The 56,729-nt window shown below is 69.3% G+C and carries 55 protein-coding genes (1 of these 55 running past the window's edge); 22 read left to right on the top strand and 33 right to left on the bottom strand.

Translation table 11 applies throughout. The annotated features are described in order from the left end of the window. The 4 genes from LCL61_RS33715 to LCL61_RS33730 form a co-directional block, all read right to left on the bottom strand. Positions 1–203 (bottom strand): hypothetical protein (locus LCL61_RS33715; RefSeq protein ID WP_340683488.1); only part of this gene is annotated, 203 nt, incomplete at its 3' end. A gap of 133 nt (positions 204–336) precedes the next feature. Continuing rightward, a complete protein-coding gene (locus LCL61_RS33720) occupies positions 337–3,741 on the bottom strand; it encodes a S8 family peptidase (protein ID WP_340683489.1) in 3,405 nt (1,134 codons plus the stop codon). 375 nt (positions 3,742–4,116) lie between these two features. Next, positions 4,117–5,715, bottom strand: coding sequence for a phosphoglycerate dehydrogenase (serA, locus tag LCL61_RS33725; protein WP_340683490.1), 1,599 nt, complete (start codon positions 5,713–5,715; stop codon positions 4,117–4,119). 101 nt (positions 5,716–5,816) lie between these two features. Continuing rightward, positions 5,817–6,383, bottom strand: a complete 567-nt coding sequence (locus LCL61_RS33730) for a helix-turn-helix domain-containing protein (protein WP_340683491.1) — start codon at positions 6,381–6,383, stop codon at positions 5,817–5,819. 96 nt (positions 6,384–6,479) lie between these two features. Between LCL61_RS33730 and LCL61_RS33735 the strand changes: the two genes are divergently transcribed. The 4 genes from LCL61_RS33735 to LCL61_RS33750 all read left to right on the top strand — a co-directional run bounded on the left by LCL61_RS33735 (position 6,480) and on the right by LCL61_RS33750 (position 10,439). Continuing rightward, on the top strand, positions 6,480–7,388 hold the full coding sequence (locus tag LCL61_RS33735) for a TIGR03620 family F420-dependent LLM class oxidoreductase (RefSeq protein WP_340683492.1): 909 nt from the start codon (positions 6,480–6,482) through the stop codon (positions 7,386–7,388). Beyond that, positions 7,385–8,221 (top strand): TIGR03620 family F420-dependent LLM class oxidoreductase, encoded by an 837-nt coding sequence (locus LCL61_RS33740; protein WP_340683493.1) that lies wholly within the window; start codon positions 7,385–7,387, stop codon positions 8,219–8,221. Before LCL61_RS33735 ends, LCL61_RS33740 begins: the two co-directional genes overlap by 4 nt. Then, the gene (locus LCL61_RS33745) at positions 8,205–9,161 is read left to right on the top strand and encodes an ankyrin repeat domain-containing protein (protein ID WP_340683494.1); all 957 of its coding nucleotides are present in this window, start codon (positions 8,205–8,207) and stop codon (positions 9,159–9,161) included. The genes LCL61_RS33740 and LCL61_RS33745 overlap by 17 nt, the downstream gene beginning before the upstream one ends. 276 nt (positions 9,162–9,437) lie before the next feature. Beyond that, complete coding sequence (locus LCL61_RS33750) at positions 9,438–10,439, top strand: NADP-dependent oxidoreductase (RefSeq protein WP_340683495.1); 1,002 nt, start codon at positions 9,438–9,440, stop codon at positions 10,437–10,439. A gap of 78 nt (positions 10,440–10,517) precedes the next feature. Here LCL61_RS33750 and LCL61_RS33755 read toward each other — a convergent pair whose 3' ends face one another. The 4 genes from LCL61_RS33755 to LCL61_RS33770 form a co-directional block, all read right to left on the bottom strand. Then, positions 10,518–10,781, bottom strand: a complete 264-nt coding sequence (locus LCL61_RS33755; protein WP_340683496.1) for a DUF397 domain-containing protein — start codon at positions 10,779–10,781, stop codon at positions 10,518–10,520. A 75-nt stretch (positions 10,782–10,856) separates the two neighbouring features. After that, positions 10,857–11,870 carry a ketol-acid reductoisomerase gene (gene ilvC, locus LCL61_RS33760; RefSeq protein ID WP_016336537.1) on the bottom strand — a complete coding sequence of 338 codons (1,014 nt, stop codon included), beginning with the start codon at positions 11,868–11,870 and terminating at the stop codon, positions 10,857–10,859. Between the two features lie 33 nt (positions 11,871–11,903). After that, entirely contained in the window at positions 11,904–12,410 is a 507-nt protein-coding gene (ilvN, locus tag LCL61_RS33765) for an acetolactate synthase small subunit (protein ID WP_034315713.1), read from the bottom strand. Then, a complete protein-coding gene (locus LCL61_RS33770; RefSeq protein ID WP_340683497.1) occupies positions 12,407–14,281 on the bottom strand; it encodes an acetolactate synthase large subunit in 1,875 nt (624 codons plus the stop codon). The genes ilvN and LCL61_RS33770 overlap by 4 nt, the downstream gene beginning before the upstream one ends. Positions 14,282–14,602: 321 nt before the next feature. Between LCL61_RS33770 and LCL61_RS33775 the strand changes: the two genes are divergently transcribed. Together LCL61_RS33775 and ilvD are read left to right on the top strand one after the other, a co-directional pair. Continuing rightward, the gene (locus tag LCL61_RS33775) at positions 14,603–15,061 is read left to right on the top strand and encodes a PH domain-containing protein (RefSeq protein WP_340683498.1); all 459 of its coding nucleotides are present in this window, start codon (positions 14,603–14,605) and stop codon (positions 15,059–15,061) included. 63 nt (positions 15,062–15,124) lie between these two features. Then, positions 15,125–16,969, top strand: coding sequence for a dihydroxy-acid dehydratase (gene ilvD / locus LCL61_RS33780; RefSeq protein ID WP_340683499.1), 1,845 nt, complete (start codon positions 15,125–15,127; stop codon positions 16,967–16,969). A gap of 82 nt (positions 16,970–17,051) precedes the next feature. Here ilvD and LCL61_RS33785 read toward each other — a convergent pair whose 3' ends face one another. From LCL61_RS33785 to LCL61_RS33795, 3 genes are all read right to left on the bottom strand, one after another. Continuing rightward, on the bottom strand, positions 17,052–17,594 hold the full coding sequence (locus LCL61_RS33785) for a DoxX family protein (protein WP_340688741.1): 543 nt from the start codon (positions 17,592–17,594) through the stop codon (positions 17,052–17,054). A gap of 88 nt (positions 17,595–17,682) precedes the next feature. Further along, a complete protein-coding gene (locus LCL61_RS33790; RefSeq protein ID WP_340688742.1) occupies positions 17,683–18,507 on the bottom strand; it encodes a DUF72 domain-containing protein in 825 nt (274 codons plus the stop codon). Positions 18,508–18,539: 32 nt separating this feature from the next. Next, positions 18,540–19,445, bottom strand: coding sequence for a 2-hydroxyacid dehydrogenase (locus LCL61_RS33795; RefSeq protein WP_340683500.1), 906 nt, complete (start codon positions 19,443–19,445; stop codon positions 18,540–18,542). Positions 19,446–19,614: 169 nt separating this feature from the next. Here LCL61_RS33795 and LCL61_RS33800 point away from each other — a divergent pair, with 169 nt between their 5' ends. Next, a complete protein-coding gene (locus tag LCL61_RS33800; RefSeq protein ID WP_340683501.1) occupies positions 19,615–20,838 on the top strand; it encodes a PQQ-dependent sugar dehydrogenase in 1,224 nt (407 codons plus the stop codon). 6 nt (positions 20,839–20,844) lie between these two features. Here the strand turns inward: LCL61_RS33800 and LCL61_RS33805 are convergent, their stop codons facing one another. The 5 genes from LCL61_RS33805 to gatC form a co-directional block, all read right to left on the bottom strand. Then, positions 20,845–22,245 (bottom strand): alpha/beta hydrolase family protein, encoded by a 1,401-nt coding sequence (locus tag LCL61_RS33805; RefSeq protein WP_340683502.1) that lies wholly within the window; start codon positions 22,243–22,245, stop codon positions 20,845–20,847. A 74-nt stretch (positions 22,246–22,319) separates the two neighbouring features. Beyond that, complete coding sequence (locus LCL61_RS33810; protein ID WP_340683503.1) at positions 22,320–22,829, bottom strand: hypothetical protein; 510 nt, start codon at positions 22,827–22,829, stop codon at positions 22,320–22,322. Next, positions 22,822–24,327 carry an Asp-tRNA(Asn)/Glu-tRNA(Gln) amidotransferase subunit GatB gene (gatB, locus tag LCL61_RS33815; protein WP_340683504.1) on the bottom strand — a complete coding sequence of 502 codons (1,506 nt, stop codon included), beginning with the start codon at positions 24,325–24,327 and terminating at the stop codon, positions 22,822–22,824. The genes LCL61_RS33810 and gatB overlap by 8 nt, the downstream gene beginning before the upstream one ends. Beyond that, positions 24,324–25,841, bottom strand: coding sequence for an Asp-tRNA(Asn)/Glu-tRNA(Gln) amidotransferase subunit GatA (gene gatA, locus LCL61_RS33820; RefSeq protein ID WP_340683505.1), 1,518 nt, complete (start codon positions 25,839–25,841; stop codon positions 24,324–24,326). The genes gatB and gatA overlap by 4 nt, the downstream gene beginning before the upstream one ends. Continuing rightward, positions 25,838–26,137, bottom strand: coding sequence for an Asp-tRNA(Asn)/Glu-tRNA(Gln) amidotransferase subunit GatC (gatC, locus tag LCL61_RS33825; protein ID WP_005162012.1), 300 nt, complete (start codon positions 26,135–26,137; stop codon positions 25,838–25,840). Before gatC ends, gatA begins: the two co-directional genes overlap by 4 nt. 244 nt (positions 26,138–26,381) lie before the next feature. Between gatC and LCL61_RS33830 the strand changes: the two genes are divergently transcribed. Then, positions 26,382–27,035: an ACT domain-containing protein gene (locus LCL61_RS33830; RefSeq protein WP_340683506.1), complete on the top strand. Its 654-nt coding sequence runs from the start codon at positions 26,382–26,384 to the stop codon at positions 27,033–27,035. Positions 27,036–27,107: 72 nt separating this feature from the next. Here LCL61_RS33830 and LCL61_RS33835 read toward each other — a convergent pair whose 3' ends face one another. Genes LCL61_RS33835 through LCL61_RS33850 form a run of 4 tightly spaced genes read right to left on the bottom strand, consistent with a single transcriptional unit; the run spans position 27,108 to position 31,493 of the window. Continuing rightward, positions 27,108–27,605 (bottom strand): GNAT family N-acetyltransferase, encoded by a 498-nt coding sequence (locus LCL61_RS33835; RefSeq protein ID WP_340683507.1) that lies wholly within the window; start codon positions 27,603–27,605, stop codon positions 27,108–27,110. Further along, the gene (ligA, locus tag LCL61_RS33840) at positions 27,598–29,730 is read right to left on the bottom strand and encodes an NAD-dependent DNA ligase LigA (RefSeq protein WP_340683508.1); all 2,133 of its coding nucleotides are present in this window, start codon (positions 29,728–29,730) and stop codon (positions 27,598–27,600) included. Before ligA ends, LCL61_RS33835 begins: the two co-directional genes overlap by 8 nt. 10 nt (positions 29,731–29,740) lie before the next feature. Then, positions 29,741–30,433 (bottom strand): hypothetical protein, encoded by a 693-nt coding sequence (locus LCL61_RS33845; RefSeq protein ID WP_340683509.1) that lies wholly within the window; start codon positions 30,431–30,433, stop codon positions 29,741–29,743. Between the two features lie 22 nt (positions 30,434–30,455). Continuing rightward, positions 30,456–31,493, bottom strand: a complete 1,038-nt coding sequence (locus tag LCL61_RS33850; protein WP_340683510.1) for a methionine synthase — start codon at positions 31,491–31,493, stop codon at positions 30,456–30,458. Positions 31,494–31,613: 120 nt separating this feature from the next. Here LCL61_RS33850 and LCL61_RS33855 point away from each other — a divergent pair, with 120 nt between their 5' ends. The 3 genes from LCL61_RS33855 to LCL61_RS33865 all read left to right on the top strand — a co-directional run bounded on the left by LCL61_RS33855 (position 31,614) and on the right by LCL61_RS33865 (position 34,251). Beyond that, the gene (locus tag LCL61_RS33855; protein ID WP_340683511.1) at positions 31,614–32,423 is read left to right on the top strand and encodes a phospholipid scramblase-related protein; all 810 of its coding nucleotides are present in this window, start codon (positions 31,614–31,616) and stop codon (positions 32,421–32,423) included. A gap of 350 nt (positions 32,424–32,773) precedes the next feature. Then, positions 32,774–33,811 carry an MBL fold metallo-hydrolase gene (locus LCL61_RS33860; protein ID WP_340683512.1) on the top strand — a complete coding sequence of 346 codons (1,038 nt, stop codon included), beginning with the start codon at positions 32,774–32,776 and terminating at the stop codon, positions 33,809–33,811. After that, entirely contained in the window at positions 33,808–34,251 is a 444-nt protein-coding gene (locus tag LCL61_RS33865; protein ID WP_340683513.1) for a GNAT family N-acetyltransferase, read from the top strand. The genes LCL61_RS33860 and LCL61_RS33865 overlap by 4 nt, the downstream gene beginning before the upstream one ends. 36 nt (positions 34,252–34,287) lie before the next feature. On the opposite strand, the gene mnmA is transcribed toward LCL61_RS33865, so the two are convergent. Genes mnmA through LCL61_RS33885 form a run of 4 tightly spaced genes read right to left on the bottom strand, consistent with a single transcriptional unit; the run spans position 34,288 to position 39,302 of the window. Then, positions 34,288–35,379, bottom strand: coding sequence for a tRNA 2-thiouridine(34) synthase MnmA (gene mnmA, locus LCL61_RS33870; RefSeq protein WP_340683514.1), 1,092 nt, complete (start codon positions 35,377–35,379; stop codon positions 34,288–34,290). 5 nt (positions 35,380–35,384) lie between these two features. Further along, positions 35,385–36,581, bottom strand: a complete 1,197-nt coding sequence (locus LCL61_RS33875; protein WP_340683515.1) for a cysteine desulfurase family protein — start codon at positions 36,579–36,581, stop codon at positions 35,385–35,387. 48 nt (positions 36,582–36,629) lie between these two features. Beyond that, positions 36,630–38,009, bottom strand: coding sequence for an MFS transporter (locus LCL61_RS33880; RefSeq protein WP_340683516.1), 1,380 nt, complete (start codon positions 38,007–38,009; stop codon positions 36,630–36,632). A gap of 39 nt (positions 38,010–38,048) precedes the next feature. Beyond that, on the bottom strand, positions 38,049–39,302 hold the full coding sequence (locus LCL61_RS33885; RefSeq protein WP_340683517.1) for a helix-turn-helix transcriptional regulator: 1,254 nt from the start codon (positions 39,300–39,302) through the stop codon (positions 38,049–38,051). A 135-nt stretch (positions 39,303–39,437) separates the two neighbouring features. Here LCL61_RS33885 and LCL61_RS33890 point away from each other — a divergent pair, with 135 nt between their 5' ends. Continuing rightward, positions 39,438–40,328 (top strand): NADP-dependent oxidoreductase, encoded by an 891-nt coding sequence (locus LCL61_RS33890; RefSeq protein ID WP_340683518.1) that lies wholly within the window; start codon positions 39,438–39,440, stop codon positions 40,326–40,328. A gap of 163 nt (positions 40,329–40,491) precedes the next feature. On the opposite strand, the gene LCL61_RS33895 is transcribed toward LCL61_RS33890, so the two are convergent. The 4 genes from LCL61_RS33895 to LCL61_RS33910 all read right to left on the bottom strand — a co-directional run bounded on the left by LCL61_RS33895 (position 40,492) and on the right by LCL61_RS33910 (position 44,121). After that, positions 40,492–41,394, bottom strand: a complete 903-nt coding sequence (locus LCL61_RS33895) for a lysophospholipid acyltransferase family protein (RefSeq protein WP_340683519.1) — start codon at positions 41,392–41,394, stop codon at positions 40,492–40,494. Then, positions 41,391–42,173: a GNAT family N-acetyltransferase gene (locus LCL61_RS33900; RefSeq protein ID WP_340683520.1), complete on the bottom strand. Its 783-nt coding sequence runs from the start codon at positions 42,171–42,173 to the stop codon at positions 41,391–41,393. Before LCL61_RS33900 ends, LCL61_RS33895 begins: the two co-directional genes overlap by 4 nt. A gap of 176 nt (positions 42,174–42,349) precedes the next feature. Continuing rightward, a complete protein-coding gene (locus LCL61_RS33905; RefSeq protein ID WP_340683521.1) occupies positions 42,350–43,309 on the bottom strand; it encodes an electron transfer flavoprotein subunit alpha/FixB family protein in 960 nt (319 codons plus the stop codon). Positions 43,310–43,335: 26 nt separating this feature from the next. Continuing rightward, positions 43,336–44,121 (bottom strand): electron transfer flavoprotein subunit beta/FixA family protein, encoded by a 786-nt coding sequence (locus LCL61_RS33910; protein ID WP_007031634.1) that lies wholly within the window; start codon positions 44,119–44,121, stop codon positions 43,336–43,338. Positions 44,122–44,364: 243 nt separating this feature from the next. Here LCL61_RS33910 and LCL61_RS33915 point away from each other — a divergent pair, with 243 nt between their 5' ends. Continuing rightward, the gene (locus LCL61_RS33915) at positions 44,365–45,216 is read left to right on the top strand and encodes a DegV family protein (protein ID WP_340683522.1); all 852 of its coding nucleotides are present in this window, start codon (positions 44,365–44,367) and stop codon (positions 45,214–45,216) included. Here LCL61_RS33915 and LCL61_RS33920 read toward each other — a convergent pair. Beyond that, positions 45,197–45,619 carry a hypothetical protein gene (locus tag LCL61_RS33920; protein ID WP_340683523.1) on the bottom strand — a complete coding sequence of 141 codons (423 nt, stop codon included), beginning with the start codon at positions 45,617–45,619 and terminating at the stop codon, positions 45,197–45,199. The genes LCL61_RS33915 and LCL61_RS33920 overlap by 20 nt on opposite strands. Positions 45,620–45,705: 86 nt before the next feature. Between LCL61_RS33920 and LCL61_RS33925 the strand changes: the two genes are divergently transcribed. From LCL61_RS33925 to LCL61_RS33960, 8 genes are all read left to right on the top strand, one after another. Continuing rightward, complete coding sequence (locus LCL61_RS33925) at positions 45,706–45,885, top strand: AlbA family DNA-binding domain-containing protein (protein ID WP_340683524.1); 180 nt, start codon at positions 45,706–45,708, stop codon at positions 45,883–45,885. Between the two features lie 79 nt (positions 45,886–45,964). Then, entirely contained in the window at positions 45,965–46,885 is a 921-nt protein-coding gene (locus tag LCL61_RS33930) for an ATP-binding protein (protein ID WP_340683525.1), read from the top strand. Then, a complete protein-coding gene (locus LCL61_RS33935; protein ID WP_340683526.1) occupies positions 46,882–47,931 on the top strand; it encodes a ParA family protein in 1,050 nt (349 codons plus the stop codon). Before LCL61_RS33930 ends, LCL61_RS33935 begins: the two co-directional genes overlap by 4 nt. A 61-nt stretch (positions 47,932–47,992) precedes the next feature. After that, entirely contained in the window at positions 47,993–48,766 is a 774-nt protein-coding gene (locus LCL61_RS33940; protein ID WP_340683527.1) for a class I SAM-dependent methyltransferase, read from the top strand. Between the two features lie 76 nt (positions 48,767–48,842). After that, positions 48,843–50,354 (top strand): glycoside hydrolase family 57 protein, encoded by a 1,512-nt coding sequence (locus LCL61_RS33945; protein ID WP_340683528.1) that lies wholly within the window; start codon positions 48,843–48,845, stop codon positions 50,352–50,354. A gap of 13 nt (positions 50,355–50,367) precedes the next feature. Continuing rightward, the gene (locus LCL61_RS33950; protein ID WP_340683529.1) at positions 50,368–50,853 is read left to right on the top strand and encodes a glutathione peroxidase; all 486 of its coding nucleotides are present in this window, start codon (positions 50,368–50,370) and stop codon (positions 50,851–50,853) included. A gap of 281 nt (positions 50,854–51,134) precedes the next feature. Then, complete coding sequence (locus LCL61_RS33955) at positions 51,135–52,196, top strand: serine protease (RefSeq protein WP_340683530.1); 1,062 nt, start codon at positions 51,135–51,137, stop codon at positions 52,194–52,196. Then, positions 52,196–52,423, top strand: coding sequence for a hypothetical protein (locus LCL61_RS33960; RefSeq protein ID WP_340683531.1), 228 nt, complete (start codon positions 52,196–52,198; stop codon positions 52,421–52,423). The genes LCL61_RS33955 and LCL61_RS33960 overlap by 1 nt, the downstream gene beginning before the upstream one ends. Here the strand turns inward: LCL61_RS33960 and LCL61_RS33965 are convergent. Continuing rightward, complete coding sequence (locus LCL61_RS33965) at positions 52,411–54,177, bottom strand: glycoside hydrolase family 2 protein (protein WP_340683532.1); 1,767 nt, start codon at positions 54,175–54,177, stop codon at positions 52,411–52,413. The genes LCL61_RS33960 and LCL61_RS33965 overlap by 13 nt on opposite strands. Positions 54,178–54,285: 108 nt before the next feature. On the opposite strand from LCL61_RS33965, the gene LCL61_RS33970 reads away from it, so the two are divergent. Continuing rightward, the gene (locus LCL61_RS33970; RefSeq protein ID WP_340683533.1) at positions 54,286–55,539 is read left to right on the top strand and encodes a glycosyltransferase family 4 protein; all 1,254 of its coding nucleotides are present in this window, start codon (positions 54,286–54,288) and stop codon (positions 55,537–55,539) included. Between the two features lie 264 nt (positions 55,540–55,803). Here the strand turns inward: LCL61_RS33970 and LCL61_RS33975 are convergent, their stop codons facing one another. From LCL61_RS33975 to aceB, 3 genes are all read right to left on the bottom strand, one after another. Continuing rightward, entirely contained in the window at positions 55,804–55,935 is a 132-nt protein-coding gene (locus LCL61_RS33975; RefSeq protein ID WP_255431241.1) for a hypothetical protein, read from the bottom strand. Between the two features lie 119 nt (positions 55,936–56,054). Beyond that, positions 56,055–56,282 (bottom strand): hypothetical protein, encoded by a 228-nt coding sequence (locus tag LCL61_RS33980; protein ID WP_340683534.1) that lies wholly within the window; start codon positions 56,280–56,282, stop codon positions 56,055–56,057. A gap of 262 nt (positions 56,283–56,544) precedes the next feature. Then, positions 56,545–56,729, bottom strand: the 3' end of a protein-coding gene (gene aceB / locus LCL61_RS33985; protein WP_340683535.1) for a malate synthase A. 1,420 nt of this gene lie beyond the right edge of the window; 185 of the gene's 1,605 nt are visible here — the last part of the coding sequence; its start codon lies beyond the right edge, outside the window; it ends in the stop codon at positions 56,545–56,547.

Raw genomic sequence — 56,729 nt, forward strand, 5'->3', positions numbered from 1 at the left:
TGAGACACCGGCGGGCCTGTGTGGCAATGACCGCGGACGTACGCTGGGCGAAGGTCCGAACGCGCTGTGGCGTCCCGGGAGGTCGATGTGGAGAGCGCGAATGCGGTGATCGCGCCGCGGTTGCGGGCGTCCTGGCAGCGCAGCGCCCGGTACGGCGCGCCCGAGGACGAGGTCCGGCCGGTGTTCACCGGGTCGTTGGACACCGGTTCGCTGCTGTACGAGTGCGGCAACGAGGTGTTGCGGGGTCTGCAGGCGACGTTGGCGAATGAGCCGGCGGAAAGCATGCCGCCAGGGCGTCCCCTCACCTCATCGAACGCGGACTACCGCACTACCGCGTCAGCCCACACCGATCGGCTGACGTCCGGTGTGCCGCCCGCCGTTGCCCGGCCGGTCGACACCCGTGTCGCCGTTGCCGTTGTTCGCCTGGATCTTCACCACGCTCGCCCGGTTGCCCGAGGCGTTGTGGTGCTCGATCGCCAGCAGGCCCAGCACGGTGTCCTGCGCGGCCGCGTTGCGGTTGACCACCAGCGCCGTGCCCGGCTTCGCGACGTAGCCCAGCGCGGAGTCGCCGCCGCCCTGGACGGTGTACGCGGGAGCCAAGGCGTCGAACGAAAGCGGCGTGCCGACGTAGTCGATGGTCGACGAGTCCGCGCCCGGCGCCGCGTAGAACCCGGAGGTCCCGACCGTGTAGCTGATCTTGTGCGACGCGGCGTTCGGGTCGATGCCCAGCGCCGCGATGCTCACCGGCAGCACGACGACGTTGGTGTCGTACACGTTCGTGTCGACGTCGCCGAGCTGGCCGTTGATCGGCTGGATGTCCACCTGCGGGAAGCCCGGCTTCAGCGCCACGGTGACCGCAACGAGGACATCGGTGGACGTCACCTTGGTCACATAGGTTTCGAAGTCCGGCTGTCCGTCGCCCGTGGTGTCGATGTCCACGAACGGCGAGGTGTTGCTGCCCAGGTTGGCCAGGTCGCTCCAGGTGGTGAGACCGAAGGCCAGCAACGCGTTCTCCGGCTCACCCTGCGCCTTGGCCAGCGGAGCCGTCGACGCGGCGCCGATGTAGCGCAGGTCGGCGCCCTTGGCGGTCTGGTTCAGGGTGCAGTCGGTGGTGACGTCGCCGTCGCACTCGGGCAGCTGCGGGGATTCCGCCTGCAGTTCGAGCACGCTGATCAGCGAGCGGTACCGCTGCGCACCGGTGCCCTGGTCCACGCCCTTGCCGGTCAGGTTCAGCACGGCCTGGGTCTGACCGGCGCCGAAGTTGACGTTGCCCGGGGTGTTGATGGCCGAGACCGGCTTCGGCGCGGAGTACACCGAAAGCCGCAGCGGAACGGTCGTGCCGCTCTTCGGGGTGAACGCGATCCGGCCGGAGGCGTCCGCCACGAACTGCCGGGCGAGGCCGACCTGCGTGGTCGCCATGGTCGGGTCGATGACCTTGCGGAGCGCCTTGGGGTCGGCGATCTTCAGGGTCACCTTGACCAGCGCGATACCGCGCGGGCTCAGCTTCACCGTCGGCTTGTCCACTGTGTACTCGACACCGGGGAGCGCGTTCACAGCTTCGTAGCCCACCGAGTACTCGACCGGCTTGATGCCCTTGTTGACCACCTTGACCGTCTTGGTCAGGGTGACCGGCCCGCCCGCTTCGACGACGCCGAAGTTGACCGAGACGAAGCCGGGGTTGTCGACGACGTAGGCCAGGACCTGGTTGTCCAGCGCGGCCTTCGCGTCGATCCGGCCGCTGCCGACGCGCTGCGGCCCGTAGACGCGGCCCGACGCGTCGCGGATGTCGTGGCCGGCGGTGTTGATGACCGAGGCCTTGACCTCCTCGACCGACCAGTCCGGGTGCGCCTGACGGATCAGGGCGGTGATACCCGAGGTGTGCGGAGCCGCCATCGAGGTGCCGGAGATGACCAGGCGACCGGCCCCGCTCCCGCTCAGCGCGGACGCGATCGAGTCACCGGGCGCCGCGACGTCCGGCTTGACGGCCGGACCACGCCCGCCACGCGAGGTGAACGAGCTCGGGGTGTCCACAATGGACTGGTCGGTGGTCGGCACGGACACGCGGCCCTTGCCGGTCATGCGGACCTGCAGCGTTCCCGCGGCCACCGCGGGACGGACCGAGGCGGTCGCGCTGCCGGTCAGCTGGAACGTCGGCAAGGCCGCGTTGCCCGCGATACCGGCCGAGAAGTGCTCCAGCGTCGACGAGAACAGCGCGCCCTTGGCACCGGCGGCCTGCGCGTTGTTCGAGCGGGCGCCCGAACCGCAGGCGCGGGTCGCGTCGTTGTCATCCCATTCGAGGAATACGATCTTGCCCGCGGCCTTGGCCTTGTCGGCTTCGGAGTACGGCTTGCAGCCGGCGGCGTTGTCGGCCGACAGCGTGACCACCGGCGCGGTGACGTCGAGCGTGTCGTAGGTCGCGTAGTTCTGGCTGAACTGCCCGGTCTTCGCGCCCTTCACGCCGTCGGGAGCGACGGCTTCGACGGCGTCGCGCAGGACGGACGCGTCACGGCTGCTGGCGACGGTCAGCGCCTCGGGCGTGTTGCCCGGCGCGCCGCCGACGTCGTTGAGGTCGCCGCCGTTGCCCGCGGAGAACACCGGCACGACGTTGTTCGCGGCGATCTTGCGCACGAACAGCGAGTCCGGGTCGTCCGGGGTGGCGAAGTCGCCGCCCAGCGAGAGGTTGACCACGTCGAGGTGGTCGGTGAAGTCGCCGTCACCGTCCGGGTCGAGCGACCAGTCGAGCGCCTGCGAGGTGACGTTGGTCGAGCCGTCGCAGCCGAAGACCTTGATCGCGTACAGCAGGGCCTTGGGCGCGGTGCCCGGGCCGATCTGCATCGCCTCGATCTTCTTCTTGTTCAGCTTCTTGTAGTCGCCCGTGAAGGTCTTGCCCGCTTCGTCCACACCGAATCCGGCGACCGTGCCCGCGACGTGCGTGCCGTGGTGGCCGCACGAGATCGGGTTGGGGTCCGGCTTCGGGGTGTTGAGGGCCGGGTCGTCGCTGCCCGAGTCGTAGGCGTCGCCGACCAGGTCGATACCGCCGACGACCTTGTCGGTCGGGAAGGCGGGGGTGGCCTGGTCGCGGTTGATCGCCTTGTAGGCCTCGGCCGTGCCCGGGCCGCCGAAGGTGGCGTGGGTGTAGTCGATGCCGTCGTCGATCACGCCGACGCGGATGCCGTCGCCGTAGCGGCCGGTCTGCTGCCAGGAGGCGAGCGTGTTGGTCAGCTGGACCGCGCTGGAGTTGGTGCGGGTCTTCGGCACGACCTTCTTGACCGAAACGACGTCCGGCCGCTTCGCCAGCTCGCGGATCTTCGCGGCGTCGGCGGTGACGACCGCGCCGGCGACCGCGTTGGCGGTCTGCGTGACCAGCTGGGTGCCGGCGTCGGCGGCCTTGAGCTGCCCGACGACGGAGTTCACCGTCGCGGCGGCGTCGGCTTTGGCGTCCTTCGCGGCCTTCTTCGCCTGTTCCTTGCCTGCGCCCTTGTTCTGCTCGGCGTTGAAGGCGTCGACGGCGGGCTGCTTGGCCAGCTCGACGAAGGCGGTGATCTTGCCTTGGGCGGCCTTGAGCTTCGGCTCGACCTTCCCCTGGAATCCGTTACGGTCGATCTTCGCCGGCGTGACGCCGTCCGCGAGGGGGACATCCTGCGCGGCCGCGGACGCCCCGGTCACGGACGTCACGAGCAACGCGGCGAAGACCGCGGCCGACGAGCGGATCGCCCATCGGGGTACGCGGGATCTGTTCATGAGTACGTGCCCTCACTCGAGGCCTGGACTCGGAACCTGCCTGCCGCTCGAACACACCCCCGACGGTGAGCCCCGGCGCCGCGCCGTGCCCTTGACGACGCGATGGTTCGGCCTCGCCGGAAGAACCTATCGGGGGACCAGCCCGACTTCAGTAGGCATTTTTCACCGTTATTGAATCTTGCTCTGCGTTCTCGCGAACCCCGCACACACAACAACCACAGTTAGTCGACTAATTGCGAAATGCGTGTGAGGGCCCCCTTCTCTCGGCTGAGCCGAGGGNGCCGGTCGCCCGGCGGTCGAAGCACGACGGGGTGTCGCCGATCGCCGTGCCCGACGGCTGAGCCGAGGGAAGGGGGCCCTCACGCGCATTGTGGGTCAGCCGAAGTTGACGGCGCGAATGGTGTGCGCGCCGACGGTGGCGCCGATCGGCTCCAGCAGGTGCGAGTCGACGGAACGGTCCACGCGCAGCAGCATGACCGCGTCCGCGCCGTCGGTGGTCTGGCTGATCTGCGCGGCCTCGATGTTGAGGCCCGCCTCGCCGAGCAGCGTGCCGACGCGGCCCATGATGCCGGGGCGGTCCGGGTACTCGAGCAGCAGCACGTTGCCTTCGGCGCGCAGATCGAAGTGGCGGCCGTTGACCTCGACCAGCTTCTCGACCTCGTCCTTGCCGGTGACCGAACCGGACACCGAAAGGGTCGTGCCGTCGGCGTGGACCGCGCGGACGGTGACCAGGCTGCGGAACTTGGGGCTTTCGGTCTCGGTGACCAGATCGACCTGGACCCCCAGCTCTTCGGCCACGCGCGGCGCGTTCACGAAGGTGACCTGGTCTTCGACGACGCCTGAGAACACGCCGCGCTCGGCCGCGAGCGGCAGCACGCTGACGTCCTCGGTGGACAGCTCGCCCTTGACCACGACGGTGACCGAGGCCGGGGCCTTCGGGTTCAGCGCGGTCAGCACGGTACCGAGCTTCTGGGTGAGCGAGAGGTACGGCCGGACGTGCTCGCCGACCGTGCCGCCGCCCGCGACGTTCACCGCGTCCGGCACGAAGTCGCCGCGCAGCGCGAGCAGCACGGACTTCGCGACGTCGGTGCCCGCACGGTCCTGCGCCTCGGCGGTCGAGGCGCCAAGGTGCGGGGTGACGACGACGTTCGGCAGGCCGAACAGCGGGCTTTCGGTGGTGGGCTCGGTGACGAACACGTCGATACCGGCGCCGCCGACGTGGCCGGAGCTGACCGCGTCCGCCAGCGCCTGCTCGTCGATCAGGCCACCGCGCGCGGCGTTGACGATGATGACGCCCTGCTTGGTCTTCTTCAGCGCCTCGGCGCCGATCAGGCCCTTGGTCTCCGGGGTCTTCGGCAGGTGGATGGAGATCGCGTCGGCGCGCTCCAGCAGCTCGTCCAGCGTGACCAGCTCGATGCCGAGCTGCGCGGCGCGGGCGGCCGAGACGTAGGGGTCGTAGGCGATGAGCTTGGTGTCGAACGCGGCGAGCCGCTGCGCGAACAGCTGGCCGATCTTGCCGAGGCCGACCACACCGATGGTCTTGCCCTGGATCTCGACGCCCGAGTAGGCGCTGCGCTTCCACGCGCCGCCTTGGAGGCTCTGGTCCGCGGCCGGGACCCGGCGGGCGACGGCGAGCAGCAGCGCGACGGCGTGCTCGGCGGCGGAGACGATGTTCGACGTCGGCGCGTTGACCACCAGGACACCGCGTTCGGTGGCGGCGGGAACCTCGACGTTGTCCAGCCCGACGCCGGCGCGGGCGACGACCTTGAGCGAGGTGGTGGCGCCGAGGACCTCGGCGTCGACCTTCGTCGCGGACCGCACGAGCAGCGCGTCCGCCGTCTTCACGGCTTCGAGCAGCGCGGGGCGGTCCGTGCCGTCCACATGCTGGACCTCGACCTCGTCGGAGAAGACGCTCAACACGGAGGGCGCGAGCTTCTCGGCGATGAGGACGACGGGCTTGTTCGGCTTGGTCACGATACGGCTCCCACTATCTGGTCTGTGCCTGCGACTCACTGTTGACGGTCACGCCGTTGTGCCCGGTTGCGCCGCAGTTTAGACCTGGTGACAGGGGATTGTTAACTCGCCCGTAATCCGGCGAAAACGAGATCGAGGAGGCGTTCGAGGCCCTTGTCACCCGAAAGGTGTTCACTGGCCCAGGAAAGCGCGTGCAGCATCACCAGGATTTCGGGCACTGTGACGTCCGCCCGGAGCTCCCCAACGGCCTTCGCCCTTTCCACCAGGTGGGACACCTGGTCCCGCATGGCGTGACAGGACGCGTAGAGCGGCGAGGTCTCGTCGTTGAGGACGTCGACCATCAGTTCGGGCAGTCCGCGGTAGCGCGCCGACTGTTCACCCATCCCGGCGAGCCAGGCCTTCAGCGCGTTCAGCGGCTCCGGGGAGTCCAAGAGTTCGCGGGCCGCCGCGGCCTGCGTGTCGAAGCCTTCGCGAAGAACCGTCTCGACGAGAACCTCCCGTGTCGGGAAGTGCCGGTAGAGCGTTCCGATGCCGACACCGGCCCGGCGCGCGATCTCTTCCAGGGACGCCTCGACCCCGTGCGCGGCGAAGGCGCGTCTTGCCTCTTCGAGGAGGCGCTCGTAGTTGCGCCGGGCGTCCGCCCGCAGCGGCTTCTTCTCGGTGTCCATCGCGCTCCCGAGCCTAGTCTCGACAAATCGGAGGCAGCCTCCGTATAGTCGGACGACGTAAGCGGAGGCTGCCTCATGTTAGCTGGGGAGACACGAATGACGTTGATCGACGAAACCCGGGAGCGGCTGGGCCCGGTGGGTGTCTGGCTACCGGTCGGCATGTTCATGCCGACCCCGGACGAGGAACGGCGGGCGATACGACGCCTGGAAGAGCTGGGTTACCGCACCGTGTGGGGCGGCGAGGGGCCGGGGAACCGGGAGCTGTTCGCGTACAGCGCCATCACGCTCGCGTCCACCGAACGGGTGGTGGTCGGCACCGGGATCGCGAACATCTGGTCGCGGCCCGCGTACACCGCCCACAGCGGCGGGCGGACGCTCGCGCAGGCATTCCCGGGCCGGTTCGTACTCGGCGTCGGGATCGGGCACTCGTATCAGGCGGCGAAGGCGGGCTCGGACTACCGGCCGCTCGAACAGACCCGTGACTACCTCACGGCCATGTCCGCGGCGGCGGAGGAATTCCCCGCGCCGGTACCGTTTCCGCGCGTCCTCGCCGCCGTCGGGCCGAAGATGCTCGAACTCGCGCGGGAGCTGACGGACGGCGCGCACCCGTTCGCCCAGCCCTTCGAGCACACGCCGTACTCCCGCGAGATCCTCGGCCGGGACAAACTGCTCATCCCCACCCATTCGATTCTTCTCGGCGAACGCGAGCAGGCGAGGGAGAGCGTGGCGAGGGATATCGGGCTGATGAAGCAGTACGGCGTCCCGCACTACTTCAAGGGCTGGAAGCGGCTCGGCTACACCGACGCCGACATCGACGACGTCAGCGACCGGCTCGTGGACGGGCTGACCGCGTGGGGCGGCGAAGAGCGGATCGCCGGGCGGATCAAGGAACTCGTGGACGCCGGCGCGGACACCGTGCTCGTCCATCCCGCCGGGGACGATCTTCAGTCCATGGTGGACCAGCTGGAACGGCTCGCCCCGGCGCTGGCGGAGGTGACCCGATGAGCGTCGGGATCTGGACGTTCTCGTTCGACGGCAAGCAAATCGGCGAGGTCCGCGAGGCGGCCGCGGAAGTCGAAGAACTCGGCTTCGACACGCTGTGGTTCGGGGAGTACCTGGGACGGGAGGCGTTCACACAGGCAGGGCTGCTGCTGGCGGCGACGTCCCGGCTGACCGTGGCCACCGGTATCGCGCGGTTCTCCCACCGCGCACCCGTCGCCGCGGCCGCCGCCGAACGGACCCTCGCGGAGGCCTATCCGGGCAGGTTCACCCTCGGGCTGGGCGGTCATCTGCCGGGCGCGAAACCGCTGGAGGCGATGCGCGGCTATCTCGACGAAATGGACAAGACCGATCTGTCCACACCGGACTCCCCTCGTCGGCGGCTACTGGCCGCACTGGGGCCGAGGATGCTCGCCTTGGCCGCGGAACGCACCGATGGGGCGCATTCGTACTTCGTCCCTGCCGAGCACACGGCGCTGGCGCGGAAGGCCATGGGACCTTCGGCCTTCCTCGCCGTCGAGCAGGCCGTCGTCCTCGGATCGGACCGGGAGATCGCACGGCGGCACGTGTCGATGTACCTGGACCTGGCCGCCCACCATCGGGCGAATCTGCGGCGGTTCGGGTTCACCGAGGAGGACTACGGCTCCGACCGCCTTGTGGACGCGCTGGTCGCCGTCGGGGAGGACGAGATCGACGCCCGGGTGCGGGCGCATCTGGACGCGGGCGCGGATCACGTCTGCCTGCAGGTGCTGACCGAGGACGACCGGATCCCGCTGACCGAATGGCGGGTTCTGTCGGGGGTCGGGGGTAGCGTGCGGGAGCGTGACGTCACCGGCTGAACTCGCCTTCGAGAAGGCACGGGAACTGATCGACGCGCGAGACCTCGCCGGGCTCGCGCGCCTGATCGGTGACCTGCCCACCCTCGTCCACGCACACGGGAAGAACGGGAACGACCTGCTCGGCATGGCCGCCGCGACCTGCGACGAGCGGCTGTGCCGGATCCTGCTCGATCACGGCGCCGATCCGGCGTCGGCCAACGTCCACGGCTGGACGGCGTTGCACCAGGCCGGGTACGCCGGGCTGCCGCTGCTGGTCACGATGCTGCTCGACGCGGGCGCGCCGGTCGACGTTCCCGCCCGCGGCGACGGCGGGACACCGCTGGTGGTCGCGCTGTTCTGGGGCCATCGCGAGGCGGCGGAACTGCTGGCTTCGCGCAGCCTCTCCCCCGGCAATCTCCGGGTGGCGGCGGGACTCGGCCGGGACGATCTGCTCGACGAGTTGCTCGCGCCGGACGGCACGCTCTCCCCCGCGGCGGGCGCGCATCGCGAGTTCCACCGGCCGCACAGCGGTTTCCCGGAATGGCGGCCGAGCGACGATCCGGCCGAGGTCGTCGACGAGGCGCTCGCGTGGGCCGCGCGGAACGACCGGTCCGACGCGGTGCGGACCCTGGTGGCACGAGGTGCCGATGTGGACGCCGACGTCTACCGCGGCACGGCGCTGACCTGGGCCGCCGCTCAGGGGAAGGCTTCGGCGATCAGGACTTTGGCGGAGCTCGGCGCCTCGGTGAACCGCCAGGGCACCTTCGGCGGGCTTTCGCACGGTGAAGGTGTCACGGCGTTGCACCTGGCCGTGCAGGGAGGGCATGTGGACGCGGTGCGGGCTCTGCTGGAAGTGGGGGCGGATCCTTCGCTCGAGGATTCGCTGTACGCGTCGTCGGCCTTGGGGTGGGCCGAGCATTTCGAGCAGACGGAGATCCTGGCGGTGCTGCGGGACGCCTGAGCGCGGGATCCCGCATGCATGCGTCGCGAAGGGGCCCGACCGGCCTCACCGACCCACCCCGCCTCGTGCGATGAAGGGGCCTTTCACAGCAAATTTTGCTATGAAAGGCCCCTTCATCGCANNNATGAAGGGGCCTTTCACAGCAAATTTTGCTATGAAAGGCCCCTTCATCGCACGAACCAGCACTTGCGCCGTCAGCGAGGCTGTCCCGATCCTGACGCCTCCTGGCCCGCCTGAACCTCGCCCAAAGTACGACACTCGCCGAACAATGGACCCATGCGAGCGATCAGTCAAAACCGCCTCGGCGGCCCCGAAGTCCTCGAACTCGTCGACATCGAGAGACCCACCCCCGGCCCGACCCAGATCCTGGTCCGGGTGCACGCCGCCGGTGTCAACCCGGTCGACTGGAAGACCCGCGAGACCGGCGGCATCGGCCCGATGGGCGATCCGCCGTTCATCCTCGGCTGGGACGTGTCCGGCGTGGTCGAGGAGGTCGGCGCGGGCGCGTCCCTGTTCTCCCCCGGCGACGAGGTCTTCGGCATGCCGTCGTTCCCGTTCCAGGCCGGCGCGTATTCCGAGTACGTCGCCGCGCCGAGCCGCCACTTCGCACGCAAACCGTCCACTTTGGACCACGTGCACGCGGCCGCGGTCCCGCTCGCCGGGCTGACCGTCTGGCAGAGCCTCGTCGACACGGCGGACATCCAGCCGGGGCAACGGGTTCTGGTCCACGCGGCGGCGGGCGGGGTCGGGCATCTCGCGGTCCAGATCGCCAAGGCGCGCGGCGCGTACGTGATCGGGACGGCCAGCGCGGCCAAGCACGAGTTCCTCCGCGGTCTCGGCGCGGACGAGCTCATCGACTACCGCACGACGGATTTCGCCGAGGAGGTCCGCGACGTCGACGTCGTCCTCGACACGATCGGTCAGGAGTACGGGCCGCGGTCGCTCAAGACGCTTCGCCGCGGCGGCAGGCTCGTCCAGCTCACCCGCACGAACGACGAGCGGCTGCCGGAACTGGCCGATGCCGCAGGAGTCACCGCAGGGTTCACCCTCGCCGAGCCGGACCGCGCCGGGCTGCTCGCCCTGGCCGAACTCGTCGACAGCGGGCACCTCAAACCGACCATCGACACGGTGTTTCTTCTGGAAGAAGCCGCGAAGGCCCAAGAACTGGTCGCCGCGGGGAAGACCACGGGAAAGGTCGTGCTGTCCGTCGCGGACCGAGGGCCGCGAAACGCTCCGGGGCCCAGCGTCGAGCCCTCTATGACTCAAAGGCTCCTTTGAAGACCTGCAATAGAGAGGTAAGGCAAGGTGACGCGGCCGAGCTTGTGCCGTGAAGGCCACCTTTGCCTTACCCCTCACTCAGGCGGGAAGGTCGAATTCGCCGTCCCGCACGCCTTTCAGGAACGCGTCCCACTCCGTCGGCGTGAACACGAGCAGGTGGCCGTCCGGTTCGACGGCCCGGCGCATCGCCGTGTAGGTGACACCGTCGGTGTGGGGCACCAGCGCGTACTCGACGGCATCCTCGAGATTCGCGCCCTCCGGTTCCGCCCGGATCCACACCGCGTCGCTCAAGTCCAGGTCCGGCCGGATATGGGCCTTGTCGTCCACCGGCTGCTCACTCATGGTGCCCACGCTATCGCTTTCCGATACGCAAAACGAAGGGGCCCTTCGTGATGAAGGGCCCCTTCGTGGTGACAACTAGGCGGTCTCGGTGATCGGCCGGTCCACCCACGACATCAGGTCGCGCAGCTTCTTGCCGGTCTCCTCGATCGGGTGCTGGTTGCCCTGCTCCTCGAGCTTGGTGAAGTTCGGGCGCCCGGCCTCGTCCTCGGCGACCCACTCGCGGGCGAAGGTGCCGTCCTGGATCTCGCCGAGGATCTTCTTCATCTCTTCCTTGACCGCCGGCGAGATGACGCGCGGGCCGCGGGTCAGGTCGCCGTACTCGGCGGTGTCGGAGATCGAGTAGCGCTGACGCGCGATGCCGCCCTCGTACATGAGGTCGACGATCAGCTTCAGCTCGTGCAGCACCTCGAAGTAGGCGATCTCCGGGGCGTAGCCGGCCTCGGTGAGCACCTCGAAACCGGTCTGCACCAGCGCTGAGGCGCCACCGCAGAGCACGGCCTGCTCGCCGAAGAGGTCGGTCTCGGTCTCCTCGGTGAAGGTCGTCTTGATGACACCGGCGCGGGCGCCACCGATGGCGGCCGCGTAGGAGAGCGCGAGCGCCTGCGCGTTGCCGGAGGCGTCCTGCTCGACCGCGATGAGCGCCGGGACGCCCTTGCCGTCGACGAACTGGCGGCGGACCAGGTGGCCCGGGCCCTTCGGCGCGACCATGGCGACGTCGACGTTGGACGGCGGCTTGATCAGGTCGTAGCGGATGTTGAAGCCGTGGCCGAAGAACAGCGCGTCGCCGTCCTTGAGGTTCGGCGCGATGTCCTGCTCGTAGATGAAGCGCTGCTTGGTGTCCGGCGCGAGGATCATGATCAGGTCGGCTTCGGCGCTGGCCTCGGCCGGGGTGAGCACGCGGAGCCCCTGCTCCTCGGCCTTGGCCCGCGACTTCGAGCCCTCGGGCAGACCGATGCGGACATCGACACCGGAGTCGCGCAGGCTCAGCGAGTGCGCGTGACCCTGGCTGCCGTAGCCGATCACGGCGACCTTGCGACCCTGGATGATCGAAAGGTCCGCGTCGTCGTCGTAAAAGATTTCCACTGCCATGAGGGGTACTACTTCCTTTCCTGACTTACAAAGTTATCGAGCGGAGGTGGCGGTGATGGACCGGGCGCCCCGGCCGACCGCGACCATTCCGGACTGGACCAGTTCGCGGATGCCATAGGGCTCCAGCATCCGCAGCAGGGCACCGATCTTGTCCGAGGTGCCGGTGGCTTCGACGGTGAGCGCCTCGGGCGACACGTCCACCACTTTCGCGCGGAACAACTGCACTGTCTCGAGGACCTGGCTGCGCACGGTGTTGTCGGCCCGGACCTTGACGAGCAGCAGTTCGCGCTGCACGGCTGTGGACTTTTCCAATTCCACGATCTTGATGACGTTGACCAGCTTGTTGAGCTGTTTGGTCACCTGTTCGAGCGGTAGCTCTTCGACGGCGACCACGATCGTCATCCGGGACACCTCGGGATTCTCCGTGGGCCCGACGGCGAGGGATTCGATGTTGAAACCACGCCGGGAGAACAGTCCGGAAACCCGCGCGAGGACACCGGGCTTGTTCTCGACCAGAACGCTCAGGGTGTGCACGCTCATCGGGCGTCTCCTTCTGTGGCGGCGTTCAGCTCCGCCTCGGCGGCGACCTCGTCGTCGTCGAAGAGCGGGCGGATCCCGCGCACGGCCATGATTTCGTCGTTACCGGTGCCCGCGGCCACCATGGGCCACACCTGGGCATCCTTCCCCACCACGAAATCGATCACGACGGGGCGGTCGTTGATCTCCATGGCACGCCGGATGGTGGCGTCGACGTCCTCCTTGGTCTCGCAGCGGAGCCCGGCGCAGCCGAGCGCCTCCGCGAGCAGGGTGAAGTCGGGGATGCGGTGCTTGTGCGTACCGAGATCGGTGTTGGAGTACCGCTCGGAGTAGAAGAGGTTCTGCCACTGGCGGACCATGCCGAGGTTGCCGTTGTTGATGACGGCGACCTTGATCGGCGCGCCTTCGATGGCGCAGGTGGCCAGTTCCTGGTTCGTCATCTGGAAACAGCCGTCGCCGTCGATGGCCCAGACCTGCTTGTCCGGCACGCCGAACTTGGCGCCCATCGCGGCGGGGACGGCGAAGCCCATCGTGCCGAGACCGCCGGAGTTGATCCAGGTGCGCGGGTTCTCGTACTTCACGAACTGCGCCGCCCACATCTGGTGCTGGCCGACGCCCGCGGTGTAGACCGCGTCCGGGCCGACGAGGGAACCGATGCGCTCGATGACGTACTGCGGGGAAAGCGTCCCGTCTTCGGGCCACTCGTAACCGGCCGGGTAGTCGTCACGCCAGGCGCTCGCCTGCGTCCACCAATCCTTCAGATCCGGCTTCGCGGACTTGTCGGTCTCGGCGCGGACGGCCTCGATCAGCTCGGTGATGATCTCCGCGCAGTCGCCCACGATCGGCACGTCCGCCTTGCGATTCTTGGAGATCTCGGCCGGGTCGATGTCGGCGTGGACGATGGCGGCGTCCGGCGCGAACGAGGACAGCTGCCCGGTGACGCGGTCGTCGAAGCGGGCGCCGAGGGCGATCAGCAGATCCGCCCGCTGCATCGCGGCGACCGCGGCGACCGAACCGTGCATGCCCGGCATACCGAGGTGCTGCGGGTGCGAGTCGGGGAAGGCGCCGCGGGCCATCAGCGTGGTGACGACCGGGATCCCGGTCAGCTCGGCCAGTTCCATCAGCTGGCGCGAGGCGTCGGCCTTGATCACGCCACCGCCGACGTAGAGGACCGGGCGACGCGACTTGCCGATCAGCCGGGCGGCCTCGCGAACCTGTTTGCCGTGCGGGCGCAGCGTGGGCCGGTAGCCCGGCAGCCGCAGCTCCGTCGGCCAGGAGAAGGAGGTCATCTCCTGCAGGACGTCCTTGGGGATGTCCACGAGGACCGGGCCGGGCCGGCCGGTCGAGGCGAGGTGGAAGGCCTCGGCGATGGTGCGCGGGATGTCGGCCGGATCGGTGACCAGGAAGTTGTGCTTGGTGATCGGCATCGTGATGCCGCAGATGTCGGCTTCCTGGAAGGCGTCCGTGCCGATCAGCGCGCGGGACTGCTGGCCGGTGATGGCGACGACCGGGACCGAGTCCATGTTCGCGTCGGCCAGCGGGGTGACCAGGTTGGTCGCGCCGGGACCCGAGGTGGCCATGCACACCCCGACCTTGCCGGTGGCCTGCGCGTACCCGGTGGCGGCGTGGCCTGCCCCCTGTTCGTGGCGGACCAGGACGTGGCGGACCTTCGTCGAGTCGAGCAGCGGGTCGTACGCCGGGAGAATGGTGCCGCCCGGAATACCGAACACGACCTCCGCGCCCACCGACTCGAGCGAGCGGACGAGCGACTGCGCGCCCGTGACCCGCACCGGGGTCCCGGCGGGCGGCGCCGGCTTGGGTCGGGCACCGGTGGTACCGGAGTTCGCTTCAGCTCGCGAGGTGGCACTAGTCATCGCTGTTTGCCTCGTCTTGTCTAGTCACTCGTTCGGGTATTCATTGGCTGGTCGGGCAAGTGAAATTGTTCCAGGCAACAAAAAACCCCCGCCGACCGGAGTGGTCGCACGAGGGTCGCGCGTCGACGCAGCGGAGACTTCCCTAAGCGTCGACGCGCTTGGGAAGTACGAGGCCGGTCTGCGTTGTCACGAGAGTGAAGCTAGCCGGTCGCCGTCAAGAGTGTCAACTCTGCGGGACGGCGATTCCGCATGCTGGACACCTCCGGTGCGTCGCGCGACCCGCGTTCGGGGCCTTCGAGGCGGCGGTGCACCATCTTTGACGTGGCAGAAGAAAAGCAGCGGGAACAGGCGAACGAGGACCGCAAGGCCGTCTTCAAAATCCCGAACACGGCATTGCTGGCGATCGCTTTCCTCGTCGTTTGTGTGACGCCTGTCGCGTTCGGCGACGTGCCGTATCTCCAGTGGCTCTACCTCTTCCCGATCGCGCTGGCGGTGTTCGTCATCCGGACCCGCACGACGGCGACGGCCAAGGGGCTGGAGGTCCGCACGATGTTCGGGCGGCGGGACCTGCCGTGGACCTCACTCAAGGGCCTCGCCATCACCGACAAGGCGAAGGTGCAGGCGGTGCTGAAGGACGAGACCAAGATCCCCCTTCCCGCCGTACGCACCCGTCACCTGCCGGTGATTTCGCTGGTCAGCGCGGGCCGCATGGCCGATCCCTCGGGGCTGACCGACGACGTGGCCAAGGCTCCGGAAAAGAGCGACGATTCCGGGGAGTAGGATTGGTAGGACCAGTTTGGCGTTCGTTCGCCCTGGTCCCCATCCCGAACCTTGGAGTCAGCCGTGCCTCAACTCCGTTCCCGGACCACCACCCACGGCCGCAACGCGGCGGGCGCCCGCTCGCTCTGGCGCGCCACCGGAATGACCGACAGCGACTTCGGCAAGCCGATCGTCGCCATCGCGAACTCCTACACCCAGTTCGTGCCGGGGCACGTGCACCTCAAGGACCTCGGCGAGATCGTGGCAGGCGCGGTCAAGGAGGCGGGCGGGGTCGCCCGCGAGTTCCACACGATCGCCGTCGACGACGGGATCGCCATGGGGCACAGCGGAATGCTCTACTCGCTGCCCTCGCGCGAGATCATCGCCGACTCCGTCGAGTACATGGTGAACGCGCACCAGGCCGACGCGCTCGTCTGCATCTCCAACTGCGACAAGATCACCCCGGGCATGCTGAACGCCGCCATGCGGCTGAACATCCCGGTGGTGTTCGTCTCCGGCGGTCCGATGGAGGCCGGGAAGGCCGTGGTCGTCGGCGGCGTCGCGCAGGCGCCGACCGACCTGATCACCGCGATCGCCGCGTCGGCCAGCAGCGAGGTCGACGAGGACGGGCTGTCCATTGTGGAGCGCTCCGCCTGCCCGACCTGTGGTTCGTGCTCGGGTATGTTCACCGCGAACTCGATGAACTGTCTCACCGAGGCGCTCGGGCTCTCCCTGCCGGGCAACGGTTCCACCCTCGCCACGCACGCCGCCCGCAAGGCGCTTTTCGAGGACGCCGGGCGCACGGTCGTCGAACTGTGCAAGCGCTGGTATGAGCAGGATGACGAATCCGCGCTCCCGCGCTCGATCGCGTCGAAGAAGGCGTTCGAGAACGCGATGGCCCTCGACATGGCGATGGGCGGCTCGACCAACACGGTGCTGCACATCCTCGCCGCCGCGCAGGAGGGCGAGGTCGACTTCACCATCGACGACATCGACGCCATCGGCCGCCGCGTGCCGTGCCTGTCGAAGGTCGCGCCGAACTCGGACTACCACATGGAGGACGTCCACCGCGCCGGCGGCATCCCCGCCATCCTGGGCGAACTGCACCGCGGCGGGCTGCTGAACACCGACGTCCACTCCGTGCACTCGCCGGATCTCGAGTCGTGGCTGTCCACTTGGGACATCCGCGCGAAGGAACCGTCGGAGCGGGCGATCGAGCTGTTCCACGCGGCGCCGGGCGGGGTCCGCACCACGGAGGCGTTCTCCACCGAGAATCGGTGGTCCTCTTTGGACACCGACGCCGCGAACGGCTGCATCCACGACGTCGAACACGCGTACACCCAGGACGGCGGGCTCGCGATCCTGCGCGGCAACCTCGCCGAGAACGGCGCCGTCATCAAGTCCGCGGGCATCGACGAGGAACTCTGGCACTTCGAGGGCCCGGCGCGGGTGCTGGAAAGCCAGGAGGAGGCGGTTTCGGCCATCCTCAAGAAGGAGATCCAGCCCGGTGAGGTGCTGGTGATCCGCTACGAAGGCCCGGCGGGCGGCCCCGGCATGCAGGAGATGCTGCACCCGACGGCGTTCCTCAAGGGATCGGGACTGGGCAAGAAGTGCGCACTGATCACCGACGGCCGGTTCTCCGGCGGCTCGTCGGGTATCTCGGTCGGGCACATCTCGCCCGAGGCCGCCGCGGGCGGGACGATCGGCTTGGTCCAGAACGGCGACCGGATCCTGCTCGACGTCCACGAGCGCCGTCTCGAACTGCTCGTCGACGAGGACGTCCTCGCCGAGCGGCGCGCGAAGATGGAGGCGAGCGAGCGGCCGTGGCAGCCGGTCTCGCGGGACCGGAAGATCACCGCCGCGCTGCGGGCCTACGCGCGGATGGCGACTTCGGCCGACACCGGCGCCGTCCGGGACCCGAGCAAGTAGCACGCATTCAGAGGACTAAATGCGCCCTTCGCTCACTCCACGAGGGCGGAACGAGCGCATTCAGTCCTCTGAACGCGGGCGGTCAGCGGCAGAGGACGAGCACCACGACCGAAGCGGCCGCCGCCAGCAGCAGCCCGATCAGCCCGAACGAGAGCGGCCGCTTCCGCCACGGGGTGTTGACGTCCAGCGCGATCCGCCCGGAGCCCGCGAGCAGCACGGTCAGCGAGGCCGCGCCCAGCAGGAGTTCGAACTCGAAGCCCTGCCCCTGCTGCTGGAAGAATCCGCCGCCGAACTTGACGTAGACGATGTTCGCACAGACCCCGAGGAGCGCCGCGGCACCGATCGGGGTGAACAGGCCCACCAGCACGAGCGCGCCGCCGACCACCTCGCTGATCCCGGTGATCCACGAAAGCAGCGTGGTCTGGCTGGTGTAACCGAAGCCGCCGAGCACCTTGGCGAACCCGCCGACCCCGGGCCCGCCGAAAGCGCCGAAGAGATGCTGGAGCCCGTGCGCGCCCATGGTCACGCCGAGCACCACTCGCAGGACGAGCAGACCGAGGTCGATCCCGCCCCTGGTCTCCACCGGGGCCGGGCCGTTGTCGGGCTCGGCCACGTCCGAGATCATGCTGGTCTGGTAGTCATCGCTCACGCGCGAAGGGTAGGCGAAACCAGCCCGTCAGGCGACCGAACCGCCGGACCGGTGGCCGAGCGGCTCAGAACAGGGTCGCCGGCTCGACCGGTTCGGGCTCGGGCAGCGGGTCGAGGCCGGGCACCAGGGCGCGCACGTCGTCGTGGAACCGGCGGGCGAGCGCCGGGGCGTCGTCGTTGTCGGGCGTGTGCACGAAGACCGTCGGCGACCGGCCGTCACGCAGCCACCCGGCGACCACCTCGGTCCACGGCTCCCATCCCCGCGCGGTCTCCTCGGCCGAATCCCGGCCCAGATAACGGACGATCGGCCGGTCGGTCAGCGCCCGCGTCCGCCGCGGCAGCCGGGGTTTCTTGGCCCAGGCGTCCTGCTCGGCCTCGCTGACCGGCGGGCTCCCGAAGAAGACCGTGGTGTCGAACGGCACCCACTCGGCGTCCGCGTCGGCGAGGGTCCTCTCCAGCAGCGACGTCGCACCGGGATCGGTGTAGAACGCCGGGTGACGCACCTCCACGGCGCGCCGGAGCCCGGCGGGGAGACGGCGGAGGAAGCGGCCGAGGGCGTCGGCGTCCGGCGGGCCGAACGAGCCGGGCAGCTGAGTCCACAGGACCGCCCGGTCGCCGAGGGGTTCGATCGCGTCCAGGAACGCCCGCATCTCGGTCTCGACACCGGCGAGCCGTCGCTCGTGCGTGACGACCTTGGGCAGCTTGACCACGAACCGGAAGCCGGGGCCGGTCTGCCGCGCCCACGCCGCGACGGTGTCCCTGGCGGGCGTCGCGTAGAAGGTGGTGTTGCCCTCGACCGCGTTGCACCAGCCGGCGTACGCCCGCAGTCGCTCCCCGGCGGTCAGCGACCGCGGGACGAACCGCCCGGCCCACGCCTTGTGCGTCCACATCGCACAGCCGACATGAAGATTCGCCACGCTGCTCAGTATTCGCCGTGGACCAGGTTCTTTGGCAACTCTCCGCCCAGATAGTGGCTCAATTCCCGGACCACCACCGCGTAGGCGCGCTGCCGCCTCCCGCTCACGGAGCCCGCGACGTGCGGTGTCAGCAGCAGTCCCGGACAGTCCCACAGCAGGTGCCCGGCGGGCAGCGGCTCCGGGTCGGTCACGTCGAGCGCGGCGCGCAGCCGTCCCGACGCGAGTTCCGCGACGAGCGCGTCGGTGACCACGACCGCGCCCCGCGAGACGTTCACGAGGATCGCGTCGTCCGGCATCGCCGCCAGGAACTCCGCGTCGACCATGCCCCGCGTGTGCGGGGTGAGCGGCACCATGAGCACCGTGACGTCGTGGTGGGGCAGCAGGACGGGGAGTTCGTCGGCGCCGTGGACACCTTCGCGAGCGTTCGCGCCCACCATCGTGCAGCGCACGTCGAACGTCTCCAGCCGACGGCGCAGATGCCTGCCGAGGTCGCCCGCGCCGATGATGAGGACCCGCTTGCCCTGCAGGGTGTCGGTGGTCCGGCGTTCCCAGTGCTTCCGCCGCAGGCCTTCGGCGAAGCCGTCGAGACCGCGGTAGATCGCCAGCAGTACCGCGACGACCCACTCGGCCGAGCTTCCGCCGTGCGCGCCGCGGCAGGTCGAGAGCAGGACACCGTCCGGCACCTTGCCGACCCAGTCCTCGGCACCCGCCACCAGCAGCTGCACGAGTTTGACGTTCGGCAGTGCGCGCCAGAGCTCGTCGCTGGGCCGGTCACCGGTCACGAGGACCTCGGCCTCGGCGGCTTCGGGAGGCACCGGCTCGCCGTGGCGGTACCTCACGGGACGCACGCCGTCGATCTCCGAAAGCGCGGCCACTCCCTCTTCGTCGGGCACGAGAACGGTCACAGTCATGATCACCACGGTATCCAGTACCTCCGTGTCTCTGCCGGTGAACCCACGTCCGCGATAGCGGGGCCTTCGGCCATGGCGGGTTTCACGCTTATGCCACTTTTTCGAGGACATCTCAGCTCCGCCAGTACCTCTTACCCGTGGCTCACGTACGCCCACCTAGGCTTGCCCCGTGCGTACCCGGTACCGGCGGAAATGGACCGCGCCGCTGGCCATGCTGGCCTGCGGCGCGCTGATGCTCTCCGGGTGTGCCGAATTCGACAACACCGCCGCCGGGCAGAAGTTCACCCCGGTCAACCCGCCGTCCCCCGAGGTCCCGCCGCACGTCGGGCCCGGCGGTGAAGCGGGCGACTCCGGTCCCGGGCGCGGCGGCGGGCGGAACCAGACGCCGACGCCGGTCCCGCCGCCACAGGGGTGCAAGGACTTCGACAAGGCCGTCATCGCGACCTGCCTGGACACCGTCGCCGCCGTCGCCGCGATCCCCGGTGACGGTACCGCGCCCAGCGCGCTCGCGGGCGAACGCAAGAGCGGCCGGATCCTGCTCGCCGCCGCGGAGAAGGACCCGGCCGGCTGGGCGACCGTCCCCGTGGACGGCTCCGGCGACGGCGGCCTCACCTCGCTCGCCCTCTCCCCGGGCTTCGCCGAAGACCAGCTCGTCTTCGCCTACATCACCACCCCGAACGACAACCGGGTCGTCCGGCTGGCGAAGGGCCAGGCGCCGAAACCGGTGCTGACCGGCATCCCGAAGGGCGCCACCGGCAACCGCGGCGCGATCAGCACCGACGCCAAGGGCGCGCTCCTGGTCGCCACCGGCGACGCGGGCAATCCCGGACTCGCCGCGGATCCCGCGTCACTCGCCGGGAAAGTGCTGCGCATCGACACGTCCGGCAAACCAGCCGCGGGGAACCCCACACCGGGTTCGGCGGTCTTCTCGACCGGCGTGCACTCCCCCGGCGGGATCTGCCGCGACCAGACCGGTTCCCGCGTGTGGCTGACCGACAGGCTGGCCGACAAGGACGTCCTGTACCGGCTTCGTGGCGGCCAGCCGCTGACCACCCCGGCCTGGAGCTGGACCGACAAGCCCGGGGTGGCGGGCTGCGCCGATTTCGTCGGCGCCACCGGCTATCTCTCGATCACCACGTCGATCGCGGGCAACCTGCAGAACCTGCCGGTCACCCCGGACGGAGCGGTGACCGGCAAGCCCAACGTCTTCATGGACGGCAAGGTCGGCAAGCCGCCGAAGACCTTCGGCAAGTTGTCCGCGATGAGCATGGTCAACCCGCAGATCGCGCTCGCCGGGACGGTCAACAAGGACGGCGGCACCCCGGTTTCGAGCGACGACCGCGTCGTCATCATCACGCCGTCGGCCAGCTCCGGCGGGGGCGGCAAGGACTGAGCGGCCTCACCTGGACGGCCTCGGATGGGCAGGCGGCGTGAACCGGGTGAACAACGGCGCCATCTCCTTCTCCTTGCCCTGCGGGTCGAACAGCTCCCGCACGAGCCGATACGCGGGGCCGAGCGCGGTCGCGGCGGCGGTGAGCCGGCGCGGATCGGTGGACGGCCAGTGGCCGGAGTCCACTCGGGACAGCAGGGTGCGCAGCAGGACGATCTCCTCGGCCGCGTTGAACGAGCAGTGACCGCCCCGGCTGACGTAGGTCTGCCGCAGCAGACCGGGATCGCCGTTGCGCCGTACCTGGTCGCCGTACCATCGGGCCTGCCCCGCGATGGCGCCGCCGTCTCCGGTGGTGTGCGCGGTCAGCACGGGTGACGGCGTGGTGCCGCGCGCCACCATGTAGCGGTGCATGTAGGCCTGCGCCTTCGGATCCGCCGAGATCCGCGGGGCCGCGGCGAGCCGGTCGAGATCGGCTTCCAGATCCACGCCTCCGGCGCGGTAGGCGTGCCGGACCAGGTCGAGCCCGCTGGAACGGGCGAGCTGACGCCGATAGTCGATCCCGGCGTTCGAGGACGGGTTCCCGCCTGCCCGGTGCTCGATTTCGGGACGTGCGGACGGTCCGTAGCCGTACACGTAGGCCCCGGTGACCCACAACGCCTGCTGCGCGAGACGGTCGGCGGGGTCCGTCGGCTCCGGTTCATGCGCGAGCGCCCAGCCCGGGACGGTGCCCAGTGCCCCGGCCAGCGCGATCCGGGCCCGTCCGGCCTCGGTCTTTTGGGCTTCGGCCACGACGGCTTCGAGCGCCGCCTGCGCGCCCTGCGGGTCGCGAGGCCGGACGAGGTCGATGTCCGCGTCCGGTGCCAGCAGGGTCTTGAGCGCGAAAAGCATGTCCAGAGCGCTGTTCCACGTGCCGTTCGCGTCGTACTCGCCGCACTGCGTCAGGACGCCGTCGAACCGGCCCGGGTTGTTCTCGGCCAGCTTCAGGGAGATCACGGCGCCCATGGACATCCCGCTGGTGATGGTCCGCCGCGGTTTCCCCACCTTGGCCTCGAACCAGTCGAGCAAGGCGATCTGATCGGTCAGGGCCTCCTCGATCGCGTGCCCGTAAACGCCCTTGTAGTTCGACGCGGCCAGCGCGTAGCCCTGATCGAGCAGCCAAGACTCGGTCTCGGGTCTGGTGGCCAGCATGATCTGCTCCGGCTTTCCCCATTCCTCCACGTAGAGCCCGTGGCTGTAGAGCACCAGCGTGCCGTTCCAGCGTTTCGGCACTTTGACCAGGTAGTCCGCTCCGTCGATCGTCCCTTCATGGACGCGCGAGCGCTCTTCGGCGGCCGCCGGTGTGGCGGTGAACAGTGCCCCGAAGAGGAGCGCGACGAGCACGGTGATCAGCGTCCTGCGTGTGTGAGTCATACGGGAAAAATTAGGTGACCAAATGGTCACCTGTCAACGCCGTATGAGGCTCTCCGCACGACCGAAGAGATCGATCAGGGGCGGCGAGTACGGGTCTCGGCACGAAGGAGGCGGACGTCGAAGAACGCGACGACCGCGGAGACGACAGCGGCGAGCAGGCCGAGGTAGCGGCCGAGCCCGGTCCCGATCTCGATGCCGGCGGCGGAGAAGATCCCGCGCTGATCGGCGTCGAACTGCCAGTCGAGGGTGGTCCAGCCGAGCAGCATCAGCAGCAGCGCGCCGATGGCCGCCATCAGCCACAGATGCGGCAGGCCCGCGCGTCGGACGGCGTCGGCTCGGCCGAACAGCACGACGGCCACGCCGGGCAAGAACAGGAGGAAGAGCGGCGCCCAGGCGAGGAAGCCCGAGCGCCACGCGTCGCGCGTGACGTCGTCGGCGGGCAACGTCGTCAGCGCGTCCTCGATTTCCGGGCGTGAGGCGGTCAGCGTCGTCCACGGAAGGAACAAGGCCACCAGCGCGAGCAGCCCGGCCGCGAGGCCGAGCCACTCACGCCAGGTGACCTTCTTCAAAGCGAGATCAGGCACCGACTCGCTCGACGATCAGTTCGCGCACGCGCTTGGCGTCGGCCTGGCCCTTGGTGGCCTTCATGACCGCGCCGACGATCGCCCCGGCCGCGGCCACCTTGCCACCGCGGATCTTCTCGGCGACATCGGGCTGCGCGGCCAGCGCCTCGTCGACCGCCGCGATGAGCGCGGAGTCGTCGGAGACGACCTTCAGGCCACGCTTCTCGACGACCTCGGACGGCGAACCCTCGCCGGCGAGCACGCCCTGCACGACCTCCTTGGCCAGCTTGTTGGTCAGCTCACCGGCGTTCACCAGCGCGATGACCTCGGCCAGCTGCGCCGGGGTGATCGCCAGCTCCGCCAGTTCGATCTCGCGGGAGTTGGCTTCCTGCGCCAGCGTGTTGACCCACCAGCTGCGGGCCTCGTCCGGGGTCGCGCCCGCCTCGACGGTGGCGGCGACCAGGTCGACCGCGCCGACGTTGAGCAGGTCGCGCAGTGCCTCGTCGGTCAGGTTCCACTCGCGCTGGATGCGCTTGCGGCGTTCCGACGGCATCTCCGGCAGCGTCTTGCGCAGCTCCTCGACCCATTCGCGCGACGGCGCGATCGGGACCAGGTCGGGCTCCGGGAAGTACCGGTAGTCCTCGGCGGTCTCCTTGGTGCGGCCCGGCGACGTGGTGCCGTCGGCCTCCTGGAAGTGCCGCGTCTCCTGCTTGATCGACCCGCCCTCGGCGAGGATCGCCGCCTGGCGCGTCATCTCGTAGCGCACGGCGCGCTCGACGCTGCGCAGCGAGTTGACGTTCTTGGTCTCGGTGCGCGTGCCGAACTCGGTCGCGTCCTTGGCCATCAGCGAGACGTTCGCGTCGCAGCGCAGGGAACCCTGGTCCATGCGGACGTCGGAGACGTCCAGCGCGCGCAGCAGATCCCGCAGGGCGCTCACGTACGCGCGGGCGACCTCGGGGGCACGGCCGCCGGTGTGCTCGATCGTCTTGGTGACGATCTCGATCAGCGGCACGCCGGCGCGGTTGTAGTCGAGCAGCGAGTGCTCGGCGCCATGAATACGACCCGTCCGGCCGCCCACATGGAGCGACTTGCCGGTGTCCTCCTCCATGTGCGCGCGCTCGATCTCCACGCGCACGACCTCGCCGTCGTCCAGCGTCACGTCGAGGTAGCCGTTGAAGGCGATCGGCTCGTCGTACTGCGAGGTCTGGAAGTTCTTCGGCATGTCCGGGTAGAAGTAGTTCTTCCGGGCGAACCGGCACCATTCGGCGATCTCGCAGTTGAGCGCCAGGCCGATGCGGATCGCGCCCTCGACCGCCTTGCCGTTCACGACCGGCAGCGAACCGGGCAGGCCGAGACAGGTCGGGCACACCTTGGTGTTCGGCTCGCCGCCGAACTCGTTGGCGCAGCCGCAGAACATCTTGGTGTTCGTGTTCAGCTCGACGTGCACCTCGAGGCCCAGCACCGGGTCGAACCGCTCGATGACGTCGGCGTAGTCCATGAGTTCCACCACGGCGGTCACTTCTTTCCTCCCAGCTCCGGAACCTCGTGCACCAGCGAGCCACCGTTGGCGGCGTCGCGTGCGACCTCGTAGGCGGCGCCGACGCGGTACAGCCGGTCGTCGGCCATCGCGGGGGCCATGATCTGGAGGCCGACCGGCAGGCCGTCCTCGTGCGACAGTCCACTCGGGACACTCATCGCGGCGTTGCCGGCGAGGTTCGACGGAATGGTGCAGAGGTCCGCCAGGTACATCGCCATCGGGTCGTCGACGCGTTCGCCGATCTTGAACGCCGTGGTCGGCGTGGTCGGCGAGACCAGCACGTCCACCTTTTCGTAGGCGGCTTCGAAGTCCCGCGTGATGAGCGTGCGGACCTTCTGCGCCGAGCCGTAGTAGGCGTCGTAGTAGCCCGAGGACAGCGCGTACGTGCCGAGCATGATGCGGCGCTTGACCTCGGGGCCGAAGCCCTTCTCACGGGTCAGCGACATGACCTCTTCGGCGCTGTGCTCGCCGTCGTCGGACACGCGCAGGCCGTAGCGCATGGCGTCGAACCGGGCGAGGTTCGACGAGCACTCGCTCGGCGCGATCAGGTAGTACGCGGGCAGCGCGTAGGTGAAGTTCGGGCACGAGACCTCGACGACCTCGGCACCGAGCGCGCGCAGCTGCTCGACTGCGGCCTCGAAGGACCGCAACACGCCCGGCTGGTAGCCGTCGCCGGCGAATTCCTTGACTACGCCGACGCGGACGCCCTTGAGGTCACCGGTCAGGCCCTGGCGGGCCGCGGCGACCACCGGCGGGACCGGCGCGTCGATCGAGGTCGAGTCCATCGGGTCGTACCCGGCGATGACCTCGTGCAGCAGAGCGGCGTCGAGCACCGTCCGCGCGCAGGGACCGGCCTGGTCGAGCGACGACGAGAAGGCGACGAGACCGTAGCGGGAGACACCGCCGTACGTCGGCTTCACGCCGACGGTGCCGGTGACCGCGCCGGGCTGGCGGATCGAGCCACCGGTGTCGGTGCCGATCGCGATCGCGGCCTCGAACGCCGCGATGGAGGCCGAGGAGCCACCGCCGGACCCGCCGGGGATACGGGCGTGGTCCCACGGGTTGTGCGTCGGGCCGAACGCGGAGTTCTCCGTGGAGGAGCCCATCGCGAACTCGTCCATGTTGGTCTTGCCGAGCACCACGACACCGGCCTCGCGCAGCTTGCGCGTCACGGTGGCGTCGTACGGCGGGAGCCAGTTCTCCAGGGTCTTCGAACCGACCGTGGTCGGGATGCCCTTGGTGGTCAGCACGTCCTTGAGCGCCAGCGGGACACCGGCGAGCGCCGACTTCGGCGCCTTGCCCTCGGCGACGTCGGCGTCCACCGCGCGGGCGGCTTCGAGCGCGCCCTCGGTGTCGACGTGCAGGAAGGCGTGGATGTGGTCGTCGACCTCGGCGATCCGGTCCAGGTGGGCCTGGGTGACCTCGACGGCCGAGACCTCTCGGGACTGGATCTTCTCCGCCAGCTCGGCGGCGGTCAGCTTGATGAGTTCGGTCACTGTTCTTCTCCCAGAATCCGCGGCACCCGGAAACGACCCTCTTCGCTGGCAGGCGCACCGGCCAGCGCCTGCTGCTGGGTCAGCCCCGGTCGGACCGTGTCCTCACGGAACACGTTGGTCAGCGGCACGGCGTGCGACGTGGGCGGGACATCCTCGCCTGCGACCTCGCTCACCTTGGCCACCGAGTCCAGGATCTGGTCGAGCTGGCCCGCGAAGACGTCCAGCTCCTCTTCGGTGACGGCAAGCCTGGCCAGCTTGGCGAGGTGTGCGACCTCGTCGCGGGAAATGTTGGGCACGCGGGTGACTCCCGGGGTGTGCTGTGCGGGTTCTGTCGGAAGCTGCAAGTCTATGGTGGCGGCGTCGGCGGACTCGACTGGGTTATGCCGCGGCCTGCGCTCCCATGTCGGGTAAGGAGTGCCTGGTTCGTTATCCCGCGCCCCGGACGTCGGGTCCCATTACCTCGTCCGGTCTGTCACAATCGGCGCCCGGCGTAGCGCGTTCCACGGCGAGGCTGGGACGCCTGAGGCGAGAGGGGCGCGTGTGTCGTTCCTGATCCGGGTCCAATTACCGGACACCCCGGGGACCCTCGGCGCGGTCGCCACCGCGCTCGGCACCGTCGGCGCCGACATCCTGAGCGTGGACGTGGTCGAACGCGGCGGCGGTGTCGCCGTCGACGACCTCGTCGTCGAAATCCCGTCCGGCAGGCTGCCGGACGCGCTCATCACCGCCGCCGAAAGCGTCGACGGGGTCGAGGTCGACGCGGTCCGCCCGTACGCCGGGGTCCTGGACACCCATCGCGAGCTCGAACTGGTCGAGGAGATCGCCGCGAAGCCCGCCGCGGGGCTGGAGATCCTCGCCGAAGGGGTGCCGCGGATCATCCGGGCGGGCTGGGCCGTGGTCGTCGAGCACGCCGAGTCCGGCGCGATCCGGCTCGCGTCGTCCAACGCCGCGCCCGAGACGCCGATCACCGACCTGCCGTGGCTGCCGCTGGAACGCGCCACCATCCTCGACGCCGAGGAGGCCTGGGTGCCGGAGACGTGGAAGGAACTGGGGACCGAACTCGCGGCGACGCCGCTGGGGAAGCCCGGGAAGGCGCTGCTGGTCGCCCGGCCGGGCGGGCCGAACTTCCGGGCCGCCGAGGTGGCGCGGCTGACGCACTTCGCGGGCATCGTCGCCGTCGTGCTGGACAGCTGAACTCCGCGTTTCGTCCTCTGAATGCGGTAGTTGCACGCGCAAGTACCGCATTCAGAGGACTAAATGCGGGGGTTAGGTGAGCTCCAGGCGGTACGCGATCAGGGTCACCCCGGGATGCGGCTCCCAGTCCCGCTCGGGCAGCCGCACGAAACCGAGCCGCTCGTAGAGCCGGTGCGCCCGCGTCATCGTCTCCAGGCTGCACAGCACCACCCGCGCCGCGCCGAGTTCCCGCGCCCGCGCGATGACCGCCCTGGTCAGGGCCTCGCCGATGCCGCGTCCGGTCGCCGAGGGCAGCACGCCGAGCATGCGGAACTCCAGTTCGCCCTCGCGGGACAGCTCGGCGAAGGGCGTCCCCGGACGGGCGATGGTGACCGTGCCGACGAGCGTGCCGTCCGCGTCCACCGCGACCAGCAGTTCGGCCAGCTCCGCCCGCCGGGCCGCGTCGAGCAGTTCGGTGGCGTAGCCCACGCCGTCAACGAGGGTCCGCTCCGCGGAGTACGCGGCCAGCGTGAGCTCCCCGATCGCCGTCAGCTCCGCGGGGCGGGCGGGCCGGATCTCCAGATCACTCACCGCTTTCCTCCTCGGTCGGCAGAGCCAGTTCGGCCGCGGCCTCGGGGCCGCTCTCCAGCAGCACGCGGAAGCCGTTCTCGTCGAGCACCGGCACCTTCAGCTGGACGGCCTTGTCGTACTTCGTGCCCGGAGCGTCACCGACGACGACGAACGCCGTCTTCTTCGACACCGAACCGGCCGCCTTCCCACCGCGGGCCATGATGTATTCCTTGGCCTCGTCTCGGGAGTAGTCGTTCAGCGAACCGGTGACGACGATCGACAGGCCTTCGAGGTTGCGCGGGATGGACTCGTCGCGCTCCTCCTCCATCCGCACGCCCGCCGCGCGCCACTTCTCGACGATCTCGCGGTGCCAGTCGACCTCGAACCACTCCTTCGCCGCGCGCGCGATGGTCGGGCCGACGCCGTCGACACTGGAGAGCTCCTGCTCCGAGGCGTTCTCGATCCGTTCCAGAGAACCGAATTCCCGCGCGAGCGCCTGCGCCGCCGTCGGGCCGACGTGCCGGATCGACAGGCCGACGATGACCTTCCACAGTGGACGGTCCTTCACCGTCTCCAGGTTGTCCAGCAGCTTGCGCCCGTTGGCCGACAGCTCCCCCGCCTTGGTGCGGAACAGCTCCACCTGGAGCAGCTTTTCCTCGTCCAGATCGAAGATGTCGCCCTCGTCGTGCACCACACCGGCGTCGAGCAGCGCGACCGCGGCCTCGTAGCCGAGCACCTCGATGTCGAACGCGCCGCGGCCGCCCAGATGGAACAGCCGCTCCCGCAACTGCGCCGGGCAGGACCGCGAATTCGGGCAACGGATGTCGATGTCGCCCTCCTTCTGGTACGCCAGTTCGGTGTCGCAGTTGGGGCAGCGCAACGGCATCACGAACTCGCGCTCCTCGCCGGTGCGCGCGTCGGCGACCGGGCCGAGCACCTCGGGGATGACGTCGCCCGCCTTGCGGATGACGACCTTGTCCCCGATCAGCACGCCCTTGCGTTTGACCTCTTCCTGGTTGTGCAGCGTCGCCATCGCCACCGTGGACCCGGCCACCTTCACCGGCTCCATCACCGCGAACGGGGTGACCCGCCCGGTGCGGCCGACGTTGACCTGGATGTCCAGCAGGGTGGTGATCGCCTCTTCCGGCGGGTACTTGTAGGCGATCGCCCAGCGCGGAGCCCGCGAGGTCGTGCCGAGACGGCGCTGCAGCGCGACCTCGTCGACCTTGATGACGACGCCGTCGATCTCGTGCTCGGCGTCGTGCCGGTGTTCGCCCCAGTATTCGATGTGCTCCAGCAGTTCCTTGCCCGAACCGAGCACCTTGCTGTGCGGCGAGACCGGCAGGCCCCACGCGGCGAGCGCGTCGTACGCCTCGGACTGGCGCTTCGGTTCGAAGCCCTCACGTTTGCCGAGACCGTGGCAGATCAGCCGCAGGTTGCGGGACTTCGTGATCTTGGGATCCTTCTGGCGCAACGATCCGGCGGCGGTGTTGCGCGGGTTCGCGTACGGATCCTTGCCCGCCTCGACCATCTTCGCGTTCAGCGCCAGGAAGTCCTCGACGCGGAAGAACACCTCACCGCGGACCTCGACCAGCGCGGGCACCGGGAACTCGTCCGTCCTCCTCAGCCGCTCGGGCACCTGCTCCAGCGTGCGGACGTTGAGCGTGACGTCCTCGCCGGTGCGGCCGTCGCCCCTGGTCAGCGCGCGGGTCAGGCGGCCGTTCTCGTACAGCAGGTTGATCGCGAGCCCGTCGATCTTCAGCTCGGCGAGGTACTTCGTCGCGCCGATCTCCTTCTGGACCCGCTCGACCCAGGCCTCGAACTCACCGGCGTCGAAGACGTTGTCCAGGCTGAGCATGCGCTCGAGGTGGTCGTGCGCGACGAACTCGGTGGAGAACGTGCCGCCGACGTTCTGCGTCGGCGACTCCGGCGTCACCAGACCGGGATGCTCGTCCTCGATGGCCTGGAGTTCGTTGAGCAGCTCGTCGAACTGGCCGTCGGACACGATCGGTGAATCCAGCACGTAGTACCGGAACTGGTGACCGCGGATCTCCTCCGCCAGTTCGGCATGCCTTTCACGGACGTCGGCGGGGACGTCCGTGACATCCTGCACGGGCTCGGGGTTTTCAGGAAGTTCGCTGCTCACGGGGGTGACTCTAGTCGGGGGTACCGACATTTCCGGACAGCCTGCCGACCACCTCGCGCAGTTCCAGCAGGGTCAGCTGCCCGTCCTGGGCCGCGGTCGCCAGTTCGACCTTGCCCAGCCGTTCGGCCGCGACCCGCTCACCCAGCGTGGCGTCCAGCGGCAGGAACGTCATGGTCGTCCGGGTCTCCGGCGCGAGCTCGTCGATCAGCGGATGGAACACGGTCACGTCCACCCGTCCGGCTGATTCGTCCACCTTCGCGGTCACCCGCACGTCGGCGAGCGCGATCCGCGTCTCGCCGAGGTTGACGGTGACCTCACTCGGATCGGGGACCGGCGGCACGGAATCGTGGTACTCCCAGATGGCGTCCTCCTCCGGCGCCGCGGCCTTCCACGCGTCGGTGTACGGGCGCAGTTCCGGATCCTCCTGGCCGGTCAGCACCAGCGAGTAGATCGCCCGGTGCCCACGATCGAGGGAGAAGTGCAGCCGGGGGTGCAGTGCCTCGACGATGGTGCAGAGGTCGTGTTCCACCCGATGCGGTTCACGATCGCCGAGGGCGGCGCTGACCTCCGGCAGGAGCGCGAACCATGCCTCCCAGAACTTCGCCGCCGCGGCGGCCGCGTCCTCGGGGACCGGCTGCTCCGGCCAAGCCGTGCGGGGGTCGGGGACGTCCTCGGTTTTGCGGGAACGGCGGAACAAACGCATGACGGGCACGCTACCGCGCCGCTCACCAGCCTTCAGGCGGTTCGGTGAAAGCCTTGCCCGCCTCCCGGCTGAGTGTGAGCGCGCGGCGCATCCAGTCGGGGGTGGCGCCCGCCAGACCGCACGCCGGGGTCGGCACGACCCGTTCGGCGAGGATCTCGCGGCGGAAACCCAGCCGGTCGACGAGGTTGAACACGGGCGTGACCACGTCGCGCAGCTCCACCGGGACACCGGGATCGGTCGTGGGGACGAGTCCGAGCATCAGCGTCGTCCCGGAGTCCAGCGTCTCGCCGATCTCGTCGAGCTGCGCGGGCGAAGCGCCCCTCAGCAAGGTGAAATCGAAGGCGACCGCCTGCGCCCCCGCCGCGCGCAGCAACGAGATCGGCGGCTTTTCGGCGCAGCAGTGCACCGCGACCGGCTGACCGGTGACACGCTCCGCCCCGGAGATCACCGTCGACAGCAGTTCGCGCGCCTCCGCCGCGGGCACGGCGGGAACCGTGCCGTAGCCGGACGCCGTCGGGAGATCACCGGCGAGGACCTCGGGCAGCGACGGTTCGTCGAACTGGATCACCACCGGCGCGCCGATCCGCGACTTCAGTTCCGCGACGTGCTCGGCCAGCCCGTCGAGCAGCGACGCGGCGAAATCGCGCAGCGCGCCCTTGTCGGTGAGGATCCGGTGCCCGCGCGGAAGCTCGATGTTCGCGGCGAGCGTCCACGGCCCGGCGACCTGGATCTTGAAGGCGGGCGGCGCGGCGCCTGCCTTTTCCCGCGCCTCCTGAACGGCGTCGAGGTCCCAGTTCATCAGGTCGACGGCCCGGCGGTGGTCGTGCCCGGGACGGGCGGCGACCCGATAACCGCTCGGCACGACCTCGACCGCGAGGTCGACCAGCAGCGCCGCCGTCCGGCCGATCATGTCGGCCCCGACGCCGCGGGCGGGAAGTTCGGGCATACAGGGGAATTCGGGCAGTTCGCCGAACACGATCGAAGCGGCCTCGACCGGATCGGTACCGGGCAGGGAACCGATCGCGGTGGCCGCGCCAAGGGGCCAAGGTCGTTCGTTCACACCCGGATTCTCCCCTTGGTCCGACCCGGCGGGGCGGCGGGGCAGGGGAGGACACGGACATTCGACGCAATTGCCGTCGACGAGCCCGATCCGGCGCCCGGCGCATTACGCTGACCTGCCATGACGAGCTCCCCACAGCCCGCCGGCTGGTATCCCGACCGGCAGAACCCCCGGCTGTACCGGTGGTGGGACGGGCAGGCCTGGACCGCGAACACGCGGCCGTCGCACGACGCCGAGATGATCGAGCTGGACATCGAAGGCGCGCACGACCCGGACAAGATCCGCGCGCAGGCGGCGAGGGGCACCCAAGGCCGCGGCAGTGGTGTCGCCGGCGGCGGGACGCTGTTCTCCGAACCCGTGCTGGTGGTCAACCAGCGCGCGAAACTCATCGAGATGGCCAACGAGTTCGGGGTGTTCGACCAGCACGGCAACCGCCTCGGCGGCGTCGTCCAGGTCGGGCAGAGCACGTTGAAGAAGGCCATCCGGCTGCTCACGAACTACGACCAGTTCCTGACCCACCGCTTCGAGATCCGCGACGCGAACCACAGCACCGTGCTGAAGGTGACGAGGCCGGCGAAAGTGTTCAAATCCCGGTTCCTGGTGACGAAGGCCGATGACTCCCCGATCGGCGAGATCGTGCAGGAGAACGTCTTCGGCAAGACCCGGCTGGGTTTCGTGGTCGACGGGCAGAAGGTCGGCGGGATCTTCGCGGAGAACTGGCGGGCGTGGAACTTCGCGATCAAGGACCACGCGGACGTCGAGATCGCGCGGATCACCAAGACCTGGGGCGGTTTCGTGAAGGCCGCGTTCACCACCGCCGACAACTACGTCGTCGAGATCCACCGGCCGCTGCGGGATCCGCTGGCGTCGATGGTGGTGGCCTCGGCGCTGACCATCGACACCGCGCTGAAGCAGGACGACAAGGGCTGACGAGGCCCAGTATCGGCGATTTTCCGTGACTGGATGGACGACACGCGTGATCCGACGGACGGCACGCGTGACTGGACGGACGACACGAGCGGCCGAGGATTTCCGCCGCGTGTCGTCCATCCAGTCACGCGTGTCGTCCATCCAGTCACGCGTGTCGTCCATCCAGTCACGCGTGACCGCCACCCGCACGTCGACAGTAGGTACCCGAGACACGGTTGGGCCTGACGACCCCAACCACTCTCGACAAGTGATCGGGGTCTCACCCCACTCAAGTGGACACTCGGCTTCCGGCGGCACAAAGTGGAGGGACTGGGGCGGCACGCTGGAGTGCGTCCGGGACGGAGGTCACCATGGAGCCGTTGCCCGAGAACGGCGAACGGGACTGGGCCGAGCCAGGTGTCTACACGGTTTCGCCCGGGGTCCACCGCATCCCGCTGCCCCTGCCGCACGACGCGTTGCGCGCGGTCAATGTCTACGTCGTCACCGACGGAACCCGCCTGGTCCTCGTGGATTCCGGCTGGGCGCTGGAGTCGGCGCGCGAACGGCTTTCGCGCGGGCTGAAGGCGCTCGGCGCCGATCTCGGCGACATCGACGAATTCCTGATCACCCACGTGCATCGCGATCACTACACCCTCGCCGTGGAACTGCGCCGCGAATTCGGCGGCAGGCTCGGGCTCGGGAAGCGGGAGGAGCCGTCACTGGTCCGCTCCGGCGACCCGGACCGGTTCCCGATGGAGGCGCAGGTCAGCCTGCTCGAACGGTGCGGCGCGGGGCCGGTCGTCGAGGAACTCGCCAAGGCCTTCGGCGGTGTCCGGCACACCGAAGCGCATCTGTGGGAACAGCCCGACGAATGGCTCGTTCCCGGCAAACGCCCGGTCGTGCCCGGCCGGGAGTTCGACATCGTGCACACGCCCGGCCACACGGACGGGCACGTCGTGTTCGTCGACGACGCGGCCGGGCTGGTGTTCTCCGGCGACCATGTGCTGCCTCACATCACGCCGTCCATCGGCTTCCAGCCGGTGCCGGCCGAACTGCCCCTGCACGACTATCTCGACTCCCTGCGCCTGGTCCGCGAGATGCCGGACCGGCGCATGCTCCCCGCGCACGGGCCGGTCACCGGCAGCGTCCACGCCCGCGTCGACGAACTGCTGGAACACCACCGGGACCGGCTCGAGGTCATGGGCGCCGAGATCACCGCGGACGTCACGACCGCGTACGAGGTCGCGCTGCGGCTGGGCTGGACGCGCAAGCAGCGCAAGCTTCCCGACATGGACCCGTTCAACCAGATGCTCGCCGTGCTCGAGACCGGCTCGCATCTGGATCTGCTGGTGGCCCAAGGGAAACTCACCGCGGCCGAGACCGACGGGGTGCGACACTACGCCTCATGATCATCCGTGAAGCGCGCCGGGAAGACGTCGCGGCGATCGTCGGGATGCTCGCCGACGACCAGATCGGCAGCACCCGTGACTCCGCCGACGACCTCACGCCGTACCTCGTGGCCTTCGAGCAGATCGACGCCGATCCGGCGCACCTGCTGATCGTCGCCGACGACGGCGGGGAGGCAGTCGGCACACTCCAGCTGTCGATCATTCCCGGCCTGGCGAGGAAAGGCGCGCTGCGCGGGCAGATCGAGGCCGTCCGGGTGCGGACGAGCCATCGCGGCTCCGGCCTCGGCGACGAGCTGATGCGGTGGGCGATCGACGAATCACGGCGGCGGGGCTGCGCCCTCGTGCAGCTGACGTCGGACGTGAAACGCGAGGACGCGCACCGGTTCTACGAGCGCCTCGGTTTCGAGGCCACGCACACCGGCTTCAAGCTGAAGTTCTGACCCCAGCCGCATTCAGAGGACGAAATGCGGGAGGGGTCAGCGGGTCCCCGAGATCTTCGCGCTGCCGAGCACGAGGTCGCCTCCGGCGGCGTCGGTGCGGTACAGCACGACGACCTGCCCCGGCGCGACGCCGCGCAGCGGCTCACGGAGCTGGATGGTCACCTCGTCGCCGGAGACCTCCGCGACGGCTTCGACGATCCCGCCGTGCGCGCGCACCTGCACGACGCATTCGGTGGGGCCGTCCAGCGGCCGCTCGCTCGGCCAGATCGGGCGGTCCGCCTCGATCACGTTCACGCCGAGATCCCGCGCGGAACCGACCTTCACGGTGCCCGAGACCGGCTCCAGCGACAGCACGTAGCGCGGCCGCCCGTCCGGCGCCGGCGCCTCGATGCCGAGGCCCTTGCGCTGGCCGACGGTGAAGCCGTGCACGCCGGTGTGCTCACCGAGCACGGCGCCGGTCTCCGCGTCGACGAGCTGGCCCGGACGCTGGCCGAGCCGCTTCTCCAGGAAGCTCTTCGTGTCCCCGTCCGGGATGAAGCAGATGTCGTGACTGTCCGGCTTCTTCGCCACCGACAGGCCACGGCTCGCGGCCTCGGCGCGGACGTCGGTCTTCCACGAATCACCCAGCGGGAACAGCGAATGCCGCAGCTGCTCCGGGGTGAGCGAAGCCAGCACGTAGGACTGGTCCTTGCCCGTGTCGACGCTGCGCCGCAGCTCCGGCACACCGTCCACAAGGGACAGACGGGCGTAGTGTCCGGTGGCGACGGCGTCGAAGCCGAGCGCCATCGCCTTGTCCAGCAACGCCTCGAACTTGATCTTCTCGTTGCAGGTGACGCACGGGTTCGGCGTCCGGCCCGCGGCGTACTCGCCGACGAAGGTCTCGATGACCTCTTCGGTGAACCGCTCGGCGAAGTCCCAGATGTAGAAGGGGATGCCGAGGATGTCCGCGGCGCGCCGCGCGTCACCGGAGTCCTCGATCGTGCAGCAGCCACGGGATCCGGTGCGCAGCGTGCCGGGCTTCGCCGACAGCGCCAGGTGCACCCCGACGACCTCGTGCCCGGCGTCCACGGCGCGCGCGGCGGCCACCGCCGAGTCCACTCCCCCGCTCATCGCGGCCAGTACGCGCATCTTCCTCACACCTCTTGCTTCTGCGTCTGCTTGCGCATTCCGGCGAGCCCCGCCTGCCTCGCCCTGTCGACGACGCCCGCGATCTCCCTCGAAACCGCTTCAACGTCTTCCGGCTCCGAGGTATGCCCGAACGAGAACCGCAGCGACCCGCGCGCGGCCGCGGGTTCGGCACCCATGGCCAGCAGCACGTGGCTCGGCTGCGCGACACCCGCCGTGCACGCCGAACCGGTGGAACATTCGATGCCCTTGGCGTCCAAGAGCATCAACAGGCTGTCACCCGCGCAACCGGGGAAGGTGAAATGGGCGTGCGTGGGCAGTCGCTCACCCTCGCCACCGTTGAGCACCGCGTCCGGCACCTCGCGCCGGACGGCCTCGATCAGGTCGTCCCGCAGCTCGGCGACGCGTTTGGCGTACTCCTCGCGGCCTTCGACCGAGGCCTTCACCGCCGTCGCGAACGCGATCACCGCGGGGACGTCGAGCGTGCCCGAACGCACGGCGCGCTCCTGGCCGCCGCCGTGCAGGACCGGCACGCACGCGGTGTCGCGGCCGAGCAGCAGCGCGCCGACACCGTACGGGCCGCCCAGCTTGTGCGCGGTGAGGGTCAGCGCCGCGGCGCCGCTCTCGGCGAAGTCGACCGGCACCGCGCCGACGGCCTGGACGGCGTCGGTGTGCAGCGGGATCTCGTGCTCGGCGCAGACGGCGGCGAGTTCGGCGATCGGGTTGACCGTGCCGACCTCGTTGTTCGCCCACATCACGGTGACCAGCGCGACCGTCTCGGGGCTGTCGCCGATGGCGGTGCGCAGCGACTCGGGAGTGACCCGGCCCGCCTGGTCGACCTCGACCCAGACGATCTCGGCGCCCGCGTGCTGCTCCAGCCACTCGACGGACTCGAGGACGGCGTGGTGCTCGACTGTGCTGCACAGCACCCGGCGGCGCTCGGCGTCCTCGCCGTTGCGGGCCCAGAAGATGCCCTTGACCGCGAGATTGTCGCTCTCCGTGCCACCGGCGGTGAAGATCACCTCGGACGGCCGGGCACCCAGCGCCTCCGCGATCACCTCTCGGGCTTCTTCGACCCGGCGGCGCGCCCGGCGCCCCGAGGAATGCAGCGCGGAGGCGTTGCCCACTGTGGACAGCGCCTCGGACATCGCCGCTACGGCTTCGGGCAACATCGGGGTGGTCGCCGCGTGGTCGAGATAGGTCATCGCTACACCAGGGTAGACCGCTCCGGGGCGTGACCAAGCCCACCCTGCTCAGCGGGTGGCGGCGCTCATACCCGACGGCCACCGGCCGGTCAGCCGCACCCCCAGCAGCGCGATGCCGGTCAGCACCACCGAAAGCACCAAGATCGCCGCCGACGGCTCCGTCGCCGACGCCAGTGAAGCGAGCAGAACCCCGCCCAAACCGATGGTCAGAGCCGATCCGACCCAGTCCCCGAGCTGCAGCGCCGAGGTGTTGAACCCGCGTTCGGCCTCCGGCGAGTAGCGGAGCAGCAACACCGAAATCGCGGGCATCGCGATCCCCATCCCGGAGCCGCCGACAGCAGACGCCACGAACGCCATCCAGCTGGGGAAAGACGGCAGCGGGACGAAGACGAAGATCGCCAGACCGGCCGCGACCAGCGCGAACCCGGTCCGCAGCGACGCTTCACGCGACCAGTCGAGCATGCGGCCCTGCAGCATCGACCCCGCCGACCAGCCCAGCGCGGTCACCGTCAGCGGCAGCCCGGCCAGCGCGGGGCTGTAGCCGTGGACCTCCGTCATCGTGAGCGGCAGATAGGCCTCCATCCCGGCGTACGCGCCCGCGATCAGCGCGCGCGAGGCGATCACTGTCGGCAACCCCGGCCGCGATGTCAGCGTCCCGGCGGGCAGGAGTTTGCGGAGCGCGTAGGCGAGGGCGACCAGGCCGGCGCCGCCGTAGGCCAGCGCCGCGAAAGAGGGGTGCTGCGCCGCCCAGGTGAGCGCGGCGACGCCGAGGGCCGCGACCACCGCGGGCACGACACCGGCGCGGACGGCGGATTCGCCGGGTATGTGGGCCGGCAGTTTGCGCGTGACGACGACCAGCAGCGCGAGCCCGATCCCGGTCAGCGGGATCAGCCCGAGGAACACCCAGCGCCAGCCGACGCTCACGGTCACCACGCCCGCGATCGAAGGCCCGATCACCGCCGGCAGCACCCACGCGGCGGCGTTGGCGGCGTAGATCACCGGGCGTTCGCGGTCGCTGAAGGTGAGCGCGATCAGCAGCGACACGGAAACCAGCAGGAGGCCGGAACCGAAGCCCTGCAATCCCCTGCCGAGCAGGAGCAGCGGCATGTCGTGCGCGAGCCCCGCGACCAGGAGCCCGGCGGCGAACAACGCGGTACCGGCGAGCAGCGCGGGCGCCGGGCCCTTGCGGTCGCCGAGGCGTCCGGAAAGGACGGTCGCGACCACGCTGGCGACCAGGAACGTGGTGAACGGCCAGGCGTAAAGGGCGAGACCGTCGAGGTCGGCCACCATCGTCGGCATCGCGGTGGCCACGCCCATGCTCTCGAACGCGATGAGCGTGACCATGAGCAGCAGCCCGACGGTGGTCACGCGGTGCTCAGGTGTCCAGAGCACACCCTTCGGTTCGGCCTCGTCCCCAGTGATCGTCATACGACGAGACTGCAACCTCCAGCTCGGTGGAGGTCAAGCTCACGACACCGACTCCAGGCGCAGCTCACGCGCCAGCACGGCGGCCTCGCCGCGCGACGTGACTTCCAGCTTTCCCAAGATCTTCCGCACGTGGAACTTCACCGTGTGCTCGGTCAGCGCCAGCTCTTCGGCGATCTGCCGGTTGCGCTTCCCCCGCGCGATCCCGGCGAGGACTTCGAGTTCACGCGGGTTCAGCCGGTCGAGCGGGCGCAGTTCCGGCGTTTCCTGGACGCCGAGCGGCAGGACCGCGGTGATCGTGGCGCCCCAGCCGGGGACGGCGTCGACCTCCCAGCGGCCGCCGAGCGGGGTGATCCGCTCGGTGAGGCCGGTGGCGGGCACGGCGCGGGCGACGTCGGGGCCGTCGTCGCGCACGGTGACCCGGAGGTGCTGCCCGTCGATCCGCCAGGACGCCCGGACCCGGCTGCTGTCCCGCTCCAGCGCGGCGAGCACGAGGCCGCGCGAGACCGTGCGCGCGGTGTGCGCGATGTCCTGCGGGAGCGGCCGTTCGTCGTCCGGCCCGGCGAGATCGACGGTCACGTCGTTGTGGCGCACCAAAGGAGCCAGCTGCGTGACGAGGGTGCCGAACGCCTCCGACGCGGGCTCCGCCGAGAGCTCCTGATCGCGGTCCGCGATCGAGCGCAGTTCGACCAGTGCGGCCGCGGCGAGGTCGGTCGCGGTCTGCCGGGCGGCGGCGTCGCCGAGCCGCCGTGATCGCAGCACCGAAAGCAACGACGTCAACGTGGTCGCGTGGGTCTGCCCCAGATCGGTGATCGCCCGCGCCCGCGCGGTGGCCGCCGCGATGTTGCTCTCCAGGACGGCGGGCTCGGGGTCGGTGGCGCGCTGGGCGGCGTTCACGCTGACGATGTCCCACAGCTTGGCCACGAATTCGAGCGCGCTGTCCGCAGGCTCCTCTTCGGTGGGGACGAGCGCGATCATCGCGCCCTTGCCGATCACCGGCGCCGAGGTCAGCACGACGAGTTTCCGGCGCTTCCCGCCGAGCGTCTCTTCGGCCACCACCGCCCGGCCCGGGACGCCGAGCGCGGCGAGCCGCTGGAGCTCGGCGCTCGTGACCGCGCCGGTGATCTCCGGATCGCCGTGGACCTTGATCGGCAGGCGGGAGCAGTCACCGGTCTCCATGGCGGCGGCGCGGTGCGGCAGCACGGCCGCGGCCGTCTCGGAAAAGCGCGGCAGGAGTTCGGGGCGCGGAGCGGCGAGCATGTACTCGACCTGGCTCAGCACGTGCAGCGGGTCCATGACTCCACAGTAAGCGTGTCCCGGCGTGGGGACGCTGCTCTCCCGGCTAGTGAACACTGCTCGTCCGGCTGGTTCGGGCGGGGTACGGGCGCCGGTTGACTGATCGCAGCGAAGAAAATCCGAACAGGAGTGAACATGCGAGCGATCACCATCACCCAGTACGGCGAACCGGACGTCCTGCGGCTCGACGAGGCCCCGCTGCCGGAGCCCGGCCCGGGTCAGGTGCGGGTCGCGGTCAAGGCCGCGGGCGTCAACCCGATCGACTGGAAGATCCGGTCCGGCGCCATGGCGGAGGTCCGCCCGGTCGAATTCCCGCACATCCTCGGCCTGGAGCTGGCGGGCGTCGTGGACGCGGTGGGCGAAGGCGCCGATTTCGCCGTCGGTGACGAGGTCTTCGGCTGGTCCGACACCGGCACGTACGCGGAGTACGCGCTGGCGAGCAAGGTCATCCGCAAACCCGCCGGGCTTTCTTGGGCCGAGGCCGCCGCGCTCCCCATCGCCGGGGAGACGGCGTTGCGGGTGCTGGGCGAGCTCGAGGTCAAACCGGGCGAGACGGTGGTGATCCACGGCGCGAGCGGCCAGGTCGGCCGGATCGCGACGCAGGCCGCAGTCGCGCTGGGCGCCACGGTCGTCGGGCTGGCGGGGGCTTCGTCACTCGACGAGGTGAAGGAACTCGGCGCGGTGCCGGTTCAGTACGGCGACGGCTGGGTTTCGCGGGTCCGCTCGGTCGCGCCGGACGGCGTGGACTCGGTGTTCGACGCGGCGGGCTTCGGTGTCTTGGGTGAGTCCGTCGAACTGCTCGGATCACCCGACCGGCTGATCACGATCGCGGACCCGGCGGCGTACGCCCAGGGGTTGAAGTTCTCGGCCGGCGGAGAAGAAAGCGCGGCGGTGCTTGAGGATCTGGTCGCGCGCGGGTTGAAGCTGAAGCTGGGCTCCAGCTACGCGCTCGCCGATGCCGCGGAGGCGCACCGGGAGAGCGCGACCGGTCACGCGGGCGGGAAGATCACGCTGGTCTTCGACTGACAGTCGCGCGAGCCCACCGGTTGCTGCGATGAAGGGGCCTTTCATAGCAAAATTCGCGATGAAAGGCCCCTTCATCGCACGCGGGTCGCCACACCGGCCAGGTGTCGTGAAAGGGTCGTTCAGGACGAAAAAGGTCCTGAACGGCCCTTTCACGACATACGCGTTACGGAGAGACCGTCTCGGAAGCCGCGGGCACAGAAGGAGCGACCGGGGAAACAGCCGCGACGCGACGCCGCCGCTGCACCGGGATCTGCACCCGGCCGAGCGCCGCCTGCACCGCGGATTCCGCCAGCGCGGCCAGCTCCCGCCGGTCCGCGGCGCGCCCTGGCGCGATCTCCGGGCACACGTGCACCTCCAGCACCAGACCACGCAGCGCCGCGACCCGCCGCAGCGAGGCGATGAGCGACTCCGGCCCGATGAACGCCGGCTGGGTCGTCTCCCGTCCGTCGGCGAGCCGGAAGCGCAGCGCGAGCGGCCGCACCGGGACACCGCCGTCGATCGCGGCCTGGAAGGTCGCGGGACGGAATCGGCCCGAACCGAGACCGCACCAGGTAGTGCCTTCCGGCGTCACGTTCACGAGTGATCCGCCGCGCATCGCGTCGGCGAGTTCGTCCATCGTCGCGGGCAGGCTCCGCAGGTTCTCCCGGTCGAGGAAGATGCTGCCGCCGCGGCGCACCAGCAGGCCGAGCACCGGCCAGGCGCCGACCTCCTTCTTGGCGAGCGCTCGCATCGGCTGGACGGCGTTCACCGCGATGATGTCCAGCCACGAGATGTGGTTGTTCACCACGAGCGCGCCACGGCCCGGCACGGCGCGGAAACGCTCGTCGCCGAGTACGCGCAGCTTCACCCCGAAGGATTTCAAGATCCCCGCGAAAAGCAGGCGCACCAACCGTTCCCGGGGCATGCCGCGCAGCACGAGCACCAGCGGCGCCGACAGGAAAGCGCCGAAGATGACGCCGATCGCCGCGGTGAACCGCAGGACGCGCCGCGGGAACGCCACCGTCGGCGCCCCTTCGCTCAGGCAGCCGTCGCCGCACGGCGACTTCGGCATCCAGGCGTGAGTCATCCCTGCACTCCCAGGAAGAACTTGAGGTACCGCTCGTCGACGTTGTGCAGATCCAGCAGGACGAAGAAGTCCGCGACACCGAAATCCGCGTCGAGCGCGGGCGGGCCGTAGATTTTCGCACCCAGTCGGGTGTAGCCCTTGATGAGCGGCGGGAGGATCGCGCGGGCGGGCCGCTCGACACCCTCGGTCCGCCACGGGTTCAGCGGCGTCACCCGAAAGGATTCCTCCGCGTAGTGCTTGGCGCGCAGGACATCCCAGACGCCCGCCGCGTAGACCCCGCCGTCGGTCAGCGGTACGGAAGCACAGCCCGCGAGATACCGGTGGCCGGCCAGCAGCATGTAGCGCCCGATGCCCGCCCAGACGAGGCTCACCACGGCGCCGCTGCGGTGGTCGGGATGCACGCACGACCGCCCCGTCTCGACCAGCGAAGGGCGCAGCGCATCGAGCGCGGTGAGATCGAATTCGCTGTCGGAGTACAGCTTCCCCGCCCGCGCGGCCCGATCGGGCGGCAGCATCCGGTAAGTGCCCACGATCTCGCCGGTGTTGTCGTCCCGCACCACGAGGTGATCGCAGAACTCGTCGAAGTAGTCGACGTCGAGACCTGGTTCGAGGGAATTGAGCGTCGCCCCCATTTCCTCGGCGAACACCTGATGGCGAAGGCGTTGCGCGGCAATGACTTCTTCGTTCCCGTTCGCCACAAGGAGGGAGTAACGCGGCGCATCGGCCGGGAGTTCGACACCTGCCTGGTCAGTACTGACGAGGAGCTGTGACGTCGTCATAACCCAGGTCTACCCCTCGGGGGGTACCAACGACAATGCGCCTGATGGCCGATTAGTGCACGTTCAGTTAATTGCGGGTTCTCAGGGTTCTCTCAGGCTGGAAGATCACTTTCGGATCACAGAAAAGGGGCCGCCCGGGAAAGAAATCCCGGACGGCCCCTCTTCGAACGAGGGTCTCAGCCCTTGCGCTTCTGGACCTCTTCGGTCAGCTGCGGCGCGACGTTGAACAGGTCGCCCACCACACCGAAGTCGGCGATCTCGAAGATCGGCGCCTCGGCGTCCTTGTTGACCGCGATGATGGTCTTCGAGGTCTGCATACCCGCGCGGTGCTGGATCGCGCCGGAGATGCCCAGCGCGATGTACAGCTGCGGCGAGACCGTCTTACCGGTCTGGCCGACCTGGAACTGCGCCGGGTAGTAGCCCGAGTCGACGGCGGCGCGGGAGGCACCGACGGCGGCACCGAGCGAGTCGGCGAGCGCCTCGACGACGTCGAACTTGTCGGCCGAGCCGACACCGCGGCCACCGGAGACGACGACCGAGGCCTCGGTCAGCTCCGGCCGGTCGCCGCCGACGATCGGCTCGACACCGGTGATCCTGGCGGACTTCGCCGGGTCGCCCGCGGGGACCTCGACGGTCTCCTCGGCGGCCGCGCCTTCGGCCGGGGCCGCCTCGACCGCGCCGGGGCGGACCGAGATGACCGGGACACCCTTGGTGGACTTGGACTTCACGGAGAACGCGCCACCGAAGATGGACTGGTCCACGGTGCCGTCGCCGTTCACGCCGACGGCGTCGTACAGCAGACCGGAGCCGAGGCGGACCGCGACCCGGGCGGACACCTCCTTGCCCTCGGCGCTGGCCGCGACGAGCACGGCGGCCGGGGAGGTCCGCTCCGCGAGAGCGGTGAGGACGTCCACCTTCGGGGTGACCAGGAAGCCGGTGGCGTTGTCGCCCTCGGCGACGTACACCTTGGCGGCGCCGTGCGCGGCGAGGGCTTCCTTCGCCTTGGCGGCGGTGCCGGTCGGGCCGACGACGACCGCGGACGGCTCACCCAGTTCCCGAGCGGCGGTCAGCAGCTCGAGCGTGACCTTCTTGACTTCACCGTCGACGTGGTCGACGAGGACGAGTACTTCAGCCATTTCCCTATTCCTCCTCGAAACCTGTCTCAGATGAGCTTCTGCGCGACCAGGTAGGCGGCCACCTTGCTGCCGCCGTCACCCTCGTCCTCGACGCGCTCGCCGGCGGTGCGCGGCGGCTTCGGAGAGGCTTCGAGCACGGACGACCAGGCGTTGCCGAGGCCGACCTCGGCGGCGTCGACGCCAAGGTCCGCGACGGTCAGCGTCTCGACCGGCTTCTTCTTCGCGGCCATGATGCCCTTGAAGGAGGGGTAGCGCGGCTCGTTGATCTTCTCGCCGACGCTCACCACCGCGGGCAGGTTCGCCTCGAGGTGCGTGACGCCGTCCTCGGTGTAGCGGTCGGCCTTGATCGAGGTGCCGTCGACGGTCAGCTCGTTCACGTGGGTCAGCTGCGGCAGGCCGAGCAGCTCGGCGATGATCGCCGGCACGGCGCCACCGCGGCCGTCGGAGGCCTCGTTACCGGTGATGACCAGGTCGAAGCCTTCGACCTTCGAGATCGCGGCGGCCAGCACCTTGGCGGTGGCGATGGCGTCGGAGCCGTGAAGAGCCTCGTCGGAGACGTGGATGGCCTTGTCGGCGCCCATGGACAGTGCCTTGCGGATCGCGTCGGTCGCGCGGTCGGGACCCACCGAGACGACGGTGACCTCGCCCTCGCCCGCTTCCTTGATCTTCAGGGCTTCTTCGACGGCCTTCTCGTTGATCTCGTCGAGCACGGCGTCGGCGGATTCGCGGTCAAGAGTGTTGTCGGCACCGGAGAGCTTCCGCTCCGAGTAGGTGTCCGGTACCTGCTTGACCAGGACAACGATGTTCGTCATGGGTCTACTTCGACCTCCCGTTGGTGGCCGGCGTCGGCCACGGGGCAACAGCTCTACTGGCCGGTAGATTAGGGCCATTTCAGTGCCGCGGCCCGCCGAGGTGACCTCATTCACCTGGATGCACGTTTTAGTGGGACCATCGTCCAGGTAATTCACCCGGAAGTGAGTGTTACCGGGCGACTAACCCGAACGGCCGTATTCCGGGGTACTCGTGGCGGGGGTGAGGCGATAGCCTGCCCGACCATGCGTTCCTTGCCCGGCCCCGTCGCCGTGATCACGGACTCGACCGCCTGCCTCCCCGCCCCGGTCGCCGAACGCTGGGGAATCGGCGTCGTTCAGGTCCAACTGCAGGTCGGAGAGCAGTTCGACGAAGAGAACCGCTACGACCGCGAGGACATCATCGGCCATCTGCGCGCCGGGACCCCGGTGAAGACGGCGCCGCCCGAGGTCGCCGCGTTCTTCTGGGCGTTCCAGGACGCCGCGAGCAAGGGTGCCTCGGCGATCGTCAGCATCCACATCTCGGGCCGGATGTCGGAGACGGTGAACGCCGCCCGCGAGGCCGCTCAGCAGGTGAGCGTTCCCGTCCACGTTCTCGACAGCGGGACCACCGGGATGAGCCTCGGTTTCGCGGCGACCTCGGCGGCCAAGGTCGCCGCCGCCGGCGGGCAGGCGCCCCGGGTGATCGACGCCGCCGAACGCCGGTTCCGCGGCAGCCGGGAGATCCTTTACGTCGACACGCTGGAGTTCCTGCGCCGCGGCGGCCGGATCGGCGCCGCGCAGGCCTTCCTCGGCTCGGCGTTCTCGATCAAACCCCTGCTGACGGTGAAGAACGGCGAGGTCGCCCCGCTGACCCGGGTCCCGGGCCAGCGGCGGGCGCTCAACAAACTCGTCGACCTCGCGGTGGACTGCGCGGGCGATCAGGACGTGGAGGTCGCCATCACCCGGTTCGGCCCGGACGAACGCGATCTCGAGATCGGCGGGCGGCTGCGGGCGCGGCTGCCGCAGATGGTCGACAGCACCCTGGTGGACGCCAGCATGATCCTCGGCGCCCACCTCGGTCCCGGCGCCATCGGCATCACGGTGTCGCCGGTGTAGCCCGCTTCGAGGGGATCAGCGCCAGCACCACCGGGAGCACCGCGCCCAGCGCCGTCGTCACGACGATCAGCACCTGGTCCACCGGCTCGAAATGCGAGACGTGGCCGAGGTGGTAGAGGAAGTGCGGCAGTCCGAAGAGGAAGGTCGCGAGCGCCGCGAGCCTGGCCACGGCGGTCGTCCCGATCACGGCGGCGCCGATCAGGATCACGGAAAGCGCCAGGTTGAGGCCGCCGAAGTCGCGGATCAGGTGTTCGTTGAAGGGGCCGTCCATCGCCACCCAGCCGGTGCGGAACCCCGGGAAGTCCCGGTAGAAGCCGTCCGGGCCGAACAGCGGCCACAGCCCGACGGGCAGTTCGATGAGACCGAAGACGACGAGCAGTACGCGCGTGAATGTCCGTTGCATACCTCCTGGACTGGACAGCGCCGCGAAACGTGACAAGCCGGTACGGCACGCGCGCTTCGAACACCTGGTCTGCGATTATGTTGATTATGACCAAAGATCTCGCCGAACTGCTGGGTACCCAGGAGACCGTCAACCTGGAGTTCAAGCAGTCCGGCAAGGATCGGGACGTGCTTCGCAAGGCGATCTGCGCGCTGGCCAACGACCTGGCGCAGAAGGGCGTCGGACACCTGCTCATCGGGGTCGACAAGCACGGAGCTCCTTGTTGAAGACGTCGATACCAGTGATGACGAACTACTTCGCTACACGGACCTTCGCGAGGACGGTCAGATTCTGGATCGGCCGTCGATGACCGTCGAGGCGGCCGAGTACCGGGGCAAGCCGATCGTGCACATCGAGGTCCGGACGTCCTCGACGCCTCCGGTCAGGTACAAGGGGATCACCTGGGTTCGCCCGGGACCCACCACCCGCAAGGCCAGTCGCGATGACGAAAGGGTCCTGAGCGAACGCCGGAGAGCGGCAGATCTGCCGTACGACAGCCGTCCAGTGGAGATCGCCACAATCGACGACCTCGACCTGGCTCTGTTCAGGTCCGACTACCTCCCCTCCTTTGTGGCGCCCGAGGTGATCGAAGAAAACGGTCGCTCGGCCGCTCAACAGCTCACCTCACTGCGCCTCGCCGGCCCCGAAGGAAAACCCACAGTTTTAGGCTTGCTCGTTCTAGGCTTGGATCCGAGCGCGCATCTGCCTGGCGCCTATGTACAGTTCATCCGTTACCGAGGAAAGGACTTGGACGCACCGATCGCCGACGATCAGGAAATGCGTTCGAATCTCATCGGCACCGCAACCCGACTGGCCGCAGTGCTTCGCGGCCACCTCCACACGAGTCTGACGGAGGTCCAGGGGTTTCGTGAAGAACAGGCGCCTGACTACCCCTTCGAGGCCCTCCGAGAGGCCTGCATGAACGCGATCATGCATCGGAACTATGAGAACTCGAACGCCCCGGTGCGGATCGCTTGGTTCGATGACCGGATTGAGATCACCAATCCGGGCGGGCCTTTCGGCCAGGTCCGAGCCGACAACTTCGACCGCGTGAACGACTACCGGAACCCATCATTGGCAGCCGCTATGAAGTCGCTCGGGTATGTGAACCGATTCGGCAGGGGAATCGGAAGAATTCGCGCAGCTCTTGAACGCAATGGAAACCCCGAACCCGAATTCGTCGTGGACGCATCCTCATGGTCTGTCACTATCAGGAGGACCAAGTGACCTCGGTCGCCATGTTCAACAATAAGGGCGGCGTAGGCAAGACGACGCTAACTTACCATCTCGCTCACATGCTTCAGCGACTGGGAAAACGGGTACTCGCCGTCGACCTCGATCCTCAGTCCAATCTCACCGCGCAATTTCTGGACGAGGACGAACTCGCGATTCTGTGGCACGAGCCGCAGAGCCCGGCGTGGTCCGCGGAAACACCGAAGTATCGGGTCTGGAGTCCTGTCACCGAAGACACAGGAACGATCGCGACCGCTCTCACTCCGATCCGAGAGGGCCTGGGCGATATTGCACCTTCGCAGCCGGTGCGGATCACCGACGGGCTGTGGTTGCTCCCAGGCGACCTGGAGCTGAGTTCCTATGAAGACCGACTCTCGGAGGCTTGGGGCAAGTGCTTCACCGGTGATCCAGCCGCTCTCCGGGCTACGACGGCGTTCCATCGACTGATCGCCCATGCACAACGCGAGGTCGATGCCGAGATCGTACTCATCGACGTAGGCCCGAACCTGGGAGCCATCAACAGGGCGGCACTCCTCTCCGCGGACACCGTTCTCACTCCGCTGGCCGCAGACCTGTTCTCGCTACGCGGGCTCCACAATCTCGGCCCCACCCTGCGGAGTTGGCGAAAGACTTGGCAGCAAACCGTACTTCCGAACGCGCCGTCCTCGATATCCACCCCGCCTGGCGCCATGCGCCCACTCGGCTACGTGATCAGGCAACCCGTCATGCACCTAGACCGGCCGGTCAAGGCCTATCAGCGTTGGCTGGATCGCATTCCCGCCGTCTATCGCGACGCCGTGCTAGACAATGACACGTCCGCAGATAGCGACTTCGAGATCGCCACGATGCGGAACTACCAGAGCCTCATGCCGCTGGCACACGATGCCCGTAAGCCGATGTTCGAGTTGCGTTCAGCGGACGGCGCCCTGGGCAGCACGCAGACCCTCGTACAACGCTGTCATCAGGAGTTCAAGGCGCTGTCGGAAACCCTGTTGGACCGCCTGGCAGCACCTGAGACGTCGACCCCGAGGCCCCGGTAGGCGAAGCTCGCAAACCGAGAGTGACACGCGGGTCGAAGTGACCGGCCGGTAGGGTCGCGGCGTGACCACCCCAGCCACCAGGGCCGAAGCGCTGCACCTCACCGGTGAACGCACCGTGCCGGGCATCGCCGAGGAAAACTATTGGTACCGCCGCCACGAGGCCGCGTATCAAAAGCTCCTGCCCCTGTGCGAAGGCAGGACCGTCCTGGAAGCCGGGTGCGGTGAGGGCTACGGCGCCGGGCTCATCGCCACGGTCGCCGAGCGGGTGCTCGCGCTCGACTACGACATCCCCACCACCGAGCACGTCGCCCGCCGCTACCCCGGCATCGGCGTGGCCAGGGCGAACCTGGTGTTCCTGCCGCTGCGGGACGCGTCGGTCGACGTCGTCGCCAACTTCCAGGTGATCGAGCACCTCTGGGACCAGGGTGCCTTCCTCGCCGAATGCCGCCGCGTGCTCTCCCCCGGCGGACGGCTGATCGTCACCACACCCAACCGGCTGACCTTCACCCCGGACAGCGACACTCCGCTCAACCCGTTCCACACCAGGGAACTCGCACCGTCCGAATTGGACGAACTGCTGCGTGAAGCCGGTTTCGAGGTCGAGACGCTGCACGGCCTCCACCACGGCGAGGGCGTCGCGAAGCTCGACGCCAAGTACAACGGCTCGATCATCGACGCGCAGCTCGACGTCGTCATGGGGCAGCTGCCCGGGCAGGCGACCTGGCCGGCGGAACTGCTCGCCGATGTCGAAGCCATCCAGGCCGCGGATTTCGCCATCCACGGTGAGGACCTCGACGCCAGCCTCGACCTCGTGGCCGTGGCGGTGCGCCCATGAGGGAGCTTGCGAGCGAATCATTCAACACAGTGCGCCTGCTCATGCGACGCAAAGCGACCCACTACGAGGAGCAGGCATGAGCGAGTACGAAGGCACGTTCTGCCTCGTCGTGCACAGCCATCTGCCGTGGCTGCCGCATCACGGCTCCTGGCCGGTCGGCGAGGAATGGCTTTACCAGGCGTGGGCGCATTCCTACCTGCCGATGGTCGACCTCTTGCGCCGCTTCGCCGACGAGGGCCGCGAGGACGTCCTCACTCTCGGCATGACGCCGATCCTCGCCGCCCAGCTCGACGACCCCTACTGCATCGACGCCTTCCACGACTGGCTCGGGCATTGGCAGCTGCGCGCCTGGCACGCGTCCACGCTCTGGCGCGGCGACCCGCTGCTGCGCGACCTCGCGGCGAGCGAGTACCGGACGGCGCTGAAGGCATCGGAAGAATTCGAAACGCGCTGGCGTCACGGTTTCTCGCCGATCCTCCGGTCCTTTGTGGACAACGGGACGATCGAGCTGCTCGGCGGCCCGCTGGCGCACCCGTTCCAGCCGCTGCTCGACCCGGCGGTGCGCGACTTCATGCTGCGCGGCGGGCTGGCCGACACCGCACTGCGGATCGGACAACGTCCCGAAGGCATTTGGGCACCCGAATGCGGTTACGCGCCCGGAATGGAGGCCGGGTACGCCGCCGCGGGCGTCCGGCGGTTCATGGTCGACGGGCCCTCCCTGCACGGTGACACGTCGGCGGCGCGGACCGTCGGCGATTCCGACGTCGTCTGCTTCGGCCGCGACCTCGAAGTCACGTACCGCGTCTGGTCGCCGAAGGCCGGCTATCCCGGCCACGCCGCCTACCGCGATTTCCACACCTGGGCGCACGAAGTCGGGCTCAAACCCTCGCGGGTGACCGGCAAGACCGTCGAGCCGCCGGACAAGGCACCGTACGACCCGGCGATGGCGACGGCCACTCTCGGCGGCCACGTCCAGGACTTCGTCGACACCGTCGTCGCCCGGTTGCGCTCGCTCAAGGCCGAGCACGGCCGCGAATCGCTCGTCGTCGCCGCGTACGACACCGAACTGTTCGGGCACTGGTGGCACGAGGGCCCGGCCTGGCTCGAAGGTGTCCTGCGCGCCCTGCCCGAGGCGGGCGTCCGCGTCACCACGCTCAAGGGCGCGCTCGAAGCGGGCCACCTCGGCGGGAAGGTCGATCTCCCGGCGTCGTCGTGGGGCTCGGGCAAGGACTGGCGGGTCTGGGACGGCGAGCAGGTCGCCGACATGGTGCGGGACAACACCGCGCTGCAGCACCGGATGCTCGACCTGGTCGCCGGGATGGACACGACGACGCGTGACGCCGTCCGCGACCAGGCCGTCGCCGAGGCGATGCTGGCGCTGTCGAGCGACTGGGCGTTCATGGTCACCAAGGATTCCGCCGCCGACTACGCGCGGCGGCGGGCGAGGGTGCACACCGAACGGTTCGACACGCTCGCCGGGCTGCTCCGCGAGGGAGCGCTCGACCGCGCGCGGGAGACCGCGGAAGCGTTCCGGCGCGACGACGGGCCCTTCGGCCATGTCGACGCCCGTGACCTGCTGAGGAAATGACGAAAGGGAGAGCATGGGGATCCACGACATTCCACTGAAGACGCTCGCGGGCGAGGACACGACGCTCGGCGCGCTCGAGGGCAAGACGCTGCTGGTGGTGAACGTGGCGTCGAAATGCGGGCTGACCCCGCAGTACACCGGGCTGGAGAAGCTGCAGGAACGCTACGCGGACAAGGGTTTCTCCGTCGTCGGGTTCCCGTGCAACCAGTTCGCCGGACAGGAGCCGGGCACCGCCGAGGAGATCCAGGCCTTCTGCTCGACGACGTACGGCGTTTCGTTCCCGCTGTTCGAAAAGCTGGACGTGAACGGCGAAACCCGTCACCCGCTCTACGCCGAACTGACGAAGGCGGCCGACGCGGAAGGCGCCGCCGGCGACGTGCAGTGGAATTTCGAGAAGTTCCTCGTCGCCCCGTCCGGTGAAGTGGTGGGACGATTCCGCCCGCGTACCGAACCCGAAGACGAAGTGATCACCAAGGCGATCGACGCCACGATCGGCTGACGCACGCTTTTCCCGAGACGGGCGGGTTTCCGGAGCGATCCGGCGAACCCGCCCGTTTCCTTTCCGGCGATCCGGTGACCAAAGTCCCCGAATATCCCCACCACTCGCACGATGACTGGTTGCTCGATCACAAACCATTGCCACGCAAGGGAAATACTGACATCGCCGAGTGAAGCGCCGTACCCGATTGCACTATGGCGCCACCCCGCGGACAGGAGAACACTCTTTCGTCGGGACTCCCGCACTTCGTCAACGCCGACAACCAGAAAAGTGTGGCCGACATGATCGAGAACAATATGATCCCGGACGATTTCCTCTCCCTCGCGAGCGTGCAGGCGGCCGAGGAGGAGGCGTTGCTGAACCGGCAGAACGTGGTGGGTGTCGCACTCGGTACCAAATGGTCCGGGGGCAGGGACACCGGCGAAAAGGCGATCACCGTCCTGGTCGACACGAAACTGCCGCACGAGATGCTGCGCGACGACGACCTCGTCCCGGCGACGCTGGCGGGCGTGCCCACCGACGTCCAGGAGGTCGGAGTGCTGCAGGCGGGCCGCAGTATCGCGCCACCGAAGGCGAACGGCTCGTCCACCGTGCTCGACGACGTACCGGCGCCGGCACTGAGCCGCCCCGACGAACTCGCCCGTGAGCAGGTCGGTCCGTTCACCCTCGCCAAGAAGTTCCGTCCGGCGTTCGGCGGGCTGAGCGTCGGCCACTTCAAGATCACCGCCGGCACCTACGGCACCGCGGTCTACGACGCGTCGGCACTGCCGGGCAAACCGCCGAGATATTACATCCTGAGCAACAACCACGTGCTGGCGAACTCCAACGCCGCCGCCATCGGCGACCCGATCCTGCAGCCCGGCCCGTTCGACGGCGGCGTCGTCCCCACCGACGTCATCGCCAGGCTGAGCCGGTTCGTGCCGATCAAGTTCATCCAGCCGGGGCAGCCGGTGCCGTTGAACTTCGTCGACGCCGCGATCGCCGAAGGCCAGTTCCACGACCTCGACCGGCGGATCTTCTGGGTCGGCGAGCTCAAGGGCACCAACGTGGCGCCCGCGGTCGGCACGCTCGTGCAGAAGACCGGCCGGACCACGAACTGGACGACCGGGCGGATCACGAACATCAACGCCACCGTCGACGTGAACTACGGCGGAGGCAGGGTGGCCCGGTTCGCGCAGCAGCTGCTGACCACCGACATGTCGGCCGGTGGCGACTCGGGCAGCCTCGTGGCGGACCTGAGCGAGAACGCCGTCGGCCTGCTGTTCGCCGGCTCGCCGGTGGTCACCGTGATCAACCGGATCTCGCTGGTCGAAGCGTCGCTCGGGATCCGGGTGCACCCGTAGTGGCCGACGAAGTCTCCGACGTCGATGCCGCGCTCGTGGCGGCGTCCCGGTGGCTCGACGACGTCCCCGGAGTGGTCGGCGTCGGGCAGGGCGAGGCCGAGGGGGCACCCACGATCGACGTGTGGATGACCCCCGGTCACGACCCCGGGCAGCTGCCTTCTCAGCTGCTCGGGGTGCCCGTCCGGGTCCGGGATTCGGGTGGTCCGGTGGAGGCTCAGCCGGACTGACCCGCCTCGATGACCGCGCGATTACGGGTGGCGACGGTCGGCGCGTCCGCCTTCACCACCCGCCGGTCGTAGGTGAGCAGGCCGTTGACCTCGTTCTCGACGTCGGTGGTCTGGGTGTAGATCGCGCCGGAAAGACCGGTTCCGGCGATGATCCGTTCGAGATGCTCGCTGACCTCGGCATAGCGCTTCGTCAGCTGTGCCGAGGTCAGCGTCATCTCGTAGGCCTGCGGCTCCCCGGGCCAGCGATGCTCGTCGAGGACCAGGCCGAGGCCGCCGTACTCGCCGTCGACGATCACCCTGTGGTCCTTCACCGAGGGCTTTCCCGGCCCGACGTAGGTGTGGTCGTCGTAGATGTCGCCCGCGCCGGTGTCCGGCCGCGAGAAGCAGCAGTTCACTCCGCTGTTCGCGACGACGAGCCTGGTCGGGTCGAGGTCCTTCACCAGGTTCGCGATCCGCGCGGTGTCGAATTCGCCCCAGCCCTCGTTGAACGGCACCCAGCCGACGATCGAGGTCACCCCGCGCAACTGCTCGACCATCTCGGTCAATTCCTCTTCGAACCGCGCCTTCGCCTCCGGCACCGGATCGGGCGCCGTCCCGGGCGGGCCGTCGAACGAGACGGTGAGCGACGGCATGTCCTGCCAGACGAGTAGGCCCAGCCGATCCGTCCAGTGGTACCAGCGCTCCGGCTCGACCTTGACGTGTTTGCGGACGAAGTTGAAGCCGAGTTCCTTGGTCTTCTCCAGGTCGAACCGCAACGCCTCGTCGGTGGGGGCGGTGTGGATCCCGTCCGGCCAGTAACCCTGGTCGAGCGGGCCGTGGAGGAAGGTGATCCGGCCGTTGAGCGCGATCCGCGGCCTGCCCTGGGCGTCGGAGACCGTCCCGATCGTGCGGAGCCCGGTGTAGGACTCGACGACGTCGAGCGGGTTGCCGCTCTCGTCGAGCAAACGGACCTGAAGGTCGTAGAGATACGGATCATCGGGCGTCCAGAGGCGCGGCGAAGGCACCTCCGCACGCAACCGGCGTCCCACGTCCTCCGCGGCACGTGCCACTTCGGGGCCATCGGGCTCGCTCACGATCAGCTCCACCCGGGCGCCGCCTGTGACCTTGGGCACAACCGTCACCCCTTCGAGGTCTGACGTCACCTGGAGATCCCCGACGCGCTCGGACGGCACCGGCTCCAGCCAGACGGTCTGCCAGATACCCGACGCGGCGGTGTAGAAGATCCCTTTCGGGTCGTTCCGCTGCTTGCCGACGGGGTGTGTCGAAGCGTCGGTGCGGTCCGTGGCCCGGACGGTCAGTTCCTGCGATCCCGACGGGCGCAGCACGCCGGTGATGTCCGCGCTGAAGGCCGTGTACCCGCCCTCGTGGACGGCCACCTCCTGGTTGTTGACCCAGACCGTCGCGGACTGGTCGACGGCGCCGAAGTGGAGCAGCACGCGCTGACCGTCCCAGCCGGACGGGACCTCGAAAACCTTGCGGTACCAGAGGGTTTCGTCCCGCCGTCCGATACCGGAGAGCGCCGACTCCGGCGGGAACGGCACCAGGATCCGCTCGCCGTACCCGTTCCGGCCGGGCGAGCCGCTGCCCGCGTACTCCCAGACGCCGTTGAGGTTCAGCCAGCGTTCGCGGACCAGCCGCGGACGCGGGTACTCCGGCAGCGCGTTGCCGGGCCCGACCTGCGCGGACCACGGCGTCGAGAGCACCGATTCGACGGTTTCGAAGGCCGGTCCGGCCGCGTTCACCGAGGACGTCATCAACCCGATGGTGGCAAAGATCGTCGCTCCTGTCGCCCTCGATCGGGTTCACCGGCAGGGGTGATCGCCCCGTCCCGGTGACGACCGACTCACGAGTAACCTCCACCCATGCGCGTGCTGATGTTGTCGTGGGAGTACCCACCCGTGGTCGTCGGCGGACTCGCACGGCACGTCCACGCCCTGGCCCGGCATCTCGCCCGGCAGGGGCACGACGTGGTCGTCCTGTGCCGTCACACGGCGGGCACCGACGCCGAGACCCACCCCAGGACCGATCGCGTGGTCGAGGGCGTCCGGATCATCCGGGTCGCCGAAGACCCGATGCACGTGACCTTCGAACGGGACCTCGTCGCGTGGACGCTGGCCATGGGGCACGCGATGGTCCGCGCCGCCACCGACCTGCTGCGCACCTGGCAGCCGGACGTGGTGCACGCGCACGACTGGCTGGTCACCCATCCCGCGATCGCGATCGCGGAGGCCGCGCGGGTGCCGCTGGTCGGCACGATCCACGCCACCGAGGCCGGGCGGCACTCCGGCTGGCTCTCGCATCCGCTGAACCAGCAGGTTCACTCGGTCGAATGGTGGCTCGCGAACCGCTCGGACGCGCTGATCACCTGTTCGCAGGCCATGCGCCGCGAGGTGGCGCATCTGTTCGAGGTCGACGGTGACGCGGTCACCGTGATCCACAACGGCATCGAGGAACGCACCTGGCAGGTGCCCGCGGAGGAGGTCGCGCACGCGCGCGAGGTCTACAGCCCCTCCGGCGCGCCCCTGCTGCTCTACTTCGGACGGTTGGAATGGGAGAAGGGCGTGCAGGACCTGCTCGCCGCGCTCCCCCGGATCCGCCGCGCCAAACCGGGGACGCGGCTGGTGGTCGCCGGCAAGGGACGGCATCTGGAGGAACTGGTCGACCAGGCCCGCAAGCTGCGCGTCCGCCGCGCGGTGGACTTCGTCGGGCACCTGTCCGACCGCGAACTGCGCGCCGTACTGGCCGCGGCCGACGCCGTCGTGCTGCCCAGCCGCTACGAGCCGTTCGGGATCGTCGCCCTGGAGGCGGCCGCCGCGAAGGCGCCCCTGGTCGCTTCGACCGCGGGCGGGCTCGGCGAGGTCGTCGTCGACGGCGAGACCGGCCTGGCGTTCAGCCCCGGCGACGTCGACGCCCTCGGGGACGCCGTCGAGGCGGTGCTGGACGACGAGGTCGCGGCCGCCCGCCGCGCGCTGACCGCGCAGTCGCGCCTGGCCGCGGACTTCGACTGGGGGCGGATCGCCGAAGCGACCGTCGCGGTCTACCGGCGGGCTCGCGCCGGGGAGCCGGTGGAACTGGGGCGGCCGAAGATCGCGACCGGTAACGCCTTCGAGCCCTGATCGCTCGACGCATTCAGAGGACCAATCGCGGAGGCGCGTGTGGGTCGTGCCGTCCTGATGCCCTTCGCGCCGCTCGAAGTACGTGAAGGACCCTTCATGTACTTGGGAAAGGTGTGAAGGGCGAGTTACTTCGGCCGAGCAGCCGCTTTGCGGCGGTGGCGCGGGGCGAAGGGGAATCCGGGACGTCGGGGGACCCGGATCCCCTTCACGAGCGTCGCGGGTCGCGAGGGGCGCGACCCCCGGGGCTGCTCTAGGTGACGAAGATCAGAAGTGGCAGGGCCGAACACAGTCCGGCTGCACCGAGACCCCGGCCGAAGCGGACACCGCCGGGGCGGCGAGGGCGACGGCGAGGACGGCGAAGGTCGCGGCCAAGAGGGTCCTCAACTGCTTCTTCATGGTGGCTCCTCGGGGAAACGGGCGGAATTCTCACCCGGCGCCGAGCATCCGCGCGACCCGCCGCCGAAACAACGGGGGAATCACTACGTATCCCTACCTATTCGCGGTCCGTGACCGGTTCATCCCTTTCTGCCGGTCAGCATCCGTACCTGGACCGGCTCCACGAACGGCGCGTACGGGGAAATGGCAGCGCTCAGCTGACCGGTGCCGCAGCCGAGGTCCAGTGCCGTGTCCTCGGTGGACAGCCCGAATTCCGCCACCAGCTTGTCGAAGACTTCGACGGGGTAGCCGCGGCGGTAGCGCTGATGGAACTCGGCGACCTCGCCGCTGAACTTCAGGATCGTCATCCCGCGATCGCGACCTGCCCGAGGATCCCTCGCCGCCGCTTTCGCGCACGGCGGAAAGCCGCGAAGGCCCCGTCCACGGTGGTGTGGTGAGGACGGGGCCTCCGCGACGGGCGCACGCCCGAAAGGCGCTACCGGAGGGGCGCGCGCGTGAAGCGGGTCCGGTGGCGGGGAGCCGCCGCCACCGGACCCGTTGGGCCACACCGTCCCAAACCGGTGTGGAACCCGGCCGCCCCGCGTCAGGTAGAGGCGGCCGGAGCCTGCGTCACCGCGCGGTCAGGTATCGCGCGTACGCGCCGGTGGTGAGGAAGCTCGGCAGCTTCTCGCCCAGCGCGGTCTCGGTGAAGATCTCGTAGGCGTCGCCGAGCCGGTTGCCCTCGCCCAGCTCGGCCCGCACCGACGCCAGCTCCTCGTCCAAATAGGACACGGCCAGCTCGCGGGTGAGCGCGG

The organism is Amycolatopsis coloradensis, from assembly GCF_037997115.1.
Taxonomy (GTDB): Bacteria; Actinomycetota; Actinomycetes; order Mycobacteriales; family Pseudonocardiaceae; genus Amycolatopsis; species Amycolatopsis coloradensis_A.

Coding starts and splice junctions, on each gene's coding strand:
- LCL61_RS33720 (WP_340683489.1), bottom strand. CDS start 3,741: ATGAACAGATCCCGCGTACCCCGATGGGCGATCCGCTCGTCGGCCGCG.
- LCL61_RS33730 (WP_340683491.1), bottom strand. CDS start 6,383: ATGGACACCGAGAAGAAGCCGCTGCGGGCGGACGCCCGGCGCAACTAC.
- LCL61_RS33735 (WP_340683492.1), top strand. CDS start 6,480: ATGACGTTGATCGACGAAACCCGGGAGCGGCTGGGCCCGGTGGGTGTC.
- LCL61_RS33740 (WP_340683493.1), top strand. CDS start 7,385: ATGAGCGTCGGGATCTGGACGTTCTCGTTCGACGGCAAGCAAATCGGC.
- LCL61_RS33750 (WP_340683495.1), top strand. CDS start 9,438: ATGCGAGCGATCAGTCAAAACCGCCTCGGCGGCCCCGAAGTCCTCGAA.
- LCL61_RS33755 (WP_340683496.1), bottom strand. CDS start 10,781: ATGAGTGAGCAGCCGGTGGACGACAAGGCCCATATCCGGCCGGACCTG.
- ilvC (WP_016336537.1), bottom strand. CDS start 11,870: ATGGCAGTGGAAATCTTTTACGACGACGACGCGGACCTTTCGATCATC.
- ilvN (WP_034315713.1), bottom strand. CDS start 12,410: ATGAGCGTGCACACCCTGAGCGTTCTGGTCGAGAACAAGCCCGGTGTC.
- LCL61_RS33770 (WP_340683497.1), bottom strand. CDS start 14,281: ATGACTAGTGCCACCTCGCGAGCTGAAGCGAACTCCGGTACCACCGGT.
- LCL61_RS33785 (WP_340688741.1), bottom strand. CDS start 17,594: ATGATCTCGGACGTGGCCGAGCCCGACAACGGCCCGGCCCCGGTGGAG.
- LCL61_RS33790 (WP_340688742.1), bottom strand. CDS start 18,507: ATGTGGACGCACAAGGCGTGGGCCGGGCGGTTCGTCCCGCGGTCGCTG.
- LCL61_RS33795 (WP_340683500.1), bottom strand. CDS start 19,445: ATGACTGTGACCGTTCTCGTGCCCGACGAAGAGGGAGTGGCCGCGCTT.
- LCL61_RS33805 (WP_340683502.1), bottom strand. CDS start 22,245: ATGACTCACACACGCAGGACGCTGATCACCGTGCTCGTCGCGCTCCTC.
- LCL61_RS33845 (WP_340683509.1), bottom strand. CDS start 30,433: ATGCGTTTGTTCCGCCGTTCCCGCAAAACCGAGGACGTCCCCGACCCC.
- LCL61_RS33855 (WP_340683511.1), top strand. CDS start 31,614: ATGACGAGCTCCCCACAGCCCGCCGGCTGGTATCCCGACCGGCAGAAC.
- LCL61_RS33860 (WP_340683512.1), top strand. CDS start 32,774: ATGGAGCCGTTGCCCGAGAACGGCGAACGGGACTGGGCCGAGCCAGGT.
- LCL61_RS33865 (WP_340683513.1), top strand. CDS start 33,808: ATGATCATCCGTGAAGCGCGCCGGGAAGACGTCGCGGCGATCGTCGGG.
- mnmA (WP_340683514.1), bottom strand. CDS start 35,379: ATGCGCGTACTGGCCGCGATGAGCGGGGGAGTGGACTCGGCGGTGGCC.
- LCL61_RS33875 (WP_340683515.1), bottom strand. CDS start 36,581: ATGACCTATCTCGACCACGCGGCGACCACCCCGATGTTGCCCGAAGCC.
- LCL61_RS33880 (WP_340683516.1), bottom strand. CDS start 38,009: ATGACGATCACTGGGGACGAGGCCGAACCGAAGGGTGTGCTCTGGACA.
- LCL61_RS33885 (WP_340683517.1), bottom strand. CDS start 39,302: ATGGACCCGCTGCACGTGCTGAGCCAGGTCGAGTACATGCTCGCCGCT.
- LCL61_RS33890 (WP_340683518.1), top strand. CDS start 39,438: ATGCGAGCGATCACCATCACCCAGTACGGCGAACCGGACGTCCTGCGG.
- LCL61_RS33895 (WP_340683519.1), bottom strand. CDS start 41,394: ATGACTCACGCCTGGATGCCGAAGTCGCCGTGCGGCGACGGCTGCCTG.
- LCL61_RS33900 (WP_340683520.1), bottom strand. CDS start 42,173: ATGACGACGTCACAGCTCCTCGTCAGTACTGACCAGGCAGGTGTCGAA.
- LCL61_RS33905 (WP_340683521.1), bottom strand. CDS start 43,309: ATGGCTGAAGTACTCGTCCTCGTCGACCACGTCGACGGTGAAGTCAAG.
- LCL61_RS33910 (WP_007031634.1), bottom strand. CDS start 44,121: ATGACGAACATCGTTGTCCTGGTCAAGCAGGTACCGGACACCTACTCG.
- LCL61_RS33915 (WP_340683522.1), top strand. CDS start 44,365: ATGCGTTCCTTGCCCGGCCCCGTCGCCGTGATCACGGACTCGACCGCC.
- LCL61_RS33920 (WP_340683523.1), bottom strand. CDS start 45,619: ATGCAACGGACATTCACGCGCGTACTGCTCGTCGTCTTCGGTCTCATC.
- LCL61_RS33925 (WP_340683524.1), top strand. CDS start 45,706: ATGACCAAAGATCTCGCCGAACTGCTGGGTACCCAGGAGACCGTCAAC.
- LCL61_RS33930 (WP_340683525.1), top strand. CDS start 45,965: ATGACCGTCGAGGCGGCCGAGTACCGGGGCAAGCCGATCGTGCACATC.
- LCL61_RS33945 (WP_340683528.1), top strand. CDS start 48,843: ATGAGCGAGTACGAAGGCACGTTCTGCCTCGTCGTGCACAGCCATCTG.
- LCL61_RS33950 (WP_340683529.1), top strand. CDS start 50,368: ATGGGGATCCACGACATTCCACTGAAGACGCTCGCGGGCGAGGACACG.
- LCL61_RS33955 (WP_340683530.1), top strand. CDS start 51,135: ATGATCGAGAACAATATGATCCCGGACGATTTCCTCTCCCTCGCGAGC.
- LCL61_RS33965 (WP_340683532.1), bottom strand. CDS start 54,177: ATGACGTCCTCGGTGAACGCGGCCGGACCGGCCTTCGAAACCGTCGAA.
- LCL61_RS33970 (WP_340683533.1), top strand. CDS start 54,286: ATGCGCGTGCTGATGTTGTCGTGGGAGTACCCACCCGTGGTCGTCGGC.
- LCL61_RS33975 (WP_255431241.1), bottom strand. CDS start 55,935: ATGAAGAAGCAGTTGAGGACCCTCTTGGCCGCGACCTTCGCCGTCCTC.
- LCL61_RS33980 (WP_340683534.1), bottom strand. CDS start 56,282: ATGACGATCCTGAAGTTCAGCGGCGAGGTCGCCGAGTTCCATCAGCGC.